The organism is Ligilactobacillus pobuzihii E100301 = KCTC 13174, assembly GCF_000349725.1.
GTDB lineage: Bacteria > Bacillota > Bacilli > Lactobacillales > Lactobacillaceae > Ligilactobacillus > Ligilactobacillus pobuzihii.
In genome coordinates, this window is record NZ_KB714693.1 from 206,598 (window position 1) to 264,268 (window position 57,671).

A 57,671-nucleotide genomic window follows, 5' to 3' on the forward strand; every position below is an offset into this window, starting at 1 on the left:
GGACAACCGATCAAAAAAACAGCAGTGGAAGCATTAAGAGATGAGATCATGGCAAGTAAAGAGCCAATTACATTGATCCCGACTGGTTCATATACTAATATTGCTTTGCTGTTTTCTGAATATCCTGAAGTTAAAGAAAATATCAAAGAAATTATCGCAATGGGAGGTACTTTGTCTAAGGGGAATATGACAAGTGCTGCTGAGTTTAATGTCTTCACTGACCCCCATGCTGCTAAGATCATGTATGACTCAGGGATCCCGATCGTAATGGTGGGACTAGATGTAACGTTAAAGGCTTTGCTGACTCCTGAAACAATGGATAAATTAGGTACAATGGGACGTTCTGGAAAAATGCTGCAAGCTTTAGTTACTCACTATAACGATGGTGATGATAATGGGCATCCAATGCATGACGTGAATACGATTTTTTATTTACTGCATCCTGAAGCTATGACAACTGAAGAAATGTGGGTCGATGTGCAAACAGAGGGTCCAGCAATGGGAGAAACCGTAGGAGATATTCGTGGTGCTTACCATGATGGTAAAACTAACGCTAAAGTGTGTGTTGATATTGATGCTGCAGCCTTTAACAAATGGTTCTTAGAAGAGGTTGCTGCGATCAAGGATTAAATTGGAATAATTTTTATAAGATGAGAGTGAGACAAAAGATGCTTTGAAGCCGATTTGTACCGATGATTGCGTTATTTTGGGCCGTAGCGAAGCGAATAACCAGGATAACGCAATCGTTGTTACAGTAAGGCTTCAATCTTTTGGAACACGTTTAAGAGCCATCGATTTAACCCATTTAATGGGATAGATCGATGGCCCTTTTATAACCGCACAGCTAGTTTTGTCCCAGCTCCATCTTTAGCTTTAATTGTGAAACGATTCGTAATTCAGTTAACGAGTTGTCCGTATTGCTATCTGAAATAAGTGAATTCATCGTAAAATTTTAAAAATTTCTAGTATTAGTACGTAAACATTGTTGATTTATCTTGTACTTGGTATGCTTTCTTTAAACAAACTAGAAATGAGGCAACCATTTGAATACAGAAATGATTACCGCTGCGATCGACCAATACGGGTATTTAGGTGTTGTATTTTTGATCGCTCTTGAGAATGTTTTCCCCCCTATTCCGTCTGAAGTCGTATTAGTTTTTGCTGGCTATTCGACATTGCACACTAATTTAGGAATTTTTGGTGCAACTTTTGCTGCAACTTTTGGCGCTTATATTGGTGCATTGATCTTATATGTTGTGGGTCGTTTTTTGAATGTCGACCAGCTCAAAAGATTTGCGAGTAGTAAAGTTGGTAAGATAATTCGACTTAAAGAAGCTGATATCGATAAGACTGCTTCTTTTTTTAATAAACATGGTGGTTGGACGATTTTATTTGGCCGTTGTGTACCAGTGATCAGAAGTTTGATCTCTATCCCAGCAGGTATGACTAAGTACCCCCTCGGTAAATTTAGTTTATTGACGATCGGTGGAACTTTGCTCTGGAATTTTATTTTGATCAATCTTGGTCATTATGCTGGAAAGGCCTGGCGACAAATGCTGGTTATGATCGATGAATGGCTCTATGTTCTTTTAGCTTTTACGGTCATAATAGTTGTAGTTATTTGGTTGGTCAGGAAAGTGAAGAAAAAAGCATAATTATATTCCCGCTTGGTTTGGACAGACAAACAAAAGCGGTTTTTCTTTGCTCAAAAATATATTAAATCGTGTGCGAAAAACGGTAAATTTTTTCTGATAAGAGCGGGACAAAAGTCGTATTGAAGCCGTTATGTAACCTCGTTTACGTCATTTTTCCCGTAGCAAAGCGCAGGACAGGAATGGAGTAAATGGCATTACATTGAGGATTCAGACTTTTGAAACAAAAATTACAAGCGATAATTTGATTATTTTTAGTAAAAGAAGAGACTGGGATGTTGTTTTGTCCCAGCTTCATTATTAAAACAGAAAAAATGAGAATAATGTTTTTCACTTAGATATGAAATTCATATGACGAATATAGCATGATTTTTAGATATATAAAATAAGTAAAAACCGTAGAAAAATTTATAGAAATTAATTTTATATTATAACAATTTTTCACAAAAGTATGCTATTATGTAATTGTTGAATGCGCTTACAACTTTATTAAAACAAATTTATGGTGATTTTTTAACAACAAAAATCATTTATATAATTATTTTAATTTTGTAATTAAACTATAACCTAATTAGAATAAAAAGACACATTTAATGTAGGGGGTAAGAGCATTAATGAAATCAATTTATGTTAAGGCGGTGATAGATTCATGTATGATTTGATCGTAGTTGGAGCAGGGCCAGGTGGTTATACTGCAGCGATCCGTGCGGCCGAGTTGGGGTTGAAAGTGGGTGTGGTTTCTGACAATATTGGTGGTACATGTATCAACAACGGGTGTATTCCAACAACTGCTTACCTTGAAGCAAGTCGATTGTCTTCTAAAATTGGTCAGGCGGCTGAATTGGGTATCACAACACGAGTCGAAAAGTTTGACCTGCAGGTTTTAAAAGAACGTAAAGACCAAATTTCAATGCAACTACAGATGGGGATCCGTTCTTTATTTAAAAGATATCGTATTGATTTTATTGAGGAACATGGAATGGTTAAAGACTCACAAACTGTGTTAGCGGGTGAAAAAAAGTTAAAAAGTAAAAAGATGTTATTAGCAACTGGTAGTCGCCCGAAAGTTGTTCCCTTTAAGGGGTTAGATCAGGTCAATTATTTGACTACTGAAGATATTTTTTCGTTAACAGAATTGCCCGATAAATTGACGATCATTGGTGGAGATGTTTTCGCAGTTGATATGGCCTTTGTTTTTGCACCGTTGGGAGTTAAGGTCACGGTAGTCGATGGTGCGCCTGATATTTTAGGAACTGAGGATCCGGATGCACGCGAAGTTATAAAAAACGAACTACAAAATATGGGGGTTGAAGTTCATTCTGGTGTAAAAATCAGTGAAATTAAAACAGATCGTGTTTTAAATGATCAAGGCAAAAGTTTTGAATTTGATAAATTATTAGTTGTGACTGGACGGCAAGTAGATTTGGCAGTTGCTGAGTTCTTAGATTTGAAACTAGATGAAAAAAAGCGTCATATTAAAGTTGATCGTCATTATCAAACAAACCTTGAAAATGTATATGCAGTCGGAGATTTGATCGGTGGTTATATGTTGGCCGGAGAAGCGATGGCTGAAGGAATGAAAGCAGCGGCTGCGATCGCTGATCATCCTGAACCACCAGTTGACCGGAACTTGCTGCCTTTATTTTTACACACTGAACCTGAAGTTGCGCATTTCGGATATAGTGAGAAAAAAGCAGCTGAAGAAGGTTATGATGTACAGACATCACTTAGTTCATTGGCCGCAAATGGCCGTAATTTAACTTCTGGTGGGCAAGGATTTGTGAAAATTATTAGTGAAAAGAAATATCATCAGATCTTAGGTGCAGTTGTAGTTGGTCCAGATGCGATCGAAACTTTGCATACGATCATTGCTGTTGTTCAGTGCGAAGGTACTGTTGATGAGTTAAGTGATACGTTGTTTGCACACCCGACTTATTCAGAAGCAATCAATGATGCAGCCAGAGTCTTTTTAGGTAAATCGACAAATAAGTAAGGCTGTACTTTTTATATTAACTAGTTAGATCAACAAGTAGTTTTTTATTAGACAAAAGTAAGTAGGAGTTTGTTGTTAATAGGGGGTCCTATGTAGACAAACGATTGACATTCCACTTAATGAAAGCGATATCAATTTTTATGCTGAAATTAGGTAAGTAAAAATCCGCTAAAGTCCGACACTTACAAGTTGAGCTATATGACTGGAGGTCATGGTAATGAAGAAATTGACATCAGCAAAAGCAAAAGAAGTTTTTGAAAAAATGAGTGATATTCGTAACTTTGAAAATACTTTGCATGATATTTTTGCAAAAGGTGAGATACCTGGTTTTGTTCATCTGTATGCGGGTGAAGAAGCGGTGGCAGTTGGTGTTTGTTCACATTTGACAGATGATGATTACATCACAAGTACCCATCGTGGTCACGGGCATTGTATCGCTAAAGGCTGTGACTTAAAAGGTATGATGGCAGAGATCTACGGAAAAGAAACTGGTTTGTGTAAAGGTAAAGGTGGATCAATGCATATCGCCGATTTAGACAAAGGTATGCTTGGGGCAAACGGTATTGTTGGTAGTGGGTTCCCGTTAGCGATCGGGGCTGGTTTACGAAATCAATATCTGGAAACAAAAGATGTTGCTGTTTGTTTCTTCGGTGATGGTGCTGCTAATGAAGGAAACTTCCACGAATCTATCAATATGGCTGCGATTTGGAATTTGCCAGTAGTTTTCATAAATGAAAATAATACTTTTGCTGAATCAACTCCGCAGCATTATTCTTCAGCTTCTAAAACGATCGCAGAACGTACAGCTGCCTATAACATTCCCGGTGAAAAAGTTGATGGTAAGGACTTTATGGCTGTTTATGAAGCAGCTGGCAAAGCCATTGAACGTGCTCGTAAGGGTGAGGGGCCATCTTTGATTGAATGTCACACTTACCGTGAATACGGACATTTTGAAGGTGACGAACAAACTTACAAATATGATTCTGATGAAGAGAATGCCTTCCATGAACGCGATGATGTTAAAGAATTTCGTGATTATGCTATCAAGAAGAAACTCTTTACTGAAAAAGTTGCCAAAAAGATCGAAGAAAAATCTTTGCAAGATGTCAAGGATGCTGTTGAATTTGCTAAGGAAAGCCCAGCTCCACAGCCAGAGGCACTCTACACGGATGTTTTCGCTGATTAGTTCAAGCAAGCAAGGAGGAAAATATTATGACTAAAATGGCATTTATGAATGCGATCAACCAGGCATTAGATCAAGCGATGGAAAAAGATGACAAAGTTTTTCTAATGGGCGAAGACATTCTTGGTGGAGCAGGCGTCAAACATTTAGAAGAAAAAAATGAAGATGCATGGGGCGGCTGTTTCGGTGTAACTAAAGGATTAGGGCCAAAATATGGTAAAAAACGTGTGATCGATACTCCACTTTCTGAACAGAGTTATATGGGCGCAGCTGTTGGAGCCGCGGTGACCGGTTTACGTCCAGTCCCAGAATTGATGTTTAGTGATTTTATTGGCGTATCCTTTGACTCATTACTGACTCAAGGTTCAAAGATGCGTTATATGTTTGGTGGTAAGGCTAAATTACCTTTAACTGTACGGACAACTGTGGGTGCTGGTGCTAGTGCTGCGGCACAACATTCAGGTGCTTATTATGGTATTTTTGCTTCGATCCCTGGGATCAAAGTTGTTGTACCTTCAAGCCCCTACGATGCTAAAGGTTTATTACTTTCATCCATTGAAGAAGATAATATCGTAGTCTTTTGTGAAGATAAAACTTTGTATGGTGTTAAAGGTGAGGTTCCGGAAGAATACTATACGATCCCACTTGGAAAAGCCGCGGTCAAACGTGAAGGTAAAGATTTATCTATCGTCACGATCGGTAAAATGGTTTCTGTTGCCTTAGATGTTGCTGATAAGCTGTCAGATCAAGGCGTTGATGTTGAAGTTATCGACTTGCGGACTGTAGCACCATGGGATGAAGAAACAGTGATCGATTCTGTGAAGAAGACCGGACGTTTGATTGTGATCGATGAGGCTCAACCACATAACAACACTGCGACAGATATCGCTGCGACAGTAACTGATAAAGCTTTTGATTATTTGGATGGACCAATCAAACGGGTCACCGCGCCTAACACACCAGTGCCATTTGCAACTAATTTAGAGCAAGCTTATATACCAAGTGCTGATCGTGTGATTGAAGAAGCTGCGGAGATAATTGACGATTTGAAAAATTCGAAATAAAAGGGGGGACTAACATGGCTACAGCGATCACAATGCCAAAACTTGGCCTCACGATGACTGAGGGTACAGTTGAGGAGTGGACGAAAAACGTTGGCGACAAGGTCGAACAAGGCGAGGTTGTCGCACGTATTAGTTCCGAAAAATTGACATCAGATATAGAGGCTCCAGCAAGTGGAACACTCTTGAAAATCATGGTTCAAGAAGGTGAAAATCTTCCAATCAAGCAAAATATGGCATATGTTGGAGAAGAAGGCGAAGAGATCCCAGAAGGCGCACAACCAGTTACAATGCCAAGTGCAAAAGCAGAGCCAGAAGAAAAAGTAGCGGCAGCAACAACACAAGGACCTCCAGCTAGAAAACCAGGCGAACGGATCTTTGTTACTCCATTAGCACGTAAAGTTGCACAAGAAAAAGGTGTCGACTATTCATTAGTTACGGGGACTGGTGGTAATGGTCGAATTACACGGCGAGATGTTGAACGTTATGCGGCTAATAAACCAACAGAACCGGCACCTAGTCAAACTCAAACCGCTGCTGTGCCTCAATGGGGTGCAGGTTTAAGTGGTATGCGCAAGGCTGTTGCGACAAATATGATGCAAAGTGTCAATACGACTGCACAAGTTACTTTGCAGCGTAAAGTAGACCTTCAAGCTTTGATGGAATTTAGAACTGATATTAAAGCTAAAGCTGGTGACTTGAATGATGGCCAAATGAGTATTAATACTTTAATTACGCGGGCAGCTATCTTGGCATTACAAGATACACCACAAATGAATAGTAACTATGCCGATGGTAAACTGACACGGGTTGATTCGGTCAATATTGGTGAAGCAGTTGGCCTAGCTGAAGGTTTGATCGTACCAATCGTTAAAAATGCACAGAATATGAATTTAACAGTACTTGGCCGTGAACTGAAGCATCTAGCTGATTTAGCCCGTGAAGGCGGCTTGACACCTGATCAAATGACAGGTGGTACATTTACAGTCACAAACATGGGTAAAGAAGGGATCGAGTACTTTACACCAATCATTAATCCACCAGAAATTGGGATTTTAGGTGTAGGTACGATGCTTAAAGAATTAACTTTGAATGAAGATGGACAAATTGGAACAAAATCAACTTTACCACTTAGCTTGACATTTGATCATCAAATTATTGATGGTCAGCAGGCTGCTCAATTCTTAGGCAAAATTGTAGAAAATCTACAAGATCCATACAAACTGATTTTGTAGTTAACTAACTTGTTGTGATATCTCATTTAATAAGTGTAATAAATCAGGCGTTTTGAAATTAAAGTATGTGACAAAAAAATGTGAGGTCATTGAAATGGATCAACTACAAGCGGGCTTTATTTTTCTAGCTCCAGGTGCCGATTATCAAACTGACCATCAGTTGGTTGAAACACCAGGGGTAGCTTTAAACGTTTATGGCGCAAAAGACTATGCTGATGCAATTAAGGCAGCCAAGGAAATGGAACAAAAAGGTGTTAAATCTTTAGAACTCTGTGGTGGTTTTGGAATCATTGGAACGGCTAAGATAAAAGAAGCAATCGGTCAGGACGTTGTTGTCGGAGTTGTCCGCTTTGATAATCATCCAGGTTTAGAAAATCAAAGTGGCGACGACCTCTTTTAATCACTTCTCTTAACATGTACCAAAGACAGCTTGACAGTAAATTCTGTGAGGCTGTCTTTTTAATGAATAAAAATAACCCGGGAAATAATGAAATGAGTTTCTATTCTTTAGAAAATTAGTCAGTTTTTAACACGATTAAAAAATATTTATCTTTAAAAAGACTGATATTATAGTGTATAGGTTTTATTGATTGATGATCTTGAGATTTTACCATTAAATATGCATTGCAAAAAAATAATAAAAATCTTCATTTATAAACTTTATGCTATTAAAGTGCTATACTTTTCAACATGTTATGAATAAAAATACATAATATGCTGAATAGTCTGAATAAAATATCAGCTGCTTGTAAGTCAGCCACGAGGACTTTAGTTTTAAAGTAAAGCCAAGTCTTGCTGAATTTTTCAGATTATAGTAGAGACGTAATGTTTCACTGAGATTTTTGTTAGGGGAGTTACTTTTTGGAAAATATACATAAAATCAAAACTAAAGCATTAGTAATGATGATTTTTTCATCGATCTTTGGTTTTGCTAATACAACTGTTGCTTATTATCAAATGGGTTATGCTAGTATTTTTTGGTATATTTTAGCAGCTTTGTTCTTCTTTTTACCTAGTTCATTGATGTTTGCTGAATATGGTTCTTCTTTTAAAGAAGCAAAAGGTGGGATCTATTCTTGGTTGGAAGGTTCGATTGGTGAAAAGCCAGCATTTATTGGGACATTTATCTGGTTGTCTTCTTGGGTTATTTGGTTAGTTTCCACTTCTTCTAAAGTTTGGATCCCGTTGTCAGCTTTAATTTCTGGTCATGATTCAACTCAATCTTGGAGTTTGTTTGGTTTAAGTTCAACACAAACGATTGGGATATTAGGGATCCTATGGATTTTATTTGTTGCATTTACTACTACTCATGGTGTTGATTTTGTGGCCAAGTTTTCTTCACTTGGTGGAGCTTGTATCATAATTTTGGATATTATTTTCTTAGTTGCTAGCTTAGTAGTTTGGATCGGTAATGGTGGTGCTTTAGCACAGCCGATCGAAGGTGTTTCGAGCTTTTTTCAATCACCTAACAGTGATTTTGGTAGCACATTGGCTTTGGTCTCCTTTGTGATTTATGCAGTCTTTGCATATGGTGGGATGGAATCAATGGGCGGTATCATGGATGATATTGAAAAACCTGAAAAGACCTTCCCGAAAGCTTTGATCATTTCTACTGTTATTATTACAGTCGGTTATGCTTTAATGATCTTCCTTTGGGGGATCAGTAGTAACTGGGCTTCTGATTTAGGTGGTTCTGAAGTAAATTTGGGTAATATTACCTATGTCTTGATGAATAATTTGGGGGTCGAACTTGGTAGTGCATTAGGACTATCACATTCTACTGGTTTGATATTGGGAAATATTATGACTCGTTTTGCTGGGATCGGTATGTTTATGGGATATTTAGGTGCATTTTTTGTTTTGATCTACTCACCGATCAAGTCATTTATTATCGGCTCAGATCCACGTTTATGGCCAGCTAAGTTAACCAAAATGAATAAACACAATATGCCTGCAAATGCTATGTGGTTACAAACAACTATCGTTGCTGTCTTTATTTTCTTAGTTTCTTTTGGCGGCTCTGCTGCACAAAAGTTCTATACTATCTTGACTGATATGGCTAATGTGTCAACCACATTTCCTTATTTGTTCTTGGTTGGTGCTTTTCCTTTCTTTAAGAAACGCAAAGATTTGGATCGTCCATTCGAGATTTATAAGAATCGAACTTATACTAATGTGATCGTGGCAATTATTTTGCTGATTTTAGCCGGTGGGATCATCTTTACATGTATCCAACCAATTCTTGAACATGATTACCAAACTGCTTTTTGGACAATGATCGGGCCAATTTTCTTCGGTATTGTTGCTTGGACCTTCTATCATTTTTCTGAAAAGAAATTGGTTAATGAGGAATAAATTTAAAAAATCAAAAAATTGAAATAGTGTGTTTAAATCTTTTGAAAAATTTGAATATAACAAAAAAGCCGATCAATTGATCGGCTTTTTTATGTATGAAATGAATTGTGGCGCTGGGAACATAGAGCGAATGCTACATTTCCAGGCGTATATCGAACCACCCTTGGTCCTCGTAAAATACAGTATAACACTAAATGAAAGAGTATGAAAATTACAAAAATATTACATTTTAAATATAGCAAAATACACTTCTCTATTTTTTGTGATTATCGGACGTCTCTATCATTTATTTTTAAATTAGCGTAAGTTTCATCTAATGAAATAGTGCTGCCAGGAAGTTTAGGCCATGCATTGATGCCGTCATTTGCTTGGCGTAATAATAAGTGAAAGTGAAGGTGTTCAACCGATTGGCCAGCAGTTTTGCCATTTGCATTTAGTAAATTGATCCCCGCAAAACCCTGGTTAAGAAAAGTCTGTGCGAGTGATCTAATAACCTTAGTTAAGTGACTGAGTGTTTCATCATTGCATTCCATAATATTGGCTATATGTTTTTTTGGTAATACAAGTAGATGGTAATTCATGTCTTGCGCGGTATCTAAGATCACTAAAGTTTGTTTATCTTCCCATATTTTTCGACTCGAGATCTCTTTTTTGATAATTTGGCAGAAGATGCACATTATTCATCAACTCCTTTCAAGTGTACAATCAAAAAATTGGTGTTATGGTTAGGATAAATTTTATCATAATGATAACGAGTTGTTTACGTATAAGGAGGTAATTATAAATGAGCTATGCAGCAATTAATCCATTCAACGGTCAGAAGATCCGAGATTTTGATAATGTAACTGACCAACAACTAGAAGTTATTTTAGATCAGGCGCAAGGTTTTTATGAAGCCTCACAAAAACAAGATGTTGAGGAAAGGACGGAATTTCTCAATGGATTAGCGAATGAATTTGAAAAAAATAGTGAAAAATATGCGCGTATTTTATCGACTAATATGGGTAAGTTATTGGTGGAAGCACGTCAAGAAGTAGCTAAAACGGTATCTTTTGCACGTTATTATGCTAAAAATGGAGTCGATCTGACGCAGCCGCAACCCTATAATGACTTGCCTAATGGGCAAGCCCAGGTTGAAATTTCTGGTACAGGGATCATTCTAGCGGTGGAACCATGGAACTTTCCTTACGCCCAGGTCATGCGTGTCTTGGCACCTAACTTTATCTTAGGTAATCCAGTGATTTTAAAACATGCTAGTATTGTTCCAGAAGCAGCTTTAGCCTTCCAGGAGGCGTGTGATAATGCTGATTTACCGTTGGGCGCATTCACAAATGTTTTTGCTAACTATGATCAAATCGATCATATCATTGAAGATCCGCGCGTCCAAGGGGTGGCCTTAACTGGCTCTGAAGGTGCTGGGCGTAAAATTGCGGCTAGTGCTGGCCAAAATCTAACCAAGTCAACCATGGAGTTAGGTGGGACTGATGTCTTTATAGTTCTAGATGATGTTGATATCACTAAGGCTGCAAAGGACGCAGCAAAAGCACGCTTAACCAATGCAGGACAGGTTTGTACGGCAGCCAAACGTTATATTGTTTCTTCTAAGATCTATCCTGATTTCTTAGATGCACTAAAAGAAGAGTTTGCCAAATACCAAGTAGGCGATCCGCTAGATGAAAATACTACCCTAGCACCACTTTCGTCTAAAGATGCACAACAACAATTACAAGCTCAAGTAGAAAAGGTTATTGCTGGTGGTTCTGAGGTTTTGTATGGTGATCTAACACCAAATGAAGGCGACGGTGCAGGTTTTTCACCATTGATCTTAAGCGGTATGGAACAAGATAATCCAATGTATGAAGAAGAATTATTTGGACCAGTGGCACAAATTTATCAGGCACAAAGCGATGATGAAATTGTTAAAATCGCCAATAATTCACGACATGGTTTGGGTGGAGCGATTTATACTAAAGATATTGAACGTGGTAAAAAGATTGCTTCACGGATCGAAACTGGTCAAGTTGCGATCAATTCTATTTTAAGTTCACAAGCTGAAGTGCCATTTGGTGGTGTGAAAGATTCGGGTTATGGTCGTGAGTTAAGTGATTGGGGTATTTACGAATTTGCTAATGTAAAACCTGTAATGTACTAAATAAACGAGAGCGAGACAAAAGATGCTTTGAATCCGATTTGTAACGCAATCGTTGTTACAGTAAGGCTTCAATCTTTTGGAACATATTTAAGGGCCGTCGATTTATCCCATTAAATTGAACTGCGCCCGTCAAGTAGACAAGAAAATAAATAAAGATTTTTCAAGTTATTTAAGCTAGCTAAGTAACTGATTAATTGAAGATCGCTTAAGCGGCTTGCGTCCTGAATTCTAAAGGACTCAAGCCGTTTAGTCGTTCTTGATACCTTTCATGGTTATAAAAGTAAATAAATTTATCAATTGATCCCTTTAGATCACCAAAACTGGCATGATCTTGGAGATCATACCACTCTTCTTTGAAATGGCCCCAAAAGCTTTCCATAGGTGCATTATCAATACATTTACCCACACGCGACATGCTGCGGGTATAACCTAATTCAGTGGTGTAACGTAGATAGGCCTTCGAAGTATATTGTGACCCGCGATCACTGTGTAAGAGTGGCCTAGCTAAAGGCTGGTTTTGCTTAGCTGCACGAAGCGTATCAATGACTAAGGCTAGACCATTTTTACGGCCGATCTTATAACTGATGATCGTGCCGTCATACAAGTCTTTAATTGCGCTCAAGTAGGCTTTTTGTCCATTGTCATAGGTCAGATAGGTGATATCTGTGACCCATTTTTGGTTAGGACCTAAGGCGCTAAAATCGCGGTTCAACAGGTTTTCTTCAAAATTGAAATACCCGGCACGGGTTGCGGAGCGTCGTTTGCGCCGAATGATCGAATGGAGGCCTAATTCCTGCATTAAACGACGAACTTTTTTGCGTCCTAGCGGCTGGCGCGGCTGTAAAAGATGATTTAAAGCCATAGTTATGCGCCGGTAACCCCAAACATCTTGGTGTTCGTGAAATAATTTTTCCACCAACTTTTTTAGCCAGTTATTTTCCATTTCTCGTGCAGAGGGCTGACGTTTCAACCATTTATAAAAACCTGAACGGGAAACTGCCATAATTGAACACATCATTTTAACTGGTAAAGTTGTTTCCTGACGATAAGCGTCAATTGTCTGAAATTTTTTTGAGATCAGTCTCTCCCGGTCCTCCTCTCGATCTCCTTCAATTTTTTTAACAAGTCATTTTCTACTTCAAGATACTGATTACGGGCTTCTAATTCTTTAATGCGTAATTCTTGTGCTTCTTTTTCTGACAGTTGGGATTTAGAAGCTAAAATTTTACCCCGGCGGTCTTCCAAACCGGCCGGCCCGTGTGCGCGATATTTTCTGACCCACGAATAAACTTGGCTATAGGAAACACCAAATTTCTTCATGGCTTTTTGATAATCTAGCTCGTTAGCAATGGTGTATTGGGCGATTTCAATACGCTCGTTCAATCCGGTTTTACGTCCTGCATTCATCTGTGAGTTACCTCGCTTTTGGTTTAGTGTTTTACCACTATTATACTGATCGATCCAGCGACGTAAAACAGATCTACTTGAAATTTCATACTTATCACAGACAGATTTTAAAGACCAGTTACTAGACAAATAAGTAAGCACTGCCTGAAGTTTCACCTCAGTTGAATATGCTTTCCGGGTATGGCTTTCTTCTAAACCGGTCACTCCAGCTGCTCGGTACGCTCGGAGCCAGTTTTCTATGGTCGAGTGGGATGCTTTTACTCGTTTGGCAGCTGCCTTAACCGATGTTTGTCCTTGCAGGATACTAGTAACGGCTTGTAGACGCTCAGCTACAGTTGCTTTGTTGGTTCTTCCAGACATAAAAACTCTCCTTAATAATAGAATACGGATTTTGTTTATTTCCGTGTCTACTATAAGGAGAGCATATCATTTAATGGGATAGATCGATGGCCCTTTTAGTGTCGCACGGCTAGTTTTGTTCCAGCCCTCGGATTTTTTAGTTTGCACAAATGAACTAACTCTTTAGATACAATGTTTCTCATAGTTAAAATTAAGCTTCTTTTTTTAACTGTTGTAATGTTTGGTAAAATTTTGGCATTTTAGTTTTGATGTCAACAATTTTGCCGTTATCATCCAAAAAACAATGTGAGCTTTCAGCCGTACAAACTAATTCTTCTGCGACTGTCATGGTATAGCTAAGCGTTAATTTAGCACGACTAACTTTGCTGACACTGGTTATTATCTTGATCAGGTCCGGGTAGCTGGTTGTTTTTTTATATTTACAAGAAACAGCTACTACTGGTGATATCACACCAGCTTCTTCAAGCTTGTCATAAGGCCAATTGATCTGTTCAAGATAATCAGAGCGTGCCTCTTCCATAAAACGAATGTAATTTGTATGGTTGGTGATTTTCATTTGGTCAGTCTCGTAGTATTGGACTTTGTGGAAATAAGGCTTGATAAGACAACATTCCTTTCTAACAAAAGTATTATGTGGTTTATTTTACCATTTGTGGTTATTACAAAGTACTATGGAACACTGATTGAAATTAATAAATTAAAAAATTATTTTAAATGAGATAGTGTTTTTACAAGAGCCGATTCGATCGTTAGTGTTTTAATAGCCCTTATGGTATAAATGATAATATACTTAAAAGCCAGGCTATTTATAAGAAAGGGGGCGCGATAACTCTTGGGGATCTTTATTAAATTAGGGTGGTATTTTAAACGTGAGTGGAAAACCTATTCGACCGGGGTCATCGGGTTATTGTTTACTGCTTTACTTGGGATTGTGCCACCGTGGATCATTGGACGTTTAGTTGATTTGATCCACCGCGGGCAATTGACTGTTAAGGCTTTAGTTTTTTTGCTAGTTTTGCTGACCGTTGTTTCCTTTGCACAGTATCTAGCACGTTATGTGTGGCGAACCGCAATTTGGGGCGAATCGGCTAAACTAGAAGCAACCTTACGCGAACGACTTTTTTGGCACTATATGCAAATGGACACACAGTTTTTCCAAGAGTACCGGACAGGCGACTTGATGGCGCATGCGACTAATGATCTGTCTGCCATCCAACGAGTCGCTGGTGGTGGGATCTTACAGTTTGCAGATTCGATCATTACTGGTGGTACGACTTTGATCGCAATGATGACAGTGGTCGATTGGCGCTTAACGCTGATCGCTATTTTGCCCTTCCCTTTTTTAGCAGTTATGGCACGAGTGTTAGGTAAAAAAATGCATAATGCTTTTAAAAAATCGCAAGCTGCTTTTTCACGCCTCAATAATAAAGCACAAGAAAGCATTAGTGGGGTCAAAGTGATCAAGAGTTTTGGTCAAGAAAAAGATGACATGGATGAATTTAACGGGCAAGTTGATGACACGATCAATATCAACCGGCATGTTAACAAGTTAGATGCATTATTCGACCCGATCACGACAATGATCATGGCAGTTTCTTATGTTCTGACGATCGTTTATGGCGGTCATTTGGTTATCTCTGAAACTATCACTTTAGGTTCATTAGTTTCCTTTGTTTCATATTTATCAATGCTAGTTTGGCCGATGTTTGCAATTGGAATGTTATTTAACACTTTGGAACGTGGTAATGCCAGTTATGACCGGATCAATAACGTGTTAAATAAGAAAAGCAAGATATTGGATAAACAAAATGGAGTCGCCCAAGAAGCGCGTGGTGACTTACAATATGAGCTTGATTCATTTAGTTTTCCAGATGAACAACAAGAAAATCTGCACAATATTTACTTCACGATCAAAGAAGGTGGAACTTTAGGATTAGTCGGAAAAGTTGGTTCTGGTAAAAGTTCGGTTATTCGGCTGTTGTTGCGCCAATTTGATGACTATCAAGGAACGATTTATTTTGGCGGCATCGATATTCGAGACTACCAGTTAGATGCCTTGATCCCTGCTATCGGTTATGTGCCGCAAGAAACATATCTATTTTCTAATACGATCCGCGAAAATATTCGTTTTGCAAGACCAGAAGCTTCACAAAAAGAAGTTGAACAAGCAGCAGCTAAAAGTGATTTAGCACAACAGATCGCTACTTTTCCGGCTGGTTATGATACACAAGTTGGTGAGGAAGGAATTTCATTGTCGGGTGGGCAACGTCAGCGGATCGCGATCGCACGTGCCTTGTTGATCGATCCAGAATTATTGATCTTAGATGATGCTTTGTCAGCCGTGGATGCTGAAACGGAAACTGAGATCTTGCAAACTTTACGAACAGAACGCCAAGATAAAACAACGATCATTGCCTCCCACCGTTTAAGTTCAGTGATGAATGCTGATGAGATCTTAGTGATGGACGATGGTAAAATTATCGAGCGGGGTAGACATGCAGAATTGATGCGACAAAATGGTTGGTATGCAGATACCTTTAAACTCCAAGCTTTGGAAACGGAAGAAAAGGAGGGTGGATTTAATGGATGAACAACGTGAATCAGTATGGTCTCATAGTATTCCGTGGAAAGAGCAGCTACAGATCATTAAGCGTCTCTTTTTATTTGCCAAACCTTTTAAGTGGTACTTTTACTTTTCGATCATCTTTGCCGCGCTGGTCAGTGTGATCAATATTTTGCTGCCAAAAATTATCCAGCGTTTTATGGATAAGTACTTAGCATTAGGCAAAGCGGATGAAACGGTCATTTGGCTTTTTGCTGGGTTGTATTTTTTTGGTATGGTCTTTAAGGCTTTAACACAGTTTGGACAAACATATCTCTATAGTATGGGTGCCGAATATATGTTAGAAGATACGCGAAAGATTTTATTTAAAAAACTTCACTCTTTAGGAATGCGTTATTTTGATCAAGTACCTAGTGGATCGATTTTGTCACGTTTAACCAATGATACAATGGCTTTTCAAAATTTTTGGCAGCTATTTAGTAGTTTGATCGTGGCAGTTTTTGCGATGGTTTCAGCCTTTATTGCAATGTTTGTCACAGATAAGACGATTGCATTGTGGTTGCTTTTATTCATGCCTTTTTTAGCTGTTACGATTTGGTATTATCAGAAATATAGTTCTCGTGTTTACCGTCAAATGCGAGAAAAATTAAGTATTTTAAATAATAAATTAGCGGAATCGATCACAGGTGTGACCGTTATTCAGGATTTCAGACAAGAACAGCGTGTTGATCGGGAATTTGAAGATGTTAATAGTCAATATTACCAGACACGTAAAGCTATGATCCGCGTTAATTCTTTACTATTAAGCCCAATAGTTAACTTGTTTTATTCATTGGGGACAGTCTTGATCTTAGGCATTTTTGGTGTTCGAGGACTGAGTGCGTATGTAGCTGCTGGTGTAGTCTATGCATTTGTAACTTACCTGGAAAACTTCTATAATCCGTTGTCAGAAGTGATGGAATTTTTTAGTGACTTCCAAGATGGGATCGTAGCTGGTTCACGAGTGTTAAAGATCATAGACGATGATACTTTAGCTCCGACACAAAAAAAAGGCGCGTCAGCTCGCTTGCAATTAGGTAAAGTCGAATTTCGACATGTGACTTTCTCTTATGATGGCAAGCATACGATCTTAAAGGATGTTTCCTTTATTGCCCATCCAGGTGAAACGATCGCATTAGTGGGACAAACTGGTAGTGGGAAAACTTCGATCATCAATGTCTTGATGCGTTTTTATGAATTTGGGACAGGTGAGATCTTGTTAGACGATCGTGATATTAGAGATTATCCGCTAGAAGAATTGCGAGCTAAATTGGGACTTGTTTTACAAGAACCTTATATGTTTTATGGTACGATCAAATCTAATATTCGGATGTTTAATGATGAGATCACGGATGATCAGATCAAACAAGCTGCAAAATTTGTCAATGCGGATCAGTTTATTGAACAACTGCCTGGTAAATATGATGCTAAGGTTATTGAACGTGGTACAAGTTATTCTACTGGTCAAAAGCAATTGATAGCATTTGCGCGGACTGTGGCGACTGATCCGAAGATCCTGATCTTGGATGAAGCAACTTCTAATATTGATACTGAAACGGAAAAGATGATCCAGGAAGGATTGGACAAGATCCAACAAGGACGAACGACGATAGCTGTTGCGCACCGCTTATCAACTATTCAAAATGCTGACCAGATCTTAGTTTTAAGCCAGGGACAAATTGTTGAACGTGGAACGAATAATGAGTTACTAAAAAATCATGGGATGTATTATGATATGATCAGAAAACAAAATGCCGCACACTAAATCATGGGCAAAATCGATTAAAAAGACAAACTGGGATCTTCTGGTTTGTCTTTTTTTGAATAAACATTCAATTGCTTGAATGGAAATCTGAGAAAGCGATGTGTGGCCGGCACATACATGTCAGACAAAGACGTGCTGTTAAAAAATACGTATAAAAAAAGCCAAAAACCTAATAAGTAAGCTTTTGGCAACCAAAAACAGCAATGAAAAAATATTAACTTAAACGAGCGTGATTATTTAAAAAACGTTGTTCGATCTCATTTTTAATCAGTTCAGCTTGGGCATGATCACTATTTTTGTGCTGTTTGACCAATTTTTCAAGCTGTTTGATCTGTAAGTGATCTAGTAGAAAAGAACGATCAACTAGACCAGATTTAACAAAATGTTCCATGCTGAATCTTTGTTCAATCACATTGTTTGACGAAAGATAGAGACAATAATCGGCGAAGTCTTCTAGTAACCTCGGTGAGATGTCTTCTTTTTCTTCATTCATTGAACTCTCCCCTTATGCCATCCGTATCTTAACAAGATCAACTACCAGATCTTATTAAGAATTAAAGTTCACCAAACATTAGTCAGCAAAAATACATTTGGTTATGAATAGTAAGTCAAATTATGACCAACCTTTAGAATAATACATTGTCCGAGTTTCGTAAAGAGTGAAAACTTATAAAAAACTTGACTGTAAGTTATAGCAATATTCGAGATACGAAATAGTTTTATATAAAAGAAACGTTTGGAATTTAGGAGTGGTTTGTCACACGAATATAGTCCTAAAATCAGGCATTTTTGTATCTATTTTTTGATTTTATTAGTCCGTTGGCTGATCGTGACAAAAGTATCTACTAAGTTTTTTTCAACTTCTGAGAGTTCCTTTTTGGAAGAATAAGCAATGAAGTAGCGTAAAGTCAGATCTTCTTCTTCAAGCGGATAAAGATCATAGTCTCCTTGTGTCAAGTGTGCCACAATACTTTGTGGGATAACGGTGATCCCAGTGCCTTGGGCGCAAAGGCCTGCGACCATTTCGATATTTTCGCTTTCCATAACGATATGCGGTTTAACTTGGTTTTTTTGTAACAAGCCATCAACTTGGTGTCTGATAGCGGAGCCAGTTTTGCTCAAAACTAAAGGCTCTGATAGTAGTTTTTGTATATCGAGTGAATGTGGCGTTAGTGTGTTAGTTTTACCTTGATAAAATTTGTTGCCTGCGGGGATCACCGCAAAATAAGGCTCATGGCCAGTTGAAACTACAGTCAGGTTGGGAGACACAGTTTCAGGATTTTGGCCGACGTAAAAATCAACTTCACCATTTTCAACCTTTTGTTCACTTTTAGACGGTAGCCCTTCATTTAAGATGATTTGAACATTTGGGTGATTTTTGATGAATTGCGGTATAAATAAGGGCAAAATAAACGATCCCATCGATGGCAAAACACCGATCTTGAGTGGAACATTATTATTATTGTACTGTGTTAATTTATGTTGGAAACTAACCTCTTCTTGATTAATATTTTCTAAGTACTGGTAGTATAGTTTACCGGCTGCGGTCAATTGTAAATGCGTACTGTGACGGTTGATCAACTCTACTCCCATTTCTTTTTCCTTGCGGCGCACTAATTGAGTTAAATACGGTTGTGAAATGTAGAGCTGTTGTGCCGCTTTTGTGAAGTTTCCATATCTTAATAAGGTGTCTAAGTACTGTAACATTATGGCCGGATCTTTAGTAGTCATGTCATCTCTCCTTTTTGATAACACTTTTGTTATAATGTAATAATAAAATAAACACTTCACAAACGCAAGCGCATTCGTTACACTAAAGATGTACTGATAGTCATCTAATTAAAAAACATTTATGTCTTTATACATCAGCTAAGAAAGCGATTTCCCGAATAAAGAAAGTGATTATGATGTAAATAAAACCAACTGATGAAAAGTGATTTAATTTGTTTTCTTGACTAAATATAAGATAAAGTTCACATTTTTATTTCTGTTATTACAAAATAAAAATAGTTAATGTTTTTTGTTATATATGGTTATATCATAAATTTTTAATCAATAAGAAGTGGGGTAGATCATATGAAGAACCGTGCGGATGAAATTAATTTTAAACCAGGGACATATTCAGTGACTGCAAGTGGTCATAATGGGAAGGTACCGATGAAGGTCACTTTCTCAAAAGACCGGATCGAAAATATTGATATTGATACTAAAGGTGAAACAACAGGGATCGCAGATACTGTTTGGGAACGGATGCCTGAACAGATCATCTCCGGACAGACTTTAAATATTGATGCGGTTTCTGGTGCTTCTGATACAAGTCGTGGCGTGTTGAATGGTGTTGCTGATGCTGTTACTTTAGCTGGTGTGGATCCGGAAGCTTTGAAACAACGTCCTAAACCAGTTAAAAGTAATGCTCCAAAAGTTGTAGAATATGACGCTGACGTAGTTGTAGTTGGTGGTGGTGGTACTGGTTTGAGTGCTGCTGCAACTTCACTTCAAACTGGTAAAAAGACGATCTTAGTTGAAAAATTCCCAGCTGTTGGTGGTAATACGATCCGGACAGGGGGGCCATTGAACGCATCTGACCCAGAATGGCAAAATACCTTTGATGCTTTGGCAGGTGAAGATACGACTTTAAAGAATCTGATGGAAACACCAGATGATAAGATCGATCCGGAATATTTGGATGACTTCCATGAGCTACAAGGTCAATTAAAAGAGTATTTGGATAGTGGCGCACATTTCTTGTTTGATTCTAAATTATTACATGAGATACAAACTTACCTTGGTGGTAAACGGACTGACTTAAAGGGTAATGAGATCCATGGTGACTATAACTTAGTTAAAACTTTAGTTAATAATGCTTTGAATTCAGTCAAATGGTTACAAAGCATTGGAGTACGTTTTGACCCGGATGAAGTGACGATGCCAGTTGGTGCTAAGTGGCGTCGAGGTCATAAACCATTAGAAAATCAAGGGTATGAATATATTTCTAACTTAAAGAGATATGTTAAAGAACAAGGCGGCACGATCATTACTGATACTCGTGTTAAAAAACTTTTGAAAGAAAACAACACGATCGTTGGGTTAGAAGCAACTAACGCCGATGATCAAAAAGTTATCGTGCATGCTAATGCCGTGATCCTGGCTTCAGGCGGTTTCGCCGCTAATACTAAGATGGTTCAGCAATATAATACCTACTGGACAAAGGTTGATGACGATATTGCAACTTCTAACTCACCGGCAATTACAGGTGATGGGATCAAGTTAGGGACAGATGTTGGCGCTGATTTAATTGGTATGGGATTTTCACAGATGATGCCAGTTTCTGATCCTGTGACGGGTGAGCTCTTTAGTGGTTTGCAAGTACCGCCGGCAAATTTTGTGATGGTCAATAATAAGGGTGACCGTTTCGTTGACGAATATGAAAGCCGGGACGTTTTGTCTCAAGCTGCGATCGATAATGGTGGTTTATTCTATTTGATCGCTGATGAAAATATTAAGGGAACAGCTTACAATACAAGTCAAGAAAAAATCGATGAACAAGTTGAGGCTGGTACTTTATTTAAAGATGATACTTTGGAAGGTTTGGCTAAACAAATCAAAGTTGATCCAGCTGAATTTGTTAAAACAATTGAGAATTATAATTCATATGTTGATGCAGGTAAAGATCCGGAATTTGGCAAAGATGTCTTTGATTTGAAAGTTGAAAAAGCACCGTTCTATGCAACACCGCGTAAACCAGCTTTGCACCACACTATGGGTGGCTTGAAAATCGATTCAAGTGCACATGTTTTAGATGCAGCTGGTAAACAAATTGATGGTTTGTACGCAGCCGGAGAAGTTGCTGGTGGTTTGCATGCGGGTAATCGTTTAGGTGGCAACTCCTTAGCTGATATCTTTACCTTTGGTCGGATCGCTGCGCAAACTGCTGCTTTGGAACATCAAGAAGCTCAGTCAGATGCAACGACTTCCCCAAGTCAAGCTTGATCAATCAAATAATCGCAGGAAGAAAGTGAAACAAAAGGCGTTTTGAAGTTGCTTTGTAACGACGCTCGCATTATTTGGGGTTGTAGCAAAGAGGAGGACAAAAATAAAGAAATTATTTTTACAATCAGACTTCAATCTTTTGAAACACGTTTAAGGGTCGTCGATCTATCCCGTTGAATGGGCTAAATCGACGGCCCTTTTTATGATTCACAGTTAGTTATGTTCCGGCTCTTTTTGTTTACATGTTTCATCTTAGGCCGGATAAGTCTTTGAGGTATAGTTGTTGATGAATATACGCTATAATTGAACTTAAAATTATGTACAGAAATAAAAAAGAAGGAGTTATAAATAATGGCATTGACTATTAGTGATATTACTTGCGAAACGTCATATACACCCTTAAAACACCCATTCGTTACGGCACAACATACGGTCAAAGAAATTGCTGCGATCGGTGTGACGATCAGTTTGGAAAATGGCTTAGTAGGTCATGGAGCTGCGACAGCTAATGAAGTTGTCACAGGGGATACCTTGGATTCTGCTTTGGTAATACTCAGAGAGGTTTTTAAACCGCGACTTTTGGGGCACGATCTTAATGGTTGGGAATTTTTATTAGGACAAGTACACAGCGCGATCAAAGGCAATGGTCCCGCTAAAGCTGCATGTGAGATCGCTTTGTATGACTTAAGGGCCCAACTTTTTCAAGTGCCACTATATCAATATCTTGGTGGTTTTAGCAGTAGTGTCGCAACTGACTTTACGATCGGTATTGGGCAACCAGAAGCAATGGTAAAAGAAGCCCTTGAAAAACAAGCGGCGGGTTTTAAATCATTAAAAATAAAAGTCGGTGGAACAGATATTTCAAAAGAAGTCGACCGGATCCAAAAAATCGCGCAGGCGACACAAAAATCAACGCGTTTACGGATCGATGCTAACCAGGCGTGGAATGCTAAAGAAAGTTTGCAATTGATCAGCCAATTGTCGAATTTAACAGATAGGATCGACTTTATCGAACAGCCAGTTAAAGCCAATGATATCAGAGGACTAAAGCATGTAACGAAGAATTCTGTTATGCCTATCATGGCCGATGAAAGTGTCTTTTCTGCTCAAGATGCTTTAAATCTGTTACAACAGGGTGCATGTGATTATATTAATATCAAACTAATGAAAACTGGTGGTTTAAGTCAGGCGGAAAAAATCAATCAGCTCTGTGAACTCTATGGAGTCAATTGCATGGTCGGTTGTATGATTGAATCAGCCAGTGGGATCGCAGCTGCGACAGCTTTTGCGGCAGCCCACCAGAACGTCAAATTCGCTGATTTGGATTCTGTTTTCATGGCAGCATATACGGCTGATGATGTACCATATGCATTGGACCATGATAGTTTTATCTTAAAAGAAAAACCTGGTTTAGGTTTTTAAATGTTTGTGTTATTAAACGCCGAGTATGGTTTGTTATAAAAAAGAGAGCGGGACAAAAGTCGTTTTGAATTCGGTGTGTAATGTCGTTTACGTCATTTTTGGTCGTAGCAAAGTGCAGGACAAGAATGGCGTAAATGACATTACATTGAGGATTCAGACTTTTGAAACGCGTTTATGCTGTAAAAATTAGAAGCGATAATTTGATTATTTTTAGCAAAAGAAGAGACTGGGATATTGTTTTGTCCCAGCCTCTTTTCGTGAGAAATCAATTTGTTTATTGATTGATAAAAAAGCTCTTTTAAGGCTGAATTTTTACATTATTCCAGCTGCTTTTTTATAAGGTTTATTGTTTATTTAGTGGAACTGCATTCCGCCATCGACTTCGATAGTTTGTCCTGTAATATAATTTGAGTCTGGTCCAGCTAAAAATGAAACAGCAGCTGCGACATCCTCTGGTTCTGAAAGGCGATTCAATGCGATATCTTTAGCAAATGTTTGCATACCCCATTCGTCGTCTTTTCCGGCATTTTGTCCAACTTGATGGGCAATATCATACATCATCGGCGTTTTAACGATCCCAGGAGCATATGCATTAACAGTAATATTCTCTTCTGCTAAGTCACGTGCTGCAACCTGTGTTAATCCACGCACAGCAAATTTTGTGCTGCTATACAATGAAAGATTAGGGTTACCAACAACGCCAGCTTGAGAGGTAGCATTGATGATCTTGCCACCGTGGTTGTTTTTCCTGAACTGTTCGAGAGCGGCTTGAATCCCCCAAATATCGCCGGCAACATTGATATGATAAACTTTATCAAACATTTCCGGAGTGATAGTTTCAATTGGAGTTGTTGGCCCAAGACCAGCATTATTCACTAAGACGTCAAAACTACCTAATTTTTCTGTAACTTCTGCAACTGCTGAGAAAAAGCTGTCACGGTCAGAGACATCAACTTTAACAGCGATAGCTTTGCCGCCATTTTTTTCAATATCGGCAGCTACTTGACTACCTTTTTCCTTGTTTAGGTCAGCAATAGCAACAGCAAATCCATCTTGACTAAGACGACGGGAAATTGCTTCTCCAATACCTTGTGCTCCACCAGTGATCATTGCAACTTTTTTTGTCATAAAGAAACCCTCCAATAGTGTTGTCTTAAACGCTTTCATTATACCATATAAAAATGCTTTCACACGTTTTTTGTGATATTTTTAACAGAAAACTCGAGAGCGGGACAAAAGTCGGTTTGAAGCCGGTGTGTAACGTCGTTTACGCCATTTTTGGCCGTAGCGAAGCGCAGGACAGGAATGACGTAAATGGCATTACATTGAGGATTCAGACTTTTAAAACGCGTTTATGCCATAAAAATTACAAGTGATAATTTGATTATTTTTAGCAAAAGAAGAGACTGGAATATTGTTTTGTCCCAGCCTCAATTCAATATAGTTGCGTTATAAGCAACTATATTGAGATCATTTTTTAATTTAAATTAGTTTAGCATCTTCTAATAATTTACCGATCCAAGTTCCCTTAACTTTCTGTAGTCCTTTATTTTTAACAAATTCCGGAATGGGTAGGTCACTATCAGTCAGTTTTTGTTTGTCATTTAGATAATACATTGACTTTAAGAGTTCACGAATATCGTAAATTGAATTAAAAACTTCTGGCACTCCACGATCAACGTTTAGTAAGTTATAAACTGATTCCATGGCTGTTCTGATTGAATATTCGGTCGTAAAGACTGTGTCACGCGTTGGCGATTCCGCGAAGTTACCGATGAAAGCAAGATTCTTTGAACCAGTTGGCACAACATTAGGACGGTCACCTTTGACACGTGGCATAAAGTATGAAGTAACAAATGGCATGTAAACTGGGTTGGTATTGATTGAATCTTGCTTTGACAATTTATTGATCAATGTCTCTGGTACCCCTAAATGATATAACCATTCTTCAGTGATCTCTTCTCCTGTACAGTCAACCACGTTTTTTTGGATATAGTCACCTGGCGTATTTGAATACAAAGCATAGATCCAAACGATGGTTTCATTTTCTTTTTGATCTTTAAAGTGTGGTTGACGATGAATGCAAAAACTCATCATCCAATTTGAATCTTTAATAGTAATGATCCCACCAGTGTTAACTTTGCCATCGTGTAGATCACGTTTAGTTAAACGTTCAATATAAGGATCTATGGCTGTATTTTTAATAGTTGCTGTGGCTGAAATATGCCATGCTTTTTCTGGTAAATCCTGGTAAAAGACCTTAGGATGGCCAAATTCAGAAGATTGTTCTGCTAAATTTTCCCATAATTCCCAGCTTGGTCCCGGCTCATCAGTGATTTTAGCTGGTGTGTGATGGTCACCATAAGTGGAGCTTTCAGTGATCGAACCGTTTGTGATAAAGACGATATCATCGTCAGTTAAGGTGATCTCTTGTGGAGAATCGTCGACAGTCATCTGTAATTTCTTAGCGTGTTTTTCACTATTAGCAGTCTCAACGATAACATTATTAACTACAGTATTGAATTGGAAATCAACACCATGGTCTTCCAAGTACTTGACGATCGGTAAAGTCATTGAGTCATACTGGTTGTGTTTATTAAATTTAAGGGCGGTAAAGTCAGGCAGACCATCGATATGGTGGATAAAACGCATGCAGTATCGGCGCATTTCAACGGCCGAATGCCATTTTTCAAAGGCAAACATGGTGGACCAGTAGTACCAGAAATTAGTTTTGAAAAATTCTGCTGAAAAATATTCTTCAATCGTTTCTGTGCCTAACTGTTCTTCAGGAGTCATGATCAATTTGATGATTTCTTTGGAAGTTTTACCTAGAGTATATTTACCATCATCTGGGACTTCATTACCGCGGTTATAAATTAAGCGACAATTAGATGAGTTCGGATCATCCTTATCAAGCCAATAATATTCGTCTAGATATGAAGCTCCTGGAACTTCAAGTGATGGGATCGAACTATACATGTCCCACATACATTCGAAGTGGTTTTCCATTTCCCGGCCGCCACGTGTCACAAAACCGATGTCTGGTTTGTTAGCACCGTCTAAAGAACCACCTGCCACAGGTAATTCTTCTAAAATGTGGATCTGTTCGCCAGGCATTTGTGCATCACGGACTAAGAAAACAGCAGCAGCGAGTCCTGCTAAGCCTCCACCAACGATATAAGCTTTTTTATGGTCAACACCCGCAGGTTTGCGTGCATGGACAAGAGCTTCATAATTTCCATTTGAATAATACATCGAATAGATCTCCTTTCCTTTATCAACTTACAAAGTCCATTATAGCTGGTTTAGATAAAATGTTCACAAATTGACACTTAGGATCTCTGAATTTAGTTAAATTTTTAAGTTTGAAATAAAGAGAATAACGCAAGCGTTGTTACAGTAAGGCTTCAATCTTTTGGAACACGTTTAAGGGCCGTTGATTTACCCCATTTAATGAGATAGATCGACGTCCCTTTTAGTATCGCACAGCTAGTTTTGTCCCAGCTCCATCCGTAATCAGTGTTTAGTTAACCAATCTTTGAGCAAGATAACATATTTGTCATGATGTTCGACAAAGGGCATATGACGACTATTTCGAAATAGTTTCCACTTGGCGTTTTGTAAATGGTCATACATAGTTTTGGCGACTAGGGGGGTACATAGATCGTCAGTTCCATTAGTGATCAGAGTTGGTATCGTAATTTCCGCCAAACGTTCTGTGTATTCATAATCATGCAAAGTACCAGTTGGTGTGTATTCATTTGGTCCCCAAGCAACTTGATAGGCCTGTTGTCCATTGATTTTAGCACGGCGTAAGGGTTCTGGTGAACTTTCAGTAACAGGAGCGGCAGCGTGCAAAGCCATATAATGCTCATTGGCAATTTGATATCCTGGCGTAGTGTAGTTACCAGTTTTTTCGGCTTGAGCAATTGCATCTTGTTCTTTTTGTGGCAAATATTTGATCATTCGATGTTGTTCACTGGCCCATAATTTAGCTGATGATAAAGTGCTGGATAAAATTAAGCTATCTACACCTTGAGGTTTTTTTTCTAGTAAGTACATGATTGCCAACATACCACCAAATGATTGTCCTAGTAAATGAACGTGTCCTAAATCCAAGTAATCTCTTAAGGCAGCTAATTCATCGATCCAAGTTTGGGCTTGCCATAGCTCTGGTTGATCGGGCGCCGATGATTTTCCACAGCCAAGTTGGTCGTACATGATCAACTGAAAACCAGCGTTTGCTAAATCATCGAGCATTTCAAAATAATTATGGGATGACCCAGGACCACCATGTAATAAAAGTAAAGGGGCAGTGTTATTTTTTGCCTCACCGATGATACGGTAGTAGGTTTGGTAACCTTGAAAAGGCATATATCCTTCAGTAATTTTCATTAAATAATATCAGTCCTTTTTCTTCCATTATATATTTTTTAACTTAAATAAAAAATACTGAAACAAAAGATCGTTTAAAAGCATATTTAAGGGTCGTCGATCTAGCCCATTTAATTGGGTTAGATCGACGACCCTTTTATAAGTTCACAGCTAGTTATTCCCCAGCTTTGTGATGTTTATTGCTTACTTAGTTTATTGTAATTTTTAAAAGACAAGATCAATTGACCACGCACGGCGAATTGACGTTCAACAGTATATTTTTGTCTGCGTCCAGTATCTTTAAGTTCATTTGACGTAAAGACTAGTTCACGGTCATGACGGACTAGTCTAAAAATTGAATATAAGACTAGTAAACAGACGATAGTTAATGGCAAACCAGCCATGACAGACATGGTTTGAATAACTTGGAAACCACCAACCAAGACTAAACTAAAGGCAAAAATCAAAAAGATAAATACCCAACTCATTCGGTTAAAGCGACTTGGTTCTTTGCCATATAGAGGTGTGCTGGTAAATGAAGAAAGCACATAGGCTGCTCCAGAAATAGTAGCGGCTAAGAAAATAAAACAAGAGGCCGCGTAAAAGACCAGCATTACTTTATGCATGGGCAAAGTTGAAATCATTGCCACTATCACATCAGCCTGAGTTTTATGATTTAAAATCGAAACTAAATTTATGACACCAGCTTTTTGAAGCCACATCGCGTAACCGCCCAAAATAGCGTGAAATAAGAAACAGCCAGGAACGCCAAAACTTAGCATACCTAAAAGTATCTGGCGAATAGTGCGGCCGCGCGAGATCTTAGCGATGAAAGTTCCCATTAAAGGCATAAAAGTCAACCACCAACCCCAATAAAAGATAGTGTCTTGTTGAGTGGGACTAGGGTGGACGTTAGTTGACATCGGAATGAATTTTTGGACAAGTACCCCCAGACTTTTACCCCAATCACTAATTATTGTCATTGAGGGACTGACAATTAAAATCAGACCCAAAAAAACGATAGCCAAATATATGTTAGCCGTACTGAGACGGTCAATTCCACCATTTAATCCCTTATAAACGGTCAATCCAAGCAGGATGAAAAGCAAAGAAAAAATTCCAAATTGTAACCAAGTCGTATCGGGAATATTAGTTACGGCTGAAAAAACACGTGAAGTCCGAGGAACTTCCATACCGATCGAAGAACCTAAACCTCCAATGATTCCGATCACGACTAAGAAGTCAATGATAATACGGGTTATTTTTTTACTCTTAGCATTTCCTTGTAAGAAAGAAAAATTATCACTTAATTTCTGTGTTGGTTTGTTTTTTCGATAGGTAACATACCCGATCAAAATTGCTGCTGGGGCAAACATCATCCAAGCCATTGGGCCCCAGTTGAACTGAGAAAGAGCACTTGAAGCAATATAGGCTGAATCTGAATAAGGTTTTAAGCCAAACGGTGGTTCTTGGATGAATTCCAGGGGATCGGTGATACTGAGCATCATAATACTAGCGTCGATCCCCGTGGCAAAGACCATAGAACCCCATTTGAAGTTGCCATAACGAGGGTGATCGTTTGGTTTACCGAGCTTAATGTTACCGTAGCGGCTAAAAGCCAACCATAACAAAAAGACAAAGTTGATAATGAAGACGGCAAGATACAGCCAACCAAATTTAACGTTGATCCAACTTAAAATACGGGACAAAGGTTGTTGTAGTTGGGGGCCGCCGAGCATGAGAAACAAGGCAGCTATGGCAAATAAACCGACAACAGGTAAAAATATACGTTTATCTATATTTTTATGAGATAAAATAATAGATCCTCCTTAGGATACAATATAATAGAACAAAACAAACTGCTTAAGACTTGATTTGCAAAGTTTGATTAAAATAACTGAACTTAGACAGGTGCTGACTTGCCATAGTTCGTATAAGCTTCACGGATGTTTTCATAATTTGAAAAATAGCTCAATTTTTATTTAGTACTGATATGATTTTTGATCATACACAAATAGCGCTGTTGCAGACCCGTCCACTGACGACTTGCAACAACGCTATTGCAACAAATTGCCGAGCTTCATCCGTAAATGAATTTCGTTTTCATTATACATCGTTTAATATATTTGTTAAGGCATAATAAGGAAAAAGTGATAGTTAATTAAAAAAAACGCTTGCTAGCGAAAAAAGTAAACAATATTGTTGCTTTTTGCTTGGCCTATTTGATACAACAATATTGGGAAGGAGATTAGGTTGAACTTCCCGTGGCAGACCATCTAAGGAGGGCTTTTTATGCGCGATGTAAGAGGATTACCAAATGAAGATGTTAGAAAAGAAATTGCTGAAAGCAACATTAGTCGATACTTTGTAGCTGATATGTTGGGTTTGAGTTTTAGTAGTTTTAAGATCTTGCTTGCACAACCGCTAAGTTCATCAGACCATGAACGGGTATTAACGGCGATTCAGGAGGCCAAAAAAGCAACTATGGTTAATGCTTAGAATTTATTAAAATTGAATAATTTGAAATGAAGCTCCCTTTTTGTACGTCAGATTTTTATTTGCAAAAGGGGAGTTTTTGTATTACAGCTATTTTTAAGCTGATTTTTGGTTTTCTTTCTTGCCTTGTTACATGATATTTTAAGTAAAATAATGTAAAGTAGAATTAAAGATAAAAACAACAAAGACAGGTGATCGATTTATGAGTGATTATATCAAAGACATCCGTAGTAAAGTCGGCAATATGCCGATTATTTTAAACGCTGTAGCAGGAGCTGTAGTTGATAATGACCATAAGATCTTATTACAAGAAAGGAGCGATACACATAATTGGAGTCTTCCAGGTGGTTATATGGAGTATGGCGAAACTTTTCTAGAAACTTTGAATCGTGAAATGAAAGAAGACAGTGGTTTAACAGTTGAAGTGGTTGATATGGTCGACACCTTCGAGCAAGGTTTTACTACATATCCGAATGGTGACCAAGCACAGGTGATCAGTCGACTATATGTAGTAGAACCTGCTGGTGGTTCTTTGCTAACAGAGGAAACTGATGAAACTTTAAGCTTAAAATATTTTTCATTTAGTGAGTTGCCGCCCTTGTTGAATCAACAAAACTTGGACATGATCAAAGCGACTGCTAAGTATTTTCATGAAGACTTTTAAGAAATAAAAGAAGCTATAGAAAGATAGGCGTAAGAGAATATTGCGAAAGAAAAAGTTAGCACAATGGCAAAAAAATATGTATGCTTTATGGCTCGGTAATTTTGCAACTGGTGCAGGTTCCAGTATGAGCTTACCGTTTCTGCCGTTATTCGTTAGTACCTTAGGTAATTTTCCTAAATGGGAACTGACCTTGTATGCGGGTTTGGCTTTTTCCAGTACTTTTTTGAGCCAAGCGATCGTTTCTCCGTTATGGGGAAAGTTAGCGGATAGGACTGGCAGAAAGCCAATGTTATTACGGGCAGCGATCGGAATGACGATCACTGCGACTTTAACTGGTTTTTCTACTAATGTCTGGATGTTGATCGGTTTACGGTTGATCCAAGGTGGTTTTTCTGGTTATATCAATAATGCTTATGCGCTGATCGCTAGTGAAGTTCCGCGCGAATATAGTGGAAAAACAATGGGGACTTTGACGACTGGAGCAGTTGGCGGACAGTTAGTCGGACCTATCTTTGGTGGGATCATTGCTGGTGCTTTAGGCTACCGGATCCCGTTTTTCTTGTTTGGTGCGTTGATGTTTATTGCAACCCTAGTGACATTATTTGGTGTCAAGGAGAACTTTGTACCAGTTGAAGATGATGGAACACAGACAAATCATAGTGCCTTTGTTGGGATCAAAAACATTCATATTGTGTGGGCGATGTTCATTTCATCGATGCTGATACAGGCTGCAACCAACTCGATCAATCCGATCATCAGTTTATTTGTCAGACAGTTGATGAAAAATCAAGGTAATGTTGCTTTTGCTAGTGGGATCGTTGCTGCTTTACCAGGGATAGCGACTCTATTAGCTGCCCCGCGTTTGGGACAATTAAGTGATCATATTGGCGCGCAAAAAGTCTTGGTCGCTGGGTTGGTTTTATCTGGCGTGCTGTTTTTCCCAATGTATTTCGTTCAAACGGTGGTCGTTTTAGGTGTATTACGTTTCTTAGTTGGAATTGCTGATGCCGCTTTAATGCCTGTTACACAGACAGTGATGTCATTGAACACACCACCTAGTTCTGTTAGTCGAATTTTTAGTTATAATCAGTCATTTCAGGCGATTGGTTCAGTCATTGGACCAATGTTAGCTTCCAGTGTGGCTGGTATTTTGGATTATCGGTATGTCTTTATCATGACGACTTGCTTAGTTTTGATCAACTTAGGTGTTGTAATTTGGGCATTTCGTAAAGATCGTAAGTAATGTTGATGTTTGGAGTTTGTTTAGGGAGAAGAATTCATGCAAAAGAAATTGATTTTATTTGATGTTGATGGCACCTTAGTGAATAGTTATCCGTACTACGAAAAAATAATGCAGCAAACTTTACCTAAATTTGGGAAAACAGCTACTCAAGCTGAATTAAGCCGAGCTTTTACAATGACAGCTAAACAAGAAGTTGCTTATTTTAAGATCCCTAATGATCAGCTTGATGATTGGTTTTTAACTTATGATGATGTGGCAGAAAATGTTGGTATCTTACCGCAAACTTATCCGCAAGTTGATGAAATGTTTGAGACTTTATTGGCTGAGCCTGAAGTCAAATTAGGGATAGTAACTTCTCGGACAAAACAAGATGCCAAAGAAAATCTGCATTCTTTTTGGTGGTACCATGAAATGTCTTTGATTGTGACTTCAAGTGATACCCAATTACCAAAACCTTCTGGTCAGCCACTTGATTTTGCCTTAGATCGCTTAGGTTATCAGCCCCAAGAAACTATCTATGTTGGTGATGCGGATACTGATCAACTGTCTGCAATAGAAGCTAGTGTTGACTTTGGTGGTGCACTTTGGGGGACAGGAACCAAGGATCATTTTAAACCGCAAGCCTTATTATTAGAAACGCCAGCAGATGTCATAAAAATAGTTAAATAAATTTTTGAAAAATAATGAAGTTATTGCTTTTTAGTAGATGTTAGTGTCAAGGTTGCTCTATAATTTAGTCAAATATTGATTGGAGGATTTTGAATGAAGGCAATTGTGATCGATCGATATGGTGGACCTGAAGAATTATATGAAAAGGATCTTCCAGTTCCAAAAGTTGCCGCAGATGAAGCTTTGATCGAAACTAAGGCAACTAGTATCAACCCGATCGACTGGAAAACACGGCGTGGTTATTTAAAAGAAAGTTTTCCGTGGGATTTTCCAGTAGTATTAGGCTGGGATATCGCAGGAATTGTCACTGAAGTCGGTGCAGATGTGCATGAATTTAAAGTCGGTGATGAAGTCTTTGCACGACCAGACATGTACAATGACGGGAAGCGTGGAACTTACGCAGAATATGCGGCAGTCAAGGCGGATAAATTAGTATTAAAGCCACAACAATTATCATTTGAACAAGCTGCAGCGATCCCGTTAGCAGGCTTGACGGCTTGGCAAGTTATTGTTGACCGTTTGAAAGTTAAGGCTGGTGACAAGATTTTAGTCCAAGCAGGTGCTGGTGGTGTGGGGATGTTTGCCATTCAAATCGCTAAACACTTTGGTGCTTACGTTGCTACTACAGCTAGTGCTGCTAATGAAAAATTATTAAGACAACTTGGTGCTGATGAGGTGATCGATTATCACCAAACACAGATCACAGATGTTTTACGTGATTACGATGCTGTTTTTGATACGGTCGGCCAGATCTCCGCTGGTTTAGAGATTTTAAAATCGGATGGTCAATTGGTAACGATAGCCGGAGATCCGACTGAAAAACAGCAAAATAGTCATCCAGCTGCGACAAGTTGGTGGTTAAAAACTAACGGCGCAGAACTCAAAGAATTAGCTAACTTGGTTGAAAATAATGAACTACGAGTTGTAATAGATAGTATTTATCCCATGACTACAAGTGGGTTGAGAAGTGCGCATGAAAAAAGTGAAACTGGTCATTCACATGGCAAGATCGTGATCACGACTAATGAACGATAAGTAAAAGGTAATCAAAATAAAGCAGTAGGGGCTGGGACAAAACTAGCTCTCCGATCTAAAAAGGGCCGTTGATCTATCCATTAAATGAGTTAAATCGACGACCCTTAAACGTGTTTCAAAAGATTGAAGCATTACTGTAATAACGCAAGCGTCGTTACAAATCGGCTTTAAAACATCTTTTGTCGCACTCTCTATTTTTGTACCTTTTTCCATCCAAAAGGGCTAAAATTATCATAAAGTAGTTGACACTAACTATTATTCCATTAGAAAATGATGTAATATAGATGAGTTTAAGATTAGACGTGTAACTTAATGATTTTGAAGGGAATGTATTAGATGACAAAAGCGCAAGATTATGTAGAAACTGTCAAACAGACGATCAAACAACGTGATCCGGAACAAACTGACTTCCAAGAGGCAGTCTTTACCGTGCTTGATTCTTTAACACCAGTTTTAGAGAAGCATCCAGAATATATTGAAGCTAACTTGTTAAGGCGGATCGTCGAGCCTGAACGAGTTATTGAATTTCGTGTACCTTGGCAAGATGATACTGGGCACTTTCAGGTCAATCGTGGTTACCGGGTGCAGTTTAATTCAGCAATTGGTCCATATAAAGGCGGCTTGAGATTCCATCCCAGTGTAAATTTAAGCACAGTCAAGTTTTTGGGATTTGAGCAAGTCTTTAAAAACAGTTTGACTGGTTTACCGATCGGTGGGGGTAAAGGTGGTAGTGACTTCGACCCAAAGGGAAAATCAGACAGCGAAGTAATGCGTTTTTGCCAAAGTTTTATGACAGAATTGGCACGTCACATCGGACCAGATCTGGATGTTCCTGCGGGAGATATTGGTGTTGGTGGTCGTGAAGTGGGCTACTTATTTGGTGCTTACAAACGTTTGTGTGGATTTAAAAATGGTGTTTTAACTGGAAAAAACTTGACCTTTGGTGGAAGTGCCGCTCGGACTGAGGCAACTGGATATGGTTTGCTGTATTATACGCAATCAATGTTAAAAGCACATAATGATAGCTTGAAAGATAAGAAAATTAAAATTTCAGGCTCTGGTAACGTGGCTTTATATGCATTACAAAAAGCTAATGAACTAGGTGCCACTGTTTTGACAGTTTCTGATTCAAATGGTTATGTTTATGATCCAAATGGTATCAATGATAAGATCGTGCAGCAGATCAAAGAAGTTGAGCGTGGACGGATCAAGGAATACGCGCAGCAAGTTGATTCAGCACAATACTTCGAAGGTTCAGTTTGGGATCAAGATATCGATTATGATATTGCCCTGCCATGTGCTACACAAAATGAGATCAATGCTCAACAGGCTGAATTACTGGTCAAAGATGGTGCCCGATATATTGCTGAGGGTGCCAATATGCCAAATCAGACTGCAGCTATCAAGGTTTATCAAGACCATGGGATCTATTATGGACCTGGTAAAGCAGCTAATGCGGGAGGTGTTGCCGTCTCAGCTCTTGAAATGAGTCAAAACAGTGAACGTTTATCTTGGAGCTTTGAAGAAGTTGATGCCAAGTTAGCACAGATCATGCATGAGATCTTTACTAAATCAGAAAAAGCAGCCCAAGAATATGGTATGGATGGTAATTACCAAGCGGGTGCAAATATTGCAGGGTTTAATAAGGTTGCGACAGCTATGATGGTTCAAGGATTAGTGTAATAAAAGGACTTAGGAACAAAACTTGGGAATAGTCAGCTAAAAAGACTGTTAGCTATAAAATGTGGTAGTTAGCGGTCTTTTTATTAACTTATTATAAATATAATGTACTGATTTTATAAGTCCCAGACAAGGAATGCTTTTCGACTACAAAAAGTACAGCAAATTTCTACAAAATGAGTTTCTTCATTGATAGAATAGAAATATGCTTTCAATGAATATTGGATTTTAAAAATGGAGGATTTATGATGAGAATCGTTGTTTTAGACGGGTATGCTTTAAATCCCGGTGATATTGACTGGCAACCCCTGCAAGATGTTGGAGAATGTGAGATCTATGACCGGACTCCATTTAACGATAAGGCAGAGATCTTAAAACGGATCGGTGATGCAAGAATCGTTTTTACAAATAAAACACCACTGGATAAGGAAATTATCAACACTGCGCCTAATTTAAAATACATTGGTGTTTTAGCAACGGGTTATAATGTGATCGATATTGCTGCTGCGAATGAAGCAGGCGTGACGGTCACTAATATTCCTACTTATGGAACAAATGCTGTTGCGCAGTTTACATTTGCATTATTGTTGGAGATCACTAGCCATGTTGGTTTGCATAATGATTTAGTTCACCAAGGTGAATGGACAAATAACCCAGACTTTAGTTTCTTTGCTAAATCATTGGTCGAATTGCAAGGAAAAACACTGGGGCTAGTTGGTATCGGTAGGATCGCGCAAAAAGTGGCTGAACTCGGACATGCATTTGGCATGAATGTGATCTTTTATAATCATCGACCTAAAGAAGTTGAATACGATTGGTTACAGCAGGTTAACTTCGATGATTTACTAAGTCAGTCTGATGTGGTCAGTCTTCACGTTCCGCAGACTCCAGACACGACAGAAATAATCAATAGTTCATCCTTACAAAAAATGAAGGAAACTGCGATCTTGATCAATACTGCTCGTGGTGGTTTGATCAATGAACAAGACGTAGCTGATGCTTTAAATAGTAAGCAACTTGCGGCGGCGGCTGTCGATGTGGCAAAACACGAACCGCTTAATGCAGACAGTCCATTACTAAAAGCCAATAATTGTTATATTACCCCACATATTGCCTGGGCTCCGCAAGAAACTAGGACACGTTTGTTGGGGATCGCTGTTGATAATCTGACCGAATTTTTAGCTGGTAGAAAAAAGAATATTGTGACTAAATAATAACTAAAAGCCTATCGATCCTGGAAAAATATATTTCCGGTTGAACGGGCTTTTTTATTTTAGGAAAAGTTTGACTTTTTTTGACTAATTTCTGATTAAGTCACTTAGATTTACGGTTTAATTCCTTTTATGTCAATGTTTTAGAGATGTTTTTAACCTTGTTTATAAAATTTGACTATCTTTGACCAAAGGTGTAATATATAAAATGTAAAGAAAGAAAGGGGAACTAAATATTATGAATGAATTAGCAAATAACTTGAACCAATTGATGCACATCGGTGATGGATTTTTCGAAGACTTTGGTGAACCGCTCTTTACTATGGATTCATCAAATAACATGAAAAGTGATGTCATAAAAACAGATAATGGCTATCAGGTTACTGTAGATATACCTGGTGTTGATAAAGACAATATTGATCTTTCCTATGATCAAGATGTTTTAAGCATTAAAGCAAAGAGAGATTCAACACTTGACCAAAAAGATAAAGAAAATAACGTGATCGCTAGTGAGCGCTCATATGGTGAATATGTCCGTAATTACCGTTTGCCAGATGTTTTAGCTGATAAGATCTCTGCTAAAGCAGAAGATGGAGTGTTGACAATTGATTTGCCAAAAGCTGAAAGAAAAGAAACTGGTCATAAAATTGAAATTGGCTAATAAGTAGTCAGTGACTGAAAGAACAGAGTAAAAAAGAGTCGGTCAAGCACCGGCTCTTTTTTACGTCTACATATTTTTGAGAAATTAAAATAATAGTAATATTAGCTCATTTTCTTTGTGATATATTCGACCTTTGGTAGAATTAAAGAAAAGAGGGGGAATCATTTTGTTGATCAGGCCTTTAGAACGTCAAGACCTTAAAGACGTCCATAGTGTGCACAATGAACAAGATACGATGGCTTATTGGTTTGCAGAACCATACGAGTCTTATGCTGAATTAGAGGAATTATATAATAGACATATTCATGATAAACATGAACGGCGCTTCGTGATCGAAGAAGCGGGTGAATTTGCTGGAGTCGTTGAGTTAGTGGATATCGACTACATACCACGAACTTGCGAGATCCAGGTGATCGTGTTAAGTAAATTTCGTGGTAGAAAAATCGCACAAAAGGCGATGGAAAGTGCATTAGAGCACGCTTTTTACATCTTAAATATGCATAAGGTCTTTTTATATGTCGATACGGTTAACCAACCGGCGATCCATGTTTATAAAAAGTTAGGTTTCCAATTAGAAGGAACCATGAAAGAGCAATTTTATGCGCGCGGAACTTATCGTGATAGTTATTTTATGGGGATTTTAAAACGTGATTTTATTAAATCACACCAATCAAATGAAAAATGATGCGACATACCGCAAAGGAGTTGAGCAAATGACGCATGACTTAGACAATGAGATCATCGGTTATAAGTTATTAGTTGATTTTCCTGACTTCGCTTTGTATGCTGATGAGCATGATAATGTGGTGCAAAGGTACAGTATGGATATGGTAGCTAAATATGATCTGGAAGATAAAAGGTACAAATTTTCACCAGAGATGATGGCTTACTTGAAAAACTATATTAGCCAGTATAAAAGTGCTGAACCAGAAAAAAAGGCCATAATTAAGCGCTATATCAAGCAACAATTTTTACACTAGTAGTATCAAATCTTTTTATTGATCATTAAAAAGTTGTTAGCCCAAAAGGCTGATGCTTTTTTGCAAATAGAGAAACCGGGTCCAATACTTTGAAAAGTCTTGCATAAAAGGATTATACTGGAAATAGAGGAGGTAGTTATTTTGTCAAAAAATGACTTGATTGCACAATTTCAAGATTATGATCTATATGTGGGACCTAAACGAAAAATTTTGAAAAAGTATCACGAAGATCAAAAAACGGCTGACCGGACATATTCTTTATCATTGTTAGATTTTAGTAATTTAATGGGTCAGATCAGGCGTTACAATGCTGACCAGGAAAAAAGTGATGCAGAAAACGAGCTTAGAGAGTTGCAAGATAAGATCGAGGATCGTTTTTTACAAGAAAGCAACCGCACGTAGTTTTTTTATCAATATGAGAATGGAAATTTTCGCCAAAGTGTTTTTATGACCATAGAAAAATAGCCAACAGCTTATCTGAAAAACAGAGCTGTTGGCTATTTTTTTTACGATTTATTAGTCTTTTAGATGAACGTTTTTGTAATTATACATGACACCGGCTGAATTGACGATCAATCCTTTGACTTTTGGCCGGATCATTTCAGGTGAATTTTGTTGATACAGTGGAGAAACACCCATGTCTTGACTTAAAATTTTAGAAGCTTGGATCATGTCCTCCCAGCGCTTATCTTTGTTGGCAGCATCGGTCGTTTTTGCAGCTTTGATCAATCGATCATATTCTGCGTTGCTCCAAGAGCCGTCATTGTATTCATTGCCTGTAGTGAAGAGTTCCATAAAAGAGATCGGGTCAGAATAATCGGCGACCCAATTGGCAGCGACGACATCGAAGTCACCTTCACGGGAACGGGAAAGACGTGTCTTCAACGGCACATTTGAAACGTCAACACGGATCTTATCTGAACCTAAATGTTCTTCAAGCTGACTTTGAATGTAAGCCGTGACGTCTTTGCTTTGATCTGTATCCGCCCCTAGTAAGGTAAAGCGTAGTTTGTCTTGACCTATCTCATTTAGCCCTTCGTTAAATAATTGTTGAGCCTTTGTATCATCATGGCGCAGATCGTTAGTTTTGGCTTCTTTAGAAAAGTCAATCCCATTATTTTTAGCTAACCCGTTCGGCACGATACCCGTAGGCAATTCCGTTCCCTCACCCATGACCTTGCCCGCTAGCTGTTTACGGTTGATAGCTAAAGAAATTGCTTGACGAATTTTAGCATTTTTAAAAACTTGCTGTTTTTGGTTGAATTCGAGATAAGTCATTTGACCACTTTTTTCAACGGTAAAGCCGGGTTTTTTACTTAATTGTCGTGCTTGTTCTGTACTTAATTGTGACATGTCACTTTTACCAGATTGGTAGAGATTATAGGCAGTCGCTGGACTCTTGTTAACTTTGAAATTAATACCAGATAATTTAACATTTTTCTTATCCCAGTAATCAGTATTCTTTTTAAATTTCCAACTTAAATTAGAGCCTGTCCAATTCGTCATAACAAAAGGACCATTATAAACCATATACTTGGATTCTGTCCCGTACTTGGAACCATATTTATTAACTACTTTTTGATTTTGTGGGAAGAAAACTGGAAAGCCCATCAGTAGTTTGAAATAGGGGACCTGTTTATCCAAAGTGACGTTTAACTTATATTTGCCATCTGCTTTGACCCCCAAGGTAGAAGGAGCTTTTTTGCCATTAATAATTTCATTGGCGTTGGCAACTCCATCGAATAAGTATGAATAAGAAGAACCAGTTTTAGGGTCGATCGTTCGTTTCCACGAATAAACGAAATCTTTGGCGGTCACTTCATCACCATTGCTCCATTTAGCACCTTTACGTAAAGTGAAAGTATAGTGTAGCTTGTCTTTGCTAACTTTAGTAGAGGAAGCGATCCCTGGTTTTACTTTTGAATTCTTGCCTAGACGGTAGAGTCCTTCCATAGAATTACCTAACATGTCGAAACTTTCAGAATCAGTCGCTTTAGAAGGATCTATGGATGAAAGTTCAGTTGCTTCACTCCAATTGAGAACTTGCTTGTCGTCAGAATTGCTGCCAGACTTTGAACTACAGGCAATTAATGTTAAGCCCAGAGTGATCAAAGTGGCTGCAATAGACACAGTTTTTTTAGCTGTCATAGCCATCTTCCTTTTCTTTAAAATAAAACTGTTTCCTAAATTATATTCTATGTTAGAAAAAATAACAAAAAATAAGACACAAATTAGAAAGATTAGTTTATTATAATTTATATATGGATACTGCTCAGCCGAAAATACATTGTGCCAAAATAATATGACTTAATTTATACAAAAAAAGACACTACCATGCTACTGCAAAATAGTGTCTGAAAAAATGATCAATTTTAATTATTTAGTTAGCAGGTTCAAAGACTAAGTGTTGGTTAACAAAAGCGTCAAGGCCAAGTTCGCTTAATTCACGACCGTAGCCAGAATTTTTGACACCACCGAATGGTAATTCTGGTAATGAGGCCCAACCGGAATTGATAAATGACATACCAGTTTCGATTTTTTCTGCCACCTGTTGTGCGTGTTCACGGTTAGCAGAGAAAATAGTATTACCTAAGCCGTAGCTGGAATCATTTGCCAAGTCGATCGCTTCTTGTTCAGAATTAACTTTATAAACGACAGCAACTGGTCCAAACATTTCTTGGTTATAAACTGGGTTATCTTTATCGATATCAGTTAAGATCGTTGGCTGAAAGAAGAATCCCTTGCTGTCAATTGATTCATTACCGTAAACAAGCGTGGCGCCTCCTTCAATAGCGGAATCAACTTGTTTTTGTAATTTTTCTTGTGCACTCTTAGAAGAAAGAGGGGCAACAACAGTTTCTGGGTCCATTGGATCACCAATTTTTGCGCTAGAAAAAGCTTCCTTTAAATTGTCAACGAATTCGTCAAACTTATCAGCCATAACGATAAAACGTTTGGATGATGTGCAGACCTGGCCAGCATTATACAAACGTGCGCCGGGAGAAACTTTTTTTACTTCGTCAAAATCAGCGTCATCTAAGACGATAAAGGCGTCATTACCACCGAGTTCAAGTGTTGATTTCTTCAAAGCATCCCCAGCTTCTTTGGCAACCGAAGCGCCGCCGCGTTCAGAACCAGTTAAACATACACCAGCTACACGCGGATCATGGATCGCTTTGGCAACTAAGTCATAACTAATAAAGAGATTGCTCAATGCACCTTTAGGACCACCAGCATCGATCACTAGATCAGCAAACATTTGCGCAGAAGTTGGACAGATCGAAGCATGTTTTAAAATCATTGGGTTACCTACGACAAAGTTTGGCGCAAAGACACGTACAACTTGGTACAATGGGAAGTTCCATGGCTCGACTGCAACGATCACACCTGTAGCTTGTTTAGCGTAATAAGCACGGCCAGCCGGACTTTCTACCGGCACAGATTCCATAAATTTTTCGCCGTTTTTAGCATAATATTCCACAATGGAAACGCAGAGGTCAACTTCACCTTGTGCTTCAGTTAAAAGCTTACCCATGTCATAGGTCATTGCTTTAGCAAGATCGTCTTTTCTTTCTTTCATTAAATTTGCGATCTGCTGCAATTGTTTAGCACGATCTGAAACGGGTTCATCACGCCAAGTTTTGTATAATTTGTGACCGATCGTTAAGGCTTGCTCTAAATCTTTGTCTGTTGCATTATCATATTGTTGAAGTACTTCTCCTGTAAAAGGATAAGTTGTTTTATAAGCCATAAATTTCTCACTCCTTAAATTTGAGCAGTTATTAATAAACCGCTTTCTTTTATCAATATAACACTTAATTTAAGAAAATCAAAAAAATAACACCGATGTTTTTCACAAATACACATTTTTTTAAAAAACAAAGTATCGTTGAATACGTGGTAATTAGGGCAGAATTTATCTGCTATACCAATTAAAAAAATCACATTTATTAAGCCTTAAAGTGTTTTTAGGAGAATATTTTGCTCACTTCTCATTGTCTGTACTAAATGAATTTAAAACAATCATTAAAGAGTCTTGAATGTGCATTAAGTGTTGGTTGATATTACTGATGTCATCATCTTGTTTACGGGTAAGTTTAACCTTTTTATTTTTCTGGATATGCATGAGATGTGAGATGACTAGGTCTAAGAATTGGTCGGTGAAAGTGAGGTCATTGATCGCCGTTGAATAGTCGCCTTGTTTGAGCAGCAGGGCATCGTATTTCAAATCTAACATTGAATCAAGATCATCAACGATTTTTTGTAAAGGAGCGGTTAAAGTCCGTTGTTCAAATTTTAAAGAATTGGTTAATGATGCTAGTTTATTTTGCACACTATTAAGTTCTTTTTCCATATTATTGATGTTTTGAATAGCGTTTGACATTATATACACTCCTTGTACGACTTAAAAATGAATCAAATTTTAAAATGTTTCTGTAGCTTAATCTTAACTTTTACTTCTATGGATGCGTTTTACCGTACTCAAATATAGCACATTCTTAGTTGGTTAGCTATTTATTTGTTTCAATACAGAATAGTGATTATCATCTGTGAATAAGAATGCTAAAGGTTTATTCACAAATGAGTTATACCGTTCGGTATTGAAGATGAAAATGATTTGGCTTAACCTAAGGAACGAAGATAATTTCGGTAGTAGGGAAGTGGAGAAGAGTTTTGTCATTAATTATTCAGGCTTTACAAAGCGTTATTGTATTATTGATCATTATGTTGGTTGGCTTTTCGTTAATGAGAACAAACGTGGTTACGGATTATTTTTCGTTCGATGTGTCTAAAGTGATCACCTTGATCAGTTTACCAGCTATTATTTTTTATTCTGTTTTGACAAATATAAACCAAGATGGGCTGTTAACTTTATTTCAAAAAGTATTAGTTCCGATCACGGCTACATTATTCACCTATTTTGTTTGCTGGCTGATTTCTAAATTACCAGTATTTAAGGATGGCGATCGTGGTGTATTTATCAATGCCAGTGTTAACCCGAATACAACTTTTATTGGTCTGGCCATCAACAATATTTTGTTTGGTCAAGCAGGTCTAGCTAGCTTTTTAGCCTACTTTTTGACGAACAATGTTTCTGTCTGGGCGTTTGGCCAATATTTGATCGAACCAAATGATCGACAATTAAAAAAACGTGAAGTGGAAAAATTCAATTTGCTGTCATTGCTTAAATCACCGCCTTTGTTAGCTTTTTTGGTGAGTTTTATAGTGGTTGCATTAGGAGTAAAGATGCCATTATTTGTTATGAATACCACGCAATTATTAGGAGCTTTGGTGACACCGCTAGCCTTGTTGTATAGTGGAATGATGTTGTATAGTGCAGGATTGATGAAAAGTTTACAACTTTCTAACGCTAAGATTTTAGGGATCTTGGGGCGCTTTACTTTAGGCCCGTTATTGATGTATTTAACAATTGTGGTAACTAAGCAGATTTTTCCAGAGTTGATCACACCAATCGATAGTCAGGTCTGGTTAGTGCAATCAGCTACGCCAACGATGGCGATCTTGCCCATTTTAGCTGATCAGAAAAAAGCTAATGCCAAACTAGGTAATGATTTAGTTGTTTTGACGACAGTTTTATTTATTTTTGTACTACCAGTGATCTATGTTCTCGCCAAGGTTCTCTTTTAGTAAAACAGGTGAGAGTGAGACTTCTGTTTTTTGGGACACATTTAAAGGCCGTTGATTTATCCCATTAGATGAGTTAAACCGGTAGCTCTTTTAGGATCGCATAGCTAGTTATGTCACAGTTTCTGAAAATAAAATTTTTAAATATAATTCTGAGATAAAGAGTGTTTTATTTGGCAATTAGATAGATTTATTTGAAATTAAGCAGTAGATAAGACTGATAGTAATATTTTTTCTGAGAAAAAAACAGTGGTCACATCATTGAAAGTAATGAAAACTTCTTCGAACTAACGGTGATCGTTAATGTAGATGATGATCCACTGTTCATGCTAGACGAGATATTTGATCTAGTATTGCCAATTGTTAAATTTGAAACAGTTGATGAAGCTATCGATAAGGACAATGATTCTCCACATGGTCTTTCTTTATATATATACTGAAGGTTTGAAAGAGCCGATGGAGTTCAGTGATCGTTTGGGATATTGGTGGTGTCTATGTCAATTGTGAAGCTGAAGAAGAAACTACAGGCTACCATGCAGGTTGGCGTTAATCTGATTTTGGGGCGCTGATGGTCAACCTGGTTTGGATAAATACCAGAGTACGACAGTAAGTCATTTACGTTATGAATAACTAATAGTTTAACTAAAGGGCAAAATTTAGTTGCTTAGATCAAGTGGTCTGGGTAACTCTTTTTTTGTTTTTAATTAAAAAGTAAAAGTTGTTTTTTATCGCGATTGACATATTGTTCAGGTACCTGTATTATATTCAAAGTGATTTTAAATAAGTAAATATATATGGTGTTTCAGACTAGGGCAGAACTTCTCGTTTTTGTGAGGTTTTTAAGTTGGTAGATTTTTCATTTAGCTAATTAGCCCGTGATAGTGGTTAATGAATGATGTTAGTAGAAATTATAGTATGGGAGATACTTTTTATCTTGTTGTATAAAGGAGGCTTTTTTCAATGGATGAAATTACCGAACAATTTTTAATTTTTAATAAATTGTTCCGTAGATATATCGATTTGCATCATAAAAATTTAGGGAAATACGGTAATTTTTTGCAGGGCCAGGGACGTATTTTATCTGTACTTAAGATGAAACCAGATATTTCGCAAAAAGACCTAACATACATTTTAGCGGTTCGTCCACAATCACTAGGCGAACTGTTAGTAAAACTTGAAAAAAATGAATTGATTAAACGTTATCCGTCGCAATCAGATCGACGAATCATGATGATCCATCTCACGGATAAGGGAAAAAAGGTGGCCTGCAAAGTAACTGAAGGACATAATGTTGCTTTATTTGACCAACTAACTAAAGAAGAAAAGAAACAATTTGTTAGTATTTTACGGAAGTTAAGCAAAAATATGCAAGAAGAGTTGCCTAATGGAGATAAAAATGAAAGCTTTTATGACGATCCGCAAAAACACTTTGAAATGATCAGAAAATTACAAAATACACGCAAAGATCAACCAACAGATTTTTAGACTAAGAATAAAACAAGATTATTAGAAGATATAAGTTTATGGGTATTAGTGAAAGGGGTAGTATGGATGTTTAAACTCGCCAAAGGTCGCATGTCAATTTGGGCAGTGATCGGTGCAGTACTTTTTATGGTCGTTCAAGTAACGGCAAACTTAAATATTCCTAGCTTAACGTCTGATATTGTAAATAATGGGGTCGTTAACGGCGACATTGATTACATATGGCGCGTAGGAATGAAAATGATCGTTTTTTCGTTGATAGGTATCCTTGCAGCAACAGGAAATGTGTTTTTAGCTTCAAGAACTTCAATGAAACTTGGGTCAAATTTGCGAAATGATATTTATAGCAAAGTGATCAACATGTCAAATGATGAATACGACCAGATCGAAACATCATCAATGATCACAAGAACGACTAACGATGTGATCCAGATTCAAAATGTGTACATGATGATGTTACGGATGATGTTAATGTCACCAGTTATGTTGATTGGTGCTAGTTTTTTAGCTTATAACAAAAACCATCGTTTGACTTTGGTTTTCTTAGTGGTTTTACCGATCATGCTGATTTTCGTTGGGTTCTTATTGTATTTGGCTGTGCCGAAGTTTAAGGCTATGCAGACTAAGACTGATCGTTTGAACCGAGTTTTTCGTGAAGGCTTAACGGGTGTTCGTGTCATTCGTGCTTTCCGTCGGGACAAATTTGAGCAAGATCGTTTCGAGGATGCCAATCTGGATTTTACGCGAAATGCAATCAACGTTAACATTATTATGGCGTTCTCGTTTCCTGTGATTCAGATGATCATTAGTGGAACTAACGTGGCGATCGTGTGGTTCGGTGCAAAATTGATCGGTGTCCAAGCAATGCCCGTTGGTAATTTAATTTCATTTATGGCATACGCCGCACAGATTTTAGTTAGTTTTATGATGCTTTCGATGGTTTTCATTATGATCCCACGTGCGCAAGCTTCTGCTAAACGTATTCAAGAGGTCTTTGACTTGAAGTCGACTCTTAAAGAAGATGAAAAGCCGGTTCAGGCAGATAAAACACCAGGTAATCATACATTAAAGTTTAGCCACGTTGATTATCGGTATGCAAATGCCGAAAAACCGGTCTTGACTGATATTGATTTTAAGTCTCAAAGCGGCCAAACGATCGGTATTATCGGTGGAACTGGTTCAGGTAAAACATCATTGGTCAACTTGATCCCTCGTTTTTATGATACAGAAAAAGGCGAAATAATATTAGATGGGCAAGACATACGTCATTATGGTTTAAATGACTTGCGTGATATGATCTCTTTTGTTCCACAAAAAGCAGCTTTGTTTCGAGGAAGTTTGCGAGAAAACATGAAGTTTGGTAAAGCGGATGCGACAGACGAAGAGATATGGCAAGCCTTGGATATTGCCCAAGCTACTGACTTTGTAAAAGAAGATCCAGCTGGGTTAGACCAATATGTTGAACAAAATGGTGATAACTATTCTGGTGGACAAAGACAGCGTTTGACGATCGCACGTGCTTTAGTCAAGAAAGCAGCTGTTTATGTGTTCGATGATTCATTTTCAGCCTTGGACTTCAAGACTGATGCGGTTTTGCGTCAAGCCTTACAAGATGATGAACATATGCAACAAAGCATCATCGTGATAGTTGCTGAACGGATCGCTACTGTGGCCGATGCCGATAACATTTTAGTCTTAGACGAAGGTGAAGTTACTGGACAGGGTACACATAATGAATTGAAGGATAATAATGAGATCTACCAAGAAATCATTAACTCACAAATCAAAAAGGGGGATGAAGTATAATGGCCCAAAAAGCACATTCAATTGAACGCCGACGTAAGCCAAAAAATTTTTGGAAAACTACGCGTCGTTTATTAAGCTATATGTCCAATCGAATAGTAGGCTTGATCTTCGTCATGGCCTTTGCGATCGCCAGTGTGATTTTTCAAACCAAGACTCCTAAGGTTTTGGGTGAAGCAACGACCGAAATTTACAAGGGAGTTATAAAAGGTACTTCTCAACAAAAGGCCGGGATCGATGTTCATGGTTTACCGATCAATTATGACAAGATCATTCATATCATTGTGATCGTGATCTTGATGTATTTGGCAGCGGCTGTCCTTGCATTTATGCAACAGCTGATAATGACATATATTTCTCAAAATACGGTCTATAAGATGCGTAAAGATTTAAAGCAAAAAATGGAACGTCTACCGATCAATTATTATGATACACATAGTAATGGCGACATTATGAGTCGTGCTGTTAATGATATGGATAATGTGGCAAATATTTTGCAACAAAATTTAACCCAGGCAGTAACAAGTGTCGTTCAGTTTGTGGCTACTTTGTGGATGATGTTTTCGATCAGTTGGAAGCTAACTTTGATTGCTTTGATCACTATCCCTGTTAGTTTACTTGTAGTTGGTTTTGTCGCTCCTAAGTCACAGAAGTACTTTGCTGCGCAACAGAAAAGTTTAGGATTGATCAATGACCAAGTTGAAGAAAATTTTGCGGGTCAGCAAGTTTTAAAGAGCTTTAATAAACAGACTGACACGATCAAAGCCTTCCAAAAAGAAAATAATAACTATTACCAGGCGTCATGGAGAGCGCAGTTTGTAGCTGGGATCGTAATGCCATTGATGATCTTCTTGAATAACGTTGGTTATGTTTTTGTTGCAATCATTGGTGGGGTTCAAGTTGCCAATGGTACTGTAACTTTAGGTAACATCCAAGCTTTCTTACAGTACATGAACCAGTTTTCACAGCCAATTTCACAAATGGCTAACTTGATGAATACGATTCAAATGACAGTTGCTTCTGCTGAACGGATCTTCGAAGTGATCGATGAAGAAGAAATGAAAGATACTAAAGATGATCGTGCGGTTGAATCAACTTCTAACTTAATTGAATTACAACATGTTAAGTTTGGTTACCAAGGCAAAGACCTATTGATGACAGACTACAATTTGAACGTTAAGTCGGGGCAAGAAGTGGCGATCGTTGGACCAACTGGTGCAGGTAAGACAACGATCATCAACTTGCTAGAACGATTTTATGATATTAAAGGCGGAAATATTCGCTTAAACGGGGTAGATACCAGGGATATTGATCGTGAAGACCTACGTTCACACTTTGCGATGGTTTTGCAGGATACATGGCTATTTTCTGGTTCGATTTACGAAAATATCAAATATGGGCGTGAAGATGCCACAGATGAAGAAATTATGAATGCTTCAAAGGCTGCACACGTGGATAATTTTGTTCGTCGTTTGCCAGATGGCTATGATACGGTCTTAAACGAATCTGGTTCGAATGTGTCCCAAGGTCAACGTCAGTTGATCACGATCGCGCGCGCATTCTTAGCGGATCCAGAAATTTTGATTTTGGATGAAGCTACTAGTTCGGTTGATACAAGAACAGAATTGCATATTCAACATGCAATGGAACGTTTGTTACAAGGACGGACAAGTTTCGTAGTTGCGCATCGTTTGTCCACGATACAAAATGCCGATAATATCATCGTGATGAACCACGGTTCAGTCGTTGAAACTGGGACACATGATGAGTTGTTGAAATTAGACGGTTTCTATGCCGATTTGTATAATAGTCAGTTTACTAGTGGTTTGTCATTTTAGTTAGGAGGCAGTGTGCATTATGAAAAAAATTAGTGGGTTAGTAATTGCGCTCGCGTCTGTTGCATTGCTCCTGGCAGGATGCGGCAAAGATAGGCTTTCAGTTGAGGATCATCATTTGAAGGCAGATGGTTTGGCAGTTATGATCAAGGGAAAAACTAATCAAGATCGTGTTGCCTATCAGATCGATGATGGCAAGAAGAAGACTGTTAAACCAGAAAGCTCTGCTTATACAATAATGATCCCAGTTCAAAATAAAGAACAGACTGTTCATTTGACGGCGGGAACACAAAAGAAAACAGTTAAAGTTGATAAAACTAAGCCTTTAGTTGAATATTCTCAGCTTAAGCAAAAATTTGATCAGGGACTTGTGATGACTAAGTTATCAGCTGAAGATCAAAAAGCTGCAATGTCTTTGCAAAAAAAAGGTCAACAACTTAAAGAAAAGCAAAAAGAAATCAAATCTAAGTTCGTTGCGGACAAAAAAGCAATCGCCCAAAGCCAAGATCCAAAAGCAGTGGCTGATTTAAAAAAGCAAGTTTCAGCTGGTCAACAGTTAAAACAAGATGCAAAAGACTTGAAACGACAGCAAGCAGCTTTAGCCCCTAAATTAAAGCAGGCTCAAATATCTACTAAAGATGAACGGTTGCCTGACAGAGCAAAAAATGGGATCCATGATTTGCAAAGCAAGAAGAATTTTCAATTACGTGCAAATGTGGATGAAGAGAAAGTCAACGCTTTAGCTGTGATCGTGCCTGTGAAAACTATGAAAGATAAAGATCAGGCACAAGAGTTTATTATGAAATTCTCCACGGTTGCATCAGCTGTTGGTGCAGATCCTAAAGATGTTTTAAAACAGTTTAAAAAACAGATGGATACAGATAAATCGACAAAGACAACAGCTAAGACGATTCATTCTAATGATGTTTCCTTTAGTATTGGGATCTCAGCAGATCACTTGTATATCTATTTGTTGAAATAAGAAAAATGGAGTTGGTAAGAAAATAACCTTTTACCAGCTCCATCTTTTTATGACCTACTTTGGAAAACTTAGTCTCACATTTCAATTTGTAATGCATACTTTGCATGAGTTTGCATCGTATGTCTATTTATACCACATACTTCATTTGATTTATCGTTGCATTTTAATTTCTGACACATACTTTGTTGATCATAGTGTTTCAAATTAAGGGTAATTATTACACTCAGCCGAACGAACCATAACTTCTAAATTATATTAATACAAAAACAAAGGGCGCAATTATGGACTTCAAAGAATAGATCAGTTAGATATGGTCGTTCTTTAAGTGTTATGGATTACATTTTATTGATCGATAGTGTATAATTCAAATTAGTATTAAAACTATGGAGGTGCATGAGGATGCAAAAATTCTTACTAGGAGTTAGTTTGACAGCTAACGCAGTTCTTGGTTATTTATTATTAAAAGATGAAGATACTGTTGAAGAATTAAGAGAACGTTTGGAACATGCTAGTGACGAAGTTGTTGGCAAGGTACAACAAGCTAAGGGTAGCTTAACTGGAGACACAGAAGATAAGGTCGAAGGTGCTGCTAAAGAAGCTAAAAGCGCCGTAGAAGACAAAGCACAAGATGTTAAAGACGCTGCTCAAAAGGCCGCTGAATAATACTTTGTGACCAAGCACAATATTGCCTCGAAAGTGAAAACTCTCGGGGCTTTTTTCGTGCAAGGTGAAGCAAGATGGATAAGTTAACAATATTGAACTTGCGCATTATATATAGCTTTCAGGCTAGGAAAAATCCGTGCTTGATCAATGAAGAGTCTTGGTTTGCTTAATCTGAATAAGAAAATGGGAGATTAGAAAATGGTCGGTGTTTTAAAAAAGATCGGGACAGACAAAATGTTTTTAATATCGGCTGGAGTAGCGTTATTGAGTATGTTTGTCAGTCGACCGCAATTCGTGGATATTGATTGGCAAACAATTACTTCTTTGGCGTCTTTATTATCCTTGATCGCAGTTTATGAACATTTGGAAGTTCTGAGTTATGGTGCTTCCTTATTAGTTAAATTAGTAGGGACCAAGCGTACGTTAGTTCAAGCTTTAGTTGGTGTGTCTTTTATAGCAGCAATGTTTTTGACAAATGACGCAGCAATCATCGCACTAACACCAATTTTGATCATTGTCGCACAAAGAGTAAAGCTACCTGTCATTTTGCCGGTGATCTTAGTCAATGTGGCCGCTAATTTAGGCAGTATGGTAACTCCTTTTGGTAATCCGCAGAATCTGTATTTATTGAATAAATTCAACTTAAACTTTGGTGATTTTATTCGAATGTCTTTACCAGTAATGGTCGTTAGTCTGTTAATATTGGGAGTTTTTACACTAAAATTTCCGCGCGACAGAGTCCAAAATATTGAACTTCCTACTCTAAAATTACAGTGGGATAAGGTGGCCTTAGCTGTGGTTGCAACGGTGATCATCTTAGCAGGGGTATTTTCTATTTTACCAAGTACTGTCATGCTATTAGCGGCCTTCATTATAGTCTTGTTGGTCGACCCGCAAATTTTTAAGCGGATCGATTATGCCTTGTTGTTGACTTTTGTTATGTTTTTTATTGCTGTCGGTGATATTGGACGAGCACCAATGATCTATGATTTTATGCAGAAATTAGGAACAACATCTTTAGGAACATATGTGAGTGGCTTATTGAGTAGTCAACTGATCAGCAATGTTCCAGCAGTTATTTTATTAGGCTCTTATACCAAATATGTTTATCCATTATTTTTAGGAGTAAACATTGGCGGTTTAGGAACTTTGATTGCTTCTTTGGCTAATTTATTGGCGTATAAACAATATTATGTTCGAGTTAAATCACCTAGTAAGGATTATTTCAAAGTCTTCATTAAAGTTAATTTGATTTGCTTGTTTGTTTTAGGACTATTAGGATTATTTTTAGCTTTACTCTGATGTCTTGAATGCTTAGGGTAAACTTTTGCCAATTATTTTGGTAAAATCAGCATATGTAAAGCGCTTTATTCAAAAGAAAGAGGGAGCTAATTTATGAAAAACGACCCACGTTGGCAAAAGGCTTTATACACGACTGAAATATATAATGAAGAGGGACTAGAAGGACATGCTTATGTGCCAGATGGCCTGAATTTGAAAACAAGCAGTCCGCTAAACGATCATCCAGGTACCAATCCAGAGCAGCTATTGGGAATGTCGTTGTGTACTTGTTTAGCGGCAACTATGCAGGCTGTGGAAAAAGAGCACCATTTAGAACACCATGCCAAAGTTAGAGCAAAGATCGCTTATATTGGCGAGAAGGCCCATTATGAATTTCTAGTACATGCACAAATTTGTGTACCACAAGTTGATTTACCAACAGCTAAGAAATTGGTTAGCGAGGCTGAGAAAAGATGTTGTGTTTCACAACTTTTGAGTGGTAGCGATAATTATAGTGTTGAAGCAGTTGAAGATTGGTCGAAATAAGACCAGCAGAATTTGAATAGTATTGCGTGCGATGCCTTTGTGAAGATGCAAGGGCATTTTTGGTGTGAATGATTATTTAGCTGTTATTACTTGCTAAAAAATTAATATATTGTCAAATTTGTGCTTTTAAAGTCATAATAATTTGCTAGTTCGAAAAAGACCTGATAGTGTAATCTATTAAGTAATAACATTTGCATTATTTTACAAGGAAAGGTGAAAAAGTAATGCCATACTTTGGTTTTTTTGACCCAACTTATATTTTGGTGGTCGTTGGGATCATACTTTCACTGGCTGCTTCAGGATACGTAAATTCAACTTTTCGTAAGTTTGATCAGTATCGCTCACAGCAAGGTGTCACTGGTACTGATGCAGCCAGGTACATTTTACAGCAGTCATTGATCAATGATGTTTCAGTCCGCCGGATCAGTGGGGATCTAACGGATAATTATAATGGTGGAAACAAGACTTTGAACTTGTCTGATTCTTCAGCCAATTCTGATTCAGTTGCGGCGATCGGCGTTGCAGCTCATGAATGCGGCCACGCAGTACAAGATGCCAATAATTATTGGCCAATGCGTTTAAGGACAAGTTTAGTACCTGTAGCAAATTTTGGTAATTCATTATCGATGCCTCTCATTTTAGTTGGAATAATTTTAGGCTTTAACCAAACCTTGATCCATATCGGGATCTTTTTGTTTTCGTTTGCTTTATTATTTCAATTAGTTACTTTGCCAGTTGAATTTAATGCGTCAGCCCGTGCCATCCATATCTTGTCAGATGGCGGATTACTGACACAAGAGGAAGTTGTGATGGTTCGCAAAGTTTTAACAGCGGCAGCCTTGACTTATGTCGCAGCTGCATTGTCGACTTTCTTACAACTACTACGTTTAATATTGTTATTCGGCGGACACGATCGTGACTAAAAATTACTTATTGAAACAACTCTCTTTAAAACTCTTTGAGTTTTGGGGAGAGTTTTTTGTTAGCAATATCATGTAAAAAATAAGTTGTACACAACTATTGCCAGAAAAATTTTCGTTTTTTTATAATAAAAGCCAAATATTTAAGAATAAAAAACTTTAGGGAAAATAAATAACATTTTTGGTCCGGTATAATAGAAATGTGGTAGGAAATGCATTTATGTGTAACTGTCATACATATTGAAAAATATTACGCAAGGCCATAGGGTCAATTTTAAGCAGAACTTTGCTCGTCATTATAACTGATCAGCACATAAGTAATTTTTTATTTTAAATTACACAGGTTTTGTTTTAGGGGTAAATAAGAGGAGTCACGAGCACGCGTGAACTCCTCTTATTTTTTTAATTAATTTACTTTTTGGTATGCATGTCGACGATCGTTGATCTTAATGTTCGCCAATCTTGTTTAGTTGGTGGGCAGTTCCAAGTAATCTGTTTAACTTTGATACCTGCATTAAATTTATCAGAGATAAACAGATCGGTTTGTCGGTTTATTTTAGGGTCGATCACGATATTAGCGTTGACCAAACGTGAGAGTTGTTGTTGAATAAATTGGCTGTAGACCCGACCAAGAGAAAAGTCTGCGACGATGTGAAGTTGATCATCGATCACATCAGGAGGTAGTTCAGTTACAATTAAAATTGAGTATTGGTACAAAAGTTGAAGTGCCGAATATTCTGAAAGAAGTGGTGATTTAATTTGTTTTCGTAAGTTAATAAATTTATGAGCTAAATTATCCGTCGTTGGATATGATTTCATGATCTCTATTATCGTTTGATGGCCTAGGTAGCTATTGATAAAGAAAAATGGTGACAAAGTCCGTGTATTGAGTTTGATTAATTTTTTTACGAAATTGGGAAATTTGTGACGGCAATCATGTACGTTCAAATTGTCTTCAATGAGCGTAAGCTGCTGATTTGTTAAGCGGTCAATTTCTTTTTTGCGTTTGAGTAAAGGCTGTTTCGATAAAGGTGAGCCATCATAAATAATAATATAAGCATTAAAGAAGAGAGCTTCGTGATAAGCTTGTTTTTCAGTTAACCCCAGATTTCTCATTAGATATTCCTGGGTCCTTTCAAAATGTTTTCCGAAAGGGCGGGTCAAGAGATCGTCTTCTTCAGTTAAGATCCGCTGCTTATTTTTGATCCTTAATAATTGCACTGCGACAAAGTGTGCGAGTTCTTTTTTTTCGGTGTAGGTCGGATCAAGTTGCCAGTTAAAAATTAAAAAGTTAAGTGTATTATGCAATTGTTTACTAAGGTCTACCATTGGAAACTGATCGCTACCGAAAAAGAAAAAAGTAATATGCTGTAATAAAGCACGATTTTCGATTTCGTTGGTCATTTTTTGGTCGGGGAATTCATCTTGTAGATCGCGAAACATTTTTTTCTTACATCGATAATAAGTTGACTGACTAATGCCAGCCTTTTTTAAAAAGCTATCACGTGAACCACCAATACCCAGACCATCGTTAAGTAAGATCTGAATGTTTAAAGAATTGGATGCAAGTATCAGAGTCAATAATTCAAGCGTTTGGGTAGTGACATTGCGGAAAGTCAGTCCATTTTCTTTATTGAACGAAAAGTTAAAACTTTTGTCATTACCAATCTTGTCAGCAACCACCGCTAACTGGGTGCATGCGAGCTTTGCTTGGTAGGTACTGACAGAAAGCACTTTTTTTAGCTGTAATAACGATAGGTGTTCAACATCATTTTGCAAGAAATAACTTGTGATCCTTACCATTAACTGTTCACATTCATCAAGTAGACAATAAAACCCTTTTTCCAACAATGTTCATCTCCTTTTAACGTTAATATTAATTATATGATATTTACGGTTTAAAATCACTTGATATGCAAACTACCACTGGCAATGACTGTTATCGGTTATTAGTTAAGGTTTAAATTTTGATGATCTAATTTAGGAAAAATAAATTTATCGCTGAGCCCTACAAAAAATCCCTGAAACAAGAAGGAAAAAACTGTACCAATATTGATCGCCCAAATATCATGGTTTCCGATCGTACACAAAATTATTAAAATCACTGGTATCAAAAAGGAACAGGTTTGTGCCAAGGCAGCATTACCGTGAAAAAATTTGAAACGAATGATCTGCATAAAATCATCATTTGGGTGTAAGATCAGATTGACACGTTGATAAATTGAGATTCCAGCGGCGATCAGTAAAATACCACAGAGATCTAAGATGATCTTAACCGTTAATGGAAGTTCTGTTAGTCCAGTTTTTGAAAGTTGAGTAGCAATCATACCCACTAAATAACTAAAAGGTATCATGAATACAAAATTGCCAAAAATTCGTCGAATATCAAATTTGCCTAATATCAAGGCGTTGGATAAAACAACGGCAACTCCTTCCCAAAATAAAACACCAGTTAAACTATAGTTAAAAAAGTGCGATAAATTAACGGATGAAGCTGTCCATAAAGCACTTCCCAGGTTTAAAGCCACTGTTAAGGCATTACCAAACGAATTGATCAAAATAGAAATGATCAGAAAAGTAATGTCACCACAAACAGTAAGTGATCCATCGTTATGAAACATAATATGTAAGGTCTCCTTAAATAAATAGTTGCTTGAATGAGGCTGGGACAAAACAATATCCCAGTCTCTTCTTTTGCTAAAAATAATCAAATTATCGCTTCTAATTTTTACAGCATAAACGCGTTTCAAAAGTCTGAAACCTCAATGTAATACCATTTTTTCATTCCTGTCCTGCGCTTTGCTACGGCCAAAAATGGCGTAAATGGCATTACATACCGGCTTCAAAACGACTTTTGTCCCGCTCTCTTTAATTGTTATTATAGGACAAAATGCGTCTGAGTGAAAATTTGGTTTGAAATAGAGGAATAAGGATATAAGTCACAACAATGGACGGTACTAGATAGATTATTGCTGGTAGATCAGATAATTACTCAAAATTAGATAAAGGGGATTTCTTGAAAAAATTGTGTTTACGTGATAGCTTGAAAATAGAAGACATGTACTTTTTGGCGAATTAAGATAACGGTTTAGCAATTTGAAAGGGCAGCTGATTTAGATGCTAATTGTACAGTTCAAAGTTCCATCTCCAAAAGATGTATACAGTGAAGCAAAGAAGAAACTTAAAGAACAAAAAAAGAAACAGAAAGAAAAGCAAAAAGGACCAATAGCAGTTCCTGTATAGAAATTTGTTTAGTTGGTAGTTTTTAAAATTTGAATAATTATGATAATGGCACTATTCTATTCTTGGAAGGTGCTATTATTTTGAAAAAATAAGTGGTTATTAGTACCATAAAGCATACTTTAGAAATGGTGGTGTTATTTGATGGATCAAAAGTGGATCTCTCAGTTGCCTTTGAGTGATATCAAGCAAGTTTTACCTGTAGCTGGAGGCGATGTTAATTCGGCTTATCAAGTTGAGACAGTAAAGGGACCTTATTTCTTGTTAGTTCAACCAGGACGACAGGCCGATTTTTATGCGGGCGAGATCGCCGGATTAAGAGCTTTGGCTGCTGCTGACGTGGAGGCACCGCGGGTTATTTCAAATGGACAAATTGATGGTGATGCATATTTATTATTAAACTTCTTAAAGCAGGGCCATCGTGGCGATCAAGCACAGTTAGGACAATTAATTGCGAAAATGCATCGTTATTATAGCCCCAACCATAAATTCGGCTTTTCAAAACCTTACCAAGGCGCCAGTATGACTTTTGAAAATAAGTGGACTGATACCTGGTCAGAATTATTTGTTGATCAAAGGCTGGATCAGCTGCGAGATGCTTTGGTAGACCAAAATTTATGGTCAGAAAAAGATCTAAAAAAATATAACCAAGTTCGTTCGATCATCGTGGATTCTTTAGCACAACATCACAGTGATCCGAGTCTTTTACATGGCGATTTTTGGGGCGGAAATCATATGTTCTTAGAGGATGGTACTCCTGCATTGATCGACCCATCAGCTTTCTATGGAGATCGTGAATTTGATATTGGTTGTAGCTTGGTCTTTGGTGTCTATGATCAAAAATTTTACTCCGCTTATCAAAAGGATTATCCGTTAGATGATGGATATCAATTACGACTGAACTTTTACAGTCTTTATTTGTTGATGGTCCACCTGGAAAAATTTGGTGGAATGTATGCGTCAGGAGTAAACAATACAATGGAACGCATCATCGATCTTAGCTAATTACTGTGAACGAAACAAATATTAAGTTTGACAAAATTTTGTGTTTTAATTTTCGACATTTGATAGTTGGCAATGTAT

49 protein-coding genes and 1 pseudogene are annotated in these 57,671 nt (G+C 37.8%); 36 read left to right on the plus strand and 14 right to left on the minus strand.

Annotation, left to right across the window (positions count from 1 at the left end; translation table 11 throughout):
• The 8 genes from LACPOB_RS12445 to yjeM all read left to right on the plus strand — a co-directional run.
• Nucleotides 1-630 (plus strand): nucleoside hydrolase (locus LACPOB_RS12445; protein ID WP_017867746.1); only part of this gene is annotated, 630 nt, incomplete at its 5' end.
• 413 nt (nt 631-1,043) lie between these two features.
• Nucleotides 1,044-1,655 carry a DedA family protein gene (locus tag LACPOB_RS0105055; RefSeq protein WP_017867747.1) on the plus strand — a complete coding sequence of 204 codons (612 nt, stop codon included), beginning with the start codon at nt 1,044-1,046 and terminating at the stop codon, nt 1,653-1,655.
• 646 nt (nt 1,656-2,301) lie between these two features.
• Nucleotides 2,302-3,645 carry a dihydrolipoyl dehydrogenase family protein gene (locus tag LACPOB_RS0105060; protein WP_017867748.1) on the plus strand — a complete coding sequence of 448 codons (1,344 nt, stop codon included), beginning with the start codon at nt 2,302-2,304 and terminating at the stop codon, nt 3,643-3,645.
• Between the two features lie 217 nt (nt 3,646-3,862).
• Nucleotides 3,863-4,831, plus strand: a complete 969-nt coding sequence (locus tag LACPOB_RS0105065) for a thiamine pyrophosphate-dependent dehydrogenase E1 component subunit alpha (RefSeq protein WP_017867749.1) — start codon at nt 3,863-3,865, stop codon at nt 4,829-4,831.
• Nucleotides 4,832-4,857: 26 nt separating this feature from the next.
• Nucleotides 4,858-5,892, plus strand: coding sequence for an alpha-ketoacid dehydrogenase subunit beta (locus tag LACPOB_RS0105070; protein ID WP_017867750.1), 1,035 nt, complete (start codon nt 4,858-4,860; stop codon nt 5,890-5,892).
• 14 nt (nt 5,893-5,906) lie between these two features.
• Nucleotides 5,907-7,124 carry a dihydrolipoamide acetyltransferase family protein gene (locus LACPOB_RS0105075; RefSeq protein ID WP_017867751.1) on the plus strand — a complete coding sequence of 406 codons (1,218 nt, stop codon included), beginning with the start codon at nt 5,907-5,909 and terminating at the stop codon, nt 7,122-7,124.
• Between the two features lie 94 nt (nt 7,125-7,218).
• Nucleotides 7,219-7,524, plus strand: a complete 306-nt coding sequence (locus LACPOB_RS0105080; protein ID WP_017867752.1) for a DUF6506 family protein — start codon at nt 7,219-7,221, stop codon at nt 7,522-7,524.
• Nucleotides 7,525-7,985: 461 nt separating this feature from the next.
• Nucleotides 7,986-9,479: a glutamate/gamma-aminobutyrate family transporter YjeM gene (gene yjeM / locus LACPOB_RS0105085; RefSeq protein WP_017867753.1), complete on the plus strand. Its 1,494-nt coding sequence runs from the start codon at nt 7,986-7,988 to the stop codon at nt 9,477-9,479.
• Nucleotides 9,480-9,745: 266 nt separating this feature from the next.
• Here yjeM and LACPOB_RS0105095 read toward each other — a convergent pair whose 3' ends face one another.
• On the minus strand, nt 9,746-10,156 hold the full coding sequence (locus LACPOB_RS0105095) for an HIT family protein (protein ID WP_017867755.1): 411 nt from the start codon (nt 10,154-10,156) through the stop codon (nt 9,746-9,748).
• Between the two features lie 107 nt (nt 10,157-10,263).
• Between LACPOB_RS0105095 and LACPOB_RS0105100 the strand changes: the two genes are divergently transcribed.
• Nucleotides 10,264-11,631, plus strand: coding sequence for an aldehyde dehydrogenase family protein (locus LACPOB_RS0105100; RefSeq protein WP_017867756.1), 1,368 nt, complete (start codon nt 10,264-10,266; stop codon nt 11,629-11,631).
• A 205-nt stretch (nt 11,632-11,836) separates the two neighbouring features.
• On the opposite strand, the pseudogene LACPOB_RS12450 reads toward LACPOB_RS0105100, so the two are convergent.
• A pseudogene (locus tag LACPOB_RS12450) lies at nt 11,837-13,398 on the minus strand (IS3 family transposase).
• 190 nt (nt 13,399-13,588) lie between these two features.
• Nucleotides 13,589-13,999, minus strand: coding sequence for an acyl-CoA thioesterase (locus LACPOB_RS0105115; protein ID WP_026142759.1), 411 nt, complete (start codon nt 13,997-13,999; stop codon nt 13,589-13,591).
• 231 nt (nt 14,000-14,230) lie between these two features.
• Between LACPOB_RS0105115 and LACPOB_RS0105125 the strand changes: the two genes are divergently transcribed.
• The gene (locus LACPOB_RS0105125; RefSeq protein WP_017867761.1) at nt 14,231-15,988 is read left to right on the plus strand and encodes an ABC transporter ATP-binding protein; all 1,758 of its coding nucleotides are present in this window, start codon (nt 14,231-14,233) and stop codon (nt 15,986-15,988) included.
• The gene (locus tag LACPOB_RS0105130) at nt 15,981-17,765 is read left to right on the plus strand and encodes an ABC transporter ATP-binding protein (protein ID WP_017867762.1); all 1,785 of its coding nucleotides are present in this window, start codon (nt 15,981-15,983) and stop codon (nt 17,763-17,765) included. Before LACPOB_RS0105125 ends, LACPOB_RS0105130 begins: the two co-directional genes overlap by 8 nt.
• A gap of 214 nt (nt 17,766-17,979) precedes the next feature.
• Here the strand turns inward: LACPOB_RS0105130 and LACPOB_RS0105135 are convergent, their stop codons facing one another.
• On the minus strand, nt 17,980-18,258 hold the full coding sequence (locus LACPOB_RS0105135; protein ID WP_017867763.1) for a hypothetical protein: 279 nt from the start codon (nt 18,256-18,258) through the stop codon (nt 17,980-17,982).
• Between the two features lie 302 nt (nt 18,259-18,560).
• Nucleotides 18,561-19,496, minus strand: a complete 936-nt coding sequence (locus LACPOB_RS0105140; protein ID WP_017867764.1) for a LysR family transcriptional regulator — start codon at nt 19,494-19,496, stop codon at nt 18,561-18,563.
• Between the two features lie 345 nt (nt 19,497-19,841).
• Between LACPOB_RS0105140 and LACPOB_RS11780 the strand changes: the two genes are divergently transcribed.
• Both LACPOB_RS11780 and LACPOB_RS0105150 read left to right on the plus strand, forming a co-directional pair.
• Complete coding sequence (locus LACPOB_RS11780) at nt 19,842-21,755, plus strand: flavocytochrome c (RefSeq protein ID WP_017867765.1); 1,914 nt, start codon at nt 19,842-19,844, stop codon at nt 21,753-21,755.
• A 351-nt stretch (nt 21,756-22,106) separates the two neighbouring features.
• Complete coding sequence (locus LACPOB_RS0105150; RefSeq protein WP_017867766.1) at nt 22,107-23,177, plus strand: dipeptide epimerase; 1,071 nt, start codon at nt 22,107-22,109, stop codon at nt 23,175-23,177.
• Nucleotides 23,178-23,531: 354 nt separating this feature from the next.
• On the opposite strand, the gene LACPOB_RS0105155 is transcribed toward LACPOB_RS0105150, so the two are convergent.
• The 4 genes from LACPOB_RS0105155 to LACPOB_RS0105170 all read right to left on the minus strand — a co-directional run bounded on the left by LACPOB_RS0105155 (nt 23,532) and on the right by LACPOB_RS0105170 (nt 29,371).
• Nucleotides 23,532-24,305, minus strand: a complete 774-nt coding sequence (locus LACPOB_RS0105155) for a (S)-acetoin forming diacetyl reductase (RefSeq protein ID WP_017867767.1) — start codon at nt 24,303-24,305, stop codon at nt 23,532-23,534.
• A gap of 354 nt (nt 24,306-24,659) precedes the next feature.
• A complete protein-coding gene (locus LACPOB_RS0105160; RefSeq protein WP_017867768.1) occupies nt 24,660-26,432 on the minus strand; it encodes an oleate hydratase in 1,773 nt (590 codons plus the stop codon).
• 261 nt (nt 26,433-26,693) lie between these two features.
• The gene (gene pepI / locus LACPOB_RS0105165) at nt 26,694-27,572 is read right to left on the minus strand and encodes a proline iminopeptidase (protein ID WP_017867769.1); all 879 of its coding nucleotides are present in this window, start codon (nt 27,570-27,572) and stop codon (nt 26,694-26,696) included.
• A 176-nt stretch (nt 27,573-27,748) separates the two neighbouring features.
• On the minus strand, nt 27,749-29,371 hold the full coding sequence (locus tag LACPOB_RS0105170; protein ID WP_040532795.1) for a BCCT family transporter: 1,623 nt from the start codon (nt 29,369-29,371) through the stop codon (nt 27,749-27,751).
• A 472-nt stretch (nt 29,372-29,843) separates the two neighbouring features.
• On the opposite strand from LACPOB_RS0105170, the gene LACPOB_RS0105175 reads away from it, so the two are divergent.
• The 11 genes from LACPOB_RS0105175 to LACPOB_RS0105225 all read left to right on the plus strand — a co-directional run bounded on the left by LACPOB_RS0105175 (nt 29,844) and on the right by LACPOB_RS0105225 (nt 38,592).
• The gene (locus tag LACPOB_RS0105175) at nt 29,844-30,050 is read left to right on the plus strand and encodes a hypothetical protein (protein WP_017867771.1); all 207 of its coding nucleotides are present in this window, start codon (nt 29,844-29,846) and stop codon (nt 30,048-30,050) included.
• A gap of 199 nt (nt 30,051-30,249) precedes the next feature.
• The gene (locus tag LACPOB_RS0105180; RefSeq protein ID WP_017867772.1) at nt 30,250-30,711 is read left to right on the plus strand and encodes an NUDIX hydrolase; all 462 of its coding nucleotides are present in this window, start codon (nt 30,250-30,252) and stop codon (nt 30,709-30,711) included.
• 40 nt (nt 30,712-30,751) lie between these two features.
• Complete coding sequence (locus LACPOB_RS0105185) at nt 30,752-31,954, plus strand: MFS transporter (protein ID WP_017867773.1); 1,203 nt, start codon at nt 30,752-30,754, stop codon at nt 31,952-31,954.
• Nucleotides 31,955-31,990: 36 nt separating this feature from the next.
• Complete coding sequence (locus LACPOB_RS0105190; RefSeq protein WP_017867774.1) at nt 31,991-32,623, plus strand: HAD family hydrolase; 633 nt, start codon at nt 31,991-31,993, stop codon at nt 32,621-32,623.
• A 93-nt stretch (nt 32,624-32,716) separates the two neighbouring features.
• A complete protein-coding gene (locus tag LACPOB_RS0105195) occupies nt 32,717-33,658 on the plus strand; it encodes an NADP-dependent oxidoreductase (RefSeq protein ID WP_017867775.1) in 942 nt (313 codons plus the stop codon).
• A gap of 336 nt (nt 33,659-33,994) precedes the next feature.
• Nucleotides 33,995-35,341, plus strand: coding sequence for an NADP-specific glutamate dehydrogenase (gene gdhA, locus LACPOB_RS0105200; RefSeq protein WP_017867776.1), 1,347 nt, complete (start codon nt 33,995-33,997; stop codon nt 35,339-35,341).
• A 245-nt stretch (nt 35,342-35,586) separates the two neighbouring features.
• A complete protein-coding gene (locus LACPOB_RS0105205) occupies nt 35,587-36,552 on the plus strand; it encodes a D-2-hydroxyacid dehydrogenase (RefSeq protein WP_017867777.1) in 966 nt (321 codons plus the stop codon).
• A 235-nt stretch (nt 36,553-36,787) separates the two neighbouring features.
• Nucleotides 36,788-37,210 (plus strand): Hsp20/alpha crystallin family protein, encoded by a 423-nt coding sequence (locus tag LACPOB_RS0105210; protein WP_017867778.1) that lies wholly within the window; start codon nt 36,788-36,790, stop codon nt 37,208-37,210.
• Nucleotides 37,211-37,376: 166 nt separating this feature from the next.
• Nucleotides 37,377-37,895 carry a GNAT family N-acetyltransferase gene (locus LACPOB_RS0105215; RefSeq protein WP_017867779.1) on the plus strand — a complete coding sequence of 173 codons (519 nt, stop codon included), beginning with the start codon at nt 37,377-37,379 and terminating at the stop codon, nt 37,893-37,895.
• A 28-nt stretch (nt 37,896-37,923) separates the two neighbouring features.
• Nucleotides 37,924-38,190 carry a hypothetical protein gene (locus LACPOB_RS0105220; RefSeq protein ID WP_146983664.1) on the plus strand — a complete coding sequence of 89 codons (267 nt, stop codon included), beginning with the start codon at nt 37,924-37,926 and terminating at the stop codon, nt 38,188-38,190.
• A gap of 141 nt (nt 38,191-38,331) precedes the next feature.
• Complete coding sequence (locus tag LACPOB_RS0105225) at nt 38,332-38,592, plus strand: hypothetical protein (protein WP_017867781.1); 261 nt, start codon at nt 38,332-38,334, stop codon at nt 38,590-38,592.
• A 114-nt stretch (nt 38,593-38,706) separates the two neighbouring features.
• On the opposite strand, the gene LACPOB_RS0105230 is transcribed toward LACPOB_RS0105225, so the two are convergent.
• From LACPOB_RS0105230 to LACPOB_RS0105240, 3 genes are all read right to left on the minus strand, one after another.
• A complete protein-coding gene (locus tag LACPOB_RS0105230; RefSeq protein ID WP_017867782.1) occupies nt 38,707-40,338 on the minus strand; it encodes a peptide ABC transporter substrate-binding protein in 1,632 nt (543 codons plus the stop codon).
• A 232-nt stretch (nt 40,339-40,570) separates the two neighbouring features.
• Entirely contained in the window at nt 40,571-41,941 is a 1,371-nt protein-coding gene (locus LACPOB_RS0105235; RefSeq protein ID WP_017867783.1) for an NAD-dependent succinate-semialdehyde dehydrogenase, read from the minus strand.
• 234 nt (nt 41,942-42,175) lie between these two features.
• Nucleotides 42,176-42,574 (minus strand): hypothetical protein, encoded by a 399-nt coding sequence (locus tag LACPOB_RS0105240; RefSeq protein WP_017867784.1) that lies wholly within the window; start codon nt 42,572-42,574, stop codon nt 42,176-42,178.
• Nucleotides 42,575-42,864: 290 nt separating this feature from the next.
• Here LACPOB_RS0105240 and LACPOB_RS0105245 point away from each other — a divergent pair, with 290 nt between their 5' ends.
• The 10 genes from LACPOB_RS0105245 to LACPOB_RS0105290 all read left to right on the plus strand — a co-directional run bounded on the left by LACPOB_RS0105245 (nt 42,865) and on the right by LACPOB_RS0105290 (nt 53,351).
• Nucleotides 42,865-43,839 carry an AEC family transporter gene (locus LACPOB_RS0105245; protein WP_017867785.1) on the plus strand — a complete coding sequence of 325 codons (975 nt, stop codon included), beginning with the start codon at nt 42,865-42,867 and terminating at the stop codon, nt 43,837-43,839.
• Between the two features lie 290 nt (nt 43,840-44,129).
• Nucleotides 44,130-44,276: an aldehyde dehydrogenase family protein gene (locus LACPOB_RS13295; protein WP_161605887.1), complete on the plus strand. Its 147-nt coding sequence runs from the start codon at nt 44,130-44,132 to the stop codon at nt 44,274-44,276.
• A gap of 520 nt (nt 44,277-44,796) precedes the next feature.
• Nucleotides 44,797-45,321 (plus strand): MarR family winged helix-turn-helix transcriptional regulator, encoded by a 525-nt coding sequence (locus tag LACPOB_RS11785; protein WP_017867786.1) that lies wholly within the window; start codon nt 44,797-44,799, stop codon nt 45,319-45,321.
• A gap of 66 nt (nt 45,322-45,387) precedes the next feature.
• Nucleotides 45,388-47,124 (plus strand): ABC transporter ATP-binding protein, encoded by a 1,737-nt coding sequence (locus LACPOB_RS0105260; protein WP_017867787.1) that lies wholly within the window; start codon nt 45,388-45,390, stop codon nt 47,122-47,124.
• Complete coding sequence (locus LACPOB_RS0105265; RefSeq protein ID WP_017867788.1) at nt 47,124-48,959, plus strand: ABC transporter ATP-binding protein; 1,836 nt, start codon at nt 47,124-47,126, stop codon at nt 48,957-48,959. Before LACPOB_RS0105260 ends, LACPOB_RS0105265 begins: the two co-directional genes overlap by 1 nt.
• Nucleotides 48,960-48,978: 19 nt before the next feature.
• The gene (locus LACPOB_RS0105270) at nt 48,979-49,938 is read left to right on the plus strand and encodes a hypothetical protein (RefSeq protein WP_017867789.1); all 960 of its coding nucleotides are present in this window, start codon (nt 48,979-48,981) and stop codon (nt 49,936-49,938) included.
• Nucleotides 49,939-50,337: 399 nt separating this feature from the next.
• Nucleotides 50,338-50,601, plus strand: coding sequence for a CsbD family protein (locus LACPOB_RS0105275; protein WP_017867790.1), 264 nt, complete (start codon nt 50,338-50,340; stop codon nt 50,599-50,601).
• 198 nt (nt 50,602-50,799) lie between these two features.
• A complete protein-coding gene (locus tag LACPOB_RS0105280; RefSeq protein WP_017867791.1) occupies nt 50,800-51,903 on the plus strand; it encodes an SLC13 family permease in 1,104 nt (367 codons plus the stop codon).
• A gap of 93 nt (nt 51,904-51,996) precedes the next feature.
• Nucleotides 51,997-52,428, plus strand: coding sequence for an OsmC family protein (locus LACPOB_RS0105285; RefSeq protein WP_017867792.1), 432 nt, complete (start codon nt 51,997-51,999; stop codon nt 52,426-52,428).
• A gap of 224 nt (nt 52,429-52,652) precedes the next feature.
• Nucleotides 52,653-53,351, plus strand: coding sequence for a zinc metallopeptidase (locus tag LACPOB_RS0105290; protein WP_017867793.1), 699 nt, complete (start codon nt 52,653-52,655; stop codon nt 53,349-53,351).
• A 408-nt stretch (nt 53,352-53,759) separates the two neighbouring features.
• On the opposite strand, the gene LACPOB_RS0105295 is transcribed toward LACPOB_RS0105290, so the two are convergent.
• Together LACPOB_RS0105295 and LACPOB_RS0105300 are read right to left on the minus strand one after the other, a co-directional pair.
• Complete coding sequence (locus LACPOB_RS0105295) at nt 53,760-55,196, minus strand: hypothetical protein (RefSeq protein ID WP_017867794.1); 1,437 nt, start codon at nt 55,194-55,196, stop codon at nt 53,760-53,762.
• A gap of 101 nt (nt 55,197-55,297) precedes the next feature.
• Complete coding sequence (locus LACPOB_RS0105300; RefSeq protein ID WP_017867795.1) at nt 55,298-55,969, minus strand: YczE/YyaS/YitT family protein; 672 nt, start codon at nt 55,967-55,969, stop codon at nt 55,298-55,300.
• 496 nt (nt 55,970-56,465) lie between these two features.
• Between LACPOB_RS0105300 and LACPOB_RS13015 the strand changes: the two genes are divergently transcribed.
• Nucleotides 56,466-56,591 (plus strand): hypothetical protein, encoded by a 126-nt coding sequence (locus LACPOB_RS13015; protein ID WP_017867796.1) that lies wholly within the window; start codon nt 56,466-56,468, stop codon nt 56,589-56,591.
• Between the two features lie 138 nt (nt 56,592-56,729).
• Entirely contained in the window at nt 56,730-57,593 is an 864-nt protein-coding gene (locus LACPOB_RS0105310; protein WP_220095347.1) for a fructosamine kinase family protein, read from the plus strand.
• Nucleotides 57,594-57,671 lie beyond the last annotated feature (78 nt).

Bases quoted from the DNA above. Each gene is read 5' to 3' on its own strand.
- LACPOB_RS0105210 (WP_017867778.1), top strand. From the start codon at position 36,788: ATGAATGAATTAGCAAATAACTTGAACCAATTGATGCACATCGGTGAT.
- LACPOB_RS0105100 (WP_017867756.1), top strand. From the start codon at position 10,264: ATGAGCTATGCAGCAATTAATCCATTCAACGGTCAGAAGATCCGAGAT.
- LACPOB_RS0105280 (WP_017867791.1), top strand. From the start codon at position 50,800: ATGGTCGGTGTTTTAAAAAAGATCGGGACAGACAAAATGTTTTTAATA.
- LACPOB_RS0105060 (WP_017867748.1), top strand. From the start codon at position 2,302: ATGTATGATTTGATCGTAGTTGGAGCAGGGCCAGGTGGTTATACTGCA.
- LACPOB_RS0105095 (WP_017867755.1), bottom strand. From the start codon at position 10,156: ATGTGCATCTTCTGCCAAATTATCAAAAAAGAGATCTCGAGTCGAAAA.
- LACPOB_RS0105220 (WP_146983664.1), top strand. From the start codon at position 37,924: ATGACGCATGACTTAGACAATGAGATCATCGGTTATAAGTTATTAGTT.
- LACPOB_RS0105275 (WP_017867790.1), top strand. From the start codon at position 50,338: ATGCAAAAATTCTTACTAGGAGTTAGTTTGACAGCTAACGCAGTTCTT.
- LACPOB_RS0105065 (WP_017867749.1), top strand. From the start codon at position 3,863: ATGAAGAAATTGACATCAGCAAAAGCAAAAGAAGTTTTTGAAAAAATG.
- LACPOB_RS0105155 (WP_017867767.1), bottom strand. From the start codon at position 24,305: ATGACAAAAAAAGTTGCAATGATCACTGGTGGAGCACAAGGTATTGGA.
- LACPOB_RS0105135 (WP_017867763.1), bottom strand. From the start codon at position 18,258: ATGAATGAAGAAAAAGAAGACATCTCACCGAGGTTACTAGAAGACTTC.
- LACPOB_RS0105140 (WP_017867764.1), bottom strand. From the start codon at position 19,496: ATGACTACTAAAGATCCGGCCATAATGTTACAGTACTTAGACACCTTA.
- LACPOB_RS13015 (WP_017867796.1), top strand. From the start codon at position 56,466: ATGCTAATTGTACAGTTCAAAGTTCCATCTCCAAAAGATGTATACAGT.
- LACPOB_RS0105205 (WP_017867777.1), top strand. From the start codon at position 35,587: ATGAGAATCGTTGTTTTAGACGGGTATGCTTTAAATCCCGGTGATATT.
- LACPOB_RS0105175 (WP_017867771.1), top strand. From the start codon at position 29,844: ATGCGCGATGTAAGAGGATTACCAAATGAAGATGTTAGAAAAGAAATT.
- LACPOB_RS0105285 (WP_017867792.1), top strand. From the start codon at position 51,997: ATGAAAAACGACCCACGTTGGCAAAAGGCTTTATACACGACTGAAATA.
- LACPOB_RS0105230 (WP_017867782.1), bottom strand. From the start codon at position 40,338: ATGACAGCTAAAAAAACTGTGTCTATTGCAGCCACTTTGATCACTCTG.
- LACPOB_RS11780 (WP_017867765.1), top strand. From the start codon at position 19,842: ATGAAGAACCGTGCGGATGAAATTAATTTTAAACCAGGGACATATTCA.
- LACPOB_RS0105290 (WP_017867793.1), top strand. From the start codon at position 52,653: ATGCCATACTTTGGTTTTTTTGACCCAACTTATATTTTGGTGGTCGTT.
- LACPOB_RS0105260 (WP_017867787.1), top strand. From the start codon at position 45,388: ATGTTTAAACTCGCCAAAGGTCGCATGTCAATTTGGGCAGTGATCGGT.
- LACPOB_RS0105270 (WP_017867789.1), top strand. From the start codon at position 48,979: ATGAAAAAAATTAGTGGGTTAGTAATTGCGCTCGCGTCTGTTGCATTG.
- LACPOB_RS0105300 (WP_017867795.1), bottom strand. From the start codon at position 55,969: ATGTTTCATAACGATGGATCACTTACTGTTTGTGGTGACATTACTTTT.
- LACPOB_RS0105180 (WP_017867772.1), top strand. From the start codon at position 30,250: ATGAGTGATTATATCAAAGACATCCGTAGTAAAGTCGGCAATATGCCG.
- LACPOB_RS0105160 (WP_017867768.1), bottom strand. From the start codon at position 26,432: ATGTATTATTCAAATGGAAATTATGAAGCTCTTGTCCATGCACGCAAA.
- gdhA (WP_017867776.1), top strand. From the start codon at position 33,995: ATGACAAAAGCGCAAGATTATGTAGAAACTGTCAAACAGACGATCAAA.
- LACPOB_RS0105240 (WP_017867784.1), bottom strand. From the start codon at position 42,574: ATGTCAAACGCTATTCAAAACATCAATAATATGGAAAAAGAACTTAAT.
- LACPOB_RS0105235 (WP_017867783.1), bottom strand. From the start codon at position 41,941: ATGGCTTATAAAACAACTTATCCTTTTACAGGAGAAGTACTTCAACAA.
- LACPOB_RS0105080 (WP_017867752.1), top strand. From the start codon at position 7,219: ATGGATCAACTACAAGCGGGCTTTATTTTTCTAGCTCCAGGTGCCGAT.
- LACPOB_RS0105150 (WP_017867766.1), top strand. From the start codon at position 22,107: ATGGCATTGACTATTAGTGATATTACTTGCGAAACGTCATATACACCC.
- LACPOB_RS11785 (WP_017867786.1), top strand. From the start codon at position 44,797: ATGGATGAAATTACCGAACAATTTTTAATTTTTAATAAATTGTTCCGT.
- LACPOB_RS0105130 (WP_017867762.1), top strand. From the start codon at position 15,981: ATGGATGAACAACGTGAATCAGTATGGTCTCATAGTATTCCGTGGAAA.
- LACPOB_RS0105070 (WP_017867750.1), top strand. From the start codon at position 4,858: ATGACTAAAATGGCATTTATGAATGCGATCAACCAGGCATTAGATCAA.
- LACPOB_RS0105195 (WP_017867775.1), top strand. From the start codon at position 32,717: ATGAAGGCAATTGTGATCGATCGATATGGTGGACCTGAAGAATTATAT.
- LACPOB_RS0105190 (WP_017867774.1), top strand. From the start codon at position 31,991: ATGCAAAAGAAATTGATTTTATTTGATGTTGATGGCACCTTAGTGAAT.
- pepI (WP_017867769.1), bottom strand. From the start codon at position 27,572: ATGAAAATTACTGAAGGATATATGCCTTTTCAAGGTTACCAAACCTAC.
- LACPOB_RS0105265 (WP_017867788.1), top strand. From the start codon at position 47,124: ATGGCCCAAAAAGCACATTCAATTGAACGCCGACGTAAGCCAAAAAAT.
- LACPOB_RS0105075 (WP_017867751.1), top strand. From the start codon at position 5,907: ATGGCTACAGCGATCACAATGCCAAAACTTGGCCTCACGATGACTGAG.